At 59.7% G+C, this 46,942-nt stretch carries 45 protein-coding genes and 2 pseudogenes; 15 read left to right on the forward strand and 32 right to left on the reverse strand.

Translation table 11 applies throughout. The features are described 5' to 3' along the window. Positions 1-63: 63 nt before the first annotated feature. Positions 64-456, forward strand: a pseudogene (locus ACFTOW_RS16630) (phage distal tail protein, Rcc01695 family); the annotation flags it as partial. Between the two features lie 10 nt (positions 457-466). Here ACFTOW_RS16630 and ACFTOW_RS16635 read toward each other — a convergent pair. Further along, positions 467-643, reverse strand: coding sequence for a hypothetical protein (locus tag ACFTOW_RS16635; protein ID WP_379917767.1), 177 nt, complete (start codon positions 641-643; stop codon positions 467-469). A 75-nt stretch (positions 644-718) separates the two neighbouring features. Here ACFTOW_RS16635 and ACFTOW_RS16640 point away from each other — a divergent pair, with 75 nt between their 5' ends. The 8 genes from ACFTOW_RS16640 to ACFTOW_RS16675 all read left to right on the forward strand — a co-directional run bounded on the left by ACFTOW_RS16640 (position 719) and on the right by ACFTOW_RS16675 (position 9,213). After that, entirely contained in the window at positions 719-1,603 is an 885-nt protein-coding gene (locus tag ACFTOW_RS16640) for a DUF2163 domain-containing protein (protein ID WP_379917769.1), read from the forward strand. Next, positions 1,600-2,085: a C40 family peptidase gene (locus ACFTOW_RS16645; protein ID WP_379917771.1), complete on the forward strand. Its 486-nt coding sequence runs from the start codon at positions 1,600-1,602 to the stop codon at positions 2,083-2,085. The genes ACFTOW_RS16640 and ACFTOW_RS16645 overlap by 4 nt, the downstream gene beginning before the upstream one ends. Before the next feature lie 9 nt (positions 2,086-2,094). Continuing rightward, entirely contained in the window at positions 2,095-6,108 is a 4,014-nt protein-coding gene (locus ACFTOW_RS16650; protein WP_379917773.1) for a baseplate multidomain protein megatron, read from the forward strand. 21 nt (positions 6,109-6,129) lie between these two features. Next, the gene (locus tag ACFTOW_RS16655; RefSeq protein WP_379917775.1) at positions 6,130-7,206 is read left to right on the forward strand and encodes a DUF2793 domain-containing protein; all 1,077 of its coding nucleotides are present in this window, start codon (positions 6,130-6,132) and stop codon (positions 7,204-7,206) included. Next, positions 7,203-7,511 (forward strand): hypothetical protein, encoded by a 309-nt coding sequence (locus ACFTOW_RS16660; protein WP_379917777.1) that lies wholly within the window; start codon positions 7,203-7,205, stop codon positions 7,509-7,511. The genes ACFTOW_RS16655 and ACFTOW_RS16660 overlap by 4 nt, the downstream gene beginning before the upstream one ends. A gap of 166 nt (positions 7,512-7,677) precedes the next feature. Then, on the forward strand, positions 7,678-8,358 hold the full coding sequence (locus ACFTOW_RS16665; protein WP_379917779.1) for a YcbK family protein: 681 nt from the start codon (positions 7,678-7,680) through the stop codon (positions 8,356-8,358). Positions 8,359-8,372: 14 nt separating this feature from the next. Further along, a complete protein-coding gene (locus ACFTOW_RS16670) occupies positions 8,373-8,615 on the forward strand; it encodes a hypothetical protein (protein WP_379917781.1) in 243 nt (80 codons plus the stop codon). 217 nt (positions 8,616-8,832) lie between these two features. Beyond that, on the forward strand, positions 8,833-9,213 hold the full coding sequence (locus ACFTOW_RS16675) for a hypothetical protein (RefSeq protein WP_379917783.1): 381 nt from the start codon (positions 8,833-8,835) through the stop codon (positions 9,211-9,213). Positions 9,214-9,229: 16 nt separating this feature from the next. Here the strand turns inward: ACFTOW_RS16675 and ACFTOW_RS16680 are convergent, their stop codons facing one another. The 26 genes and pseudogenes from ACFTOW_RS16680 to ACFTOW_RS16805 all read right to left on the reverse strand — a co-directional run bounded on the left by ACFTOW_RS16680 (position 9,230) and on the right by ACFTOW_RS16805 (position 34,033). Beyond that, a complete protein-coding gene (locus tag ACFTOW_RS16680) occupies positions 9,230-9,406 on the reverse strand; it encodes a hypothetical protein (RefSeq protein WP_379917785.1) in 177 nt (58 codons plus the stop codon). Further along, entirely contained in the window at positions 9,407-9,724 is a 318-nt protein-coding gene (locus ACFTOW_RS16685) for a hypothetical protein (protein ID WP_379917787.1), read from the reverse strand. Between the two features lie 2 nt (positions 9,725-9,726). After that, positions 9,727-10,482 carry a tetratricopeptide repeat protein gene (locus tag ACFTOW_RS16690; protein WP_379917857.1) on the reverse strand — a complete coding sequence of 252 codons (756 nt, stop codon included), beginning with the start codon at positions 10,480-10,482 and terminating at the stop codon, positions 9,727-9,729. 108 nt (positions 10,483-10,590) lie between these two features. Next, positions 10,591-10,746: pseudogene (locus ACFTOW_RS16695) on the reverse strand (DUF4236 domain-containing protein); the annotation flags it as partial. Then, on the reverse strand, positions 10,747-10,977 hold the full coding sequence (locus ACFTOW_RS16700) for a hypothetical protein (protein WP_379917789.1): 231 nt from the start codon (positions 10,975-10,977) through the stop codon (positions 10,747-10,749). After that, positions 10,974-11,180: a hypothetical protein gene (locus ACFTOW_RS16705; RefSeq protein ID WP_379917791.1), complete on the reverse strand. Its 207-nt coding sequence runs from the start codon at positions 11,178-11,180 to the stop codon at positions 10,974-10,976. Before ACFTOW_RS16705 ends, ACFTOW_RS16700 begins: the two co-directional genes overlap by 4 nt. Before the next feature lie 268 nt (positions 11,181-11,448). Next, positions 11,449-12,246, reverse strand: a complete 798-nt coding sequence (locus ACFTOW_RS16710; RefSeq protein ID WP_379917793.1) for an HNH endonuclease — start codon at positions 12,244-12,246, stop codon at positions 11,449-11,451. Positions 12,247-12,253: 7 nt separating this feature from the next. After that, positions 12,254-13,033, reverse strand: a complete 780-nt coding sequence (locus ACFTOW_RS16715) for a hypothetical protein (protein ID WP_379917795.1) — start codon at positions 13,031-13,033, stop codon at positions 12,254-12,256. 3 nt (positions 13,034-13,036) lie between these two features. Further along, entirely contained in the window at positions 13,037-13,189 is a 153-nt protein-coding gene (locus tag ACFTOW_RS16720) for a hypothetical protein (RefSeq protein ID WP_379917797.1), read from the reverse strand. A 4-nt stretch (positions 13,190-13,193) separates the two neighbouring features. Beyond that, a complete protein-coding gene (locus tag ACFTOW_RS16725) occupies positions 13,194-14,315 on the reverse strand; it encodes an ImmA/IrrE family metallo-endopeptidase (RefSeq protein WP_379917799.1) in 1,122 nt (373 codons plus the stop codon). A gap of 3 nt (positions 14,316-14,318) precedes the next feature. Next, positions 14,319-14,582 carry a hypothetical protein gene (locus tag ACFTOW_RS16730; RefSeq protein WP_379917801.1) on the reverse strand — a complete coding sequence of 88 codons (264 nt, stop codon included), beginning with the start codon at positions 14,580-14,582 and terminating at the stop codon, positions 14,319-14,321. Between the two features lie 67 nt (positions 14,583-14,649). Beyond that, complete coding sequence (locus ACFTOW_RS16735; protein ID WP_379917803.1) at positions 14,650-15,687, reverse strand: CBS domain-containing protein; 1,038 nt, start codon at positions 15,685-15,687, stop codon at positions 14,650-14,652. Between the two features lie 19 nt (positions 15,688-15,706). Then, on the reverse strand, positions 15,707-15,940 hold the full coding sequence (locus ACFTOW_RS16740; protein WP_379917805.1) for a hypothetical protein: 234 nt from the start codon (positions 15,938-15,940) through the stop codon (positions 15,707-15,709). Between the two features lie 156 nt (positions 15,941-16,096). Further along, a complete protein-coding gene (locus ACFTOW_RS16745; protein WP_379917807.1) occupies positions 16,097-16,423 on the reverse strand; it encodes a hypothetical protein in 327 nt (108 codons plus the stop codon). Continuing rightward, the gene (locus ACFTOW_RS16750) at positions 16,424-19,732 is read right to left on the reverse strand and encodes an Eco57I restriction-modification methylase domain-containing protein (RefSeq protein ID WP_379917809.1); all 3,309 of its coding nucleotides are present in this window, start codon (positions 19,730-19,732) and stop codon (positions 16,424-16,426) included. A gap of 2 nt (positions 19,733-19,734) precedes the next feature. Then, complete coding sequence (locus ACFTOW_RS16755; protein ID WP_379917811.1) at positions 19,735-22,500, reverse strand: helicase-related protein; 2,766 nt, start codon at positions 22,498-22,500, stop codon at positions 19,735-19,737. A 4-nt stretch (positions 22,501-22,504) separates the two neighbouring features. Further along, the gene (locus ACFTOW_RS16760) at positions 22,505-27,676 is read right to left on the reverse strand and encodes a DEAD/DEAH box helicase (protein ID WP_379917813.1); all 5,172 of its coding nucleotides are present in this window, start codon (positions 27,674-27,676) and stop codon (positions 22,505-22,507) included. An 8-nt stretch (positions 27,677-27,684) separates the two neighbouring features. Beyond that, positions 27,685-28,563 carry a WYL domain-containing protein gene (locus tag ACFTOW_RS16765; RefSeq protein ID WP_379917815.1) on the reverse strand — a complete coding sequence of 293 codons (879 nt, stop codon included), beginning with the start codon at positions 28,561-28,563 and terminating at the stop codon, positions 27,685-27,687. Between the two features lie 87 nt (positions 28,564-28,650). Beyond that, positions 28,651-30,030 (reverse strand): exonuclease domain-containing protein, encoded by a 1,380-nt coding sequence (locus tag ACFTOW_RS16770; RefSeq protein WP_379917817.1) that lies wholly within the window; start codon positions 30,028-30,030, stop codon positions 28,651-28,653. A 110-nt stretch (positions 30,031-30,140) separates the two neighbouring features. After that, the gene (locus tag ACFTOW_RS16775; RefSeq protein ID WP_379917819.1) at positions 30,141-31,367 is read right to left on the reverse strand and encodes a hypothetical protein; all 1,227 of its coding nucleotides are present in this window, start codon (positions 31,365-31,367) and stop codon (positions 30,141-30,143) included. A 4-nt stretch (positions 31,368-31,371) separates the two neighbouring features. Next, complete coding sequence (locus ACFTOW_RS16780) at positions 31,372-31,689, reverse strand: type II toxin-antitoxin system RelE/ParE family toxin (protein ID WP_379917821.1); 318 nt, start codon at positions 31,687-31,689, stop codon at positions 31,372-31,374. Beyond that, positions 31,686-31,955: a hypothetical protein gene (locus ACFTOW_RS16785; protein WP_379917824.1), complete on the reverse strand. Its 270-nt coding sequence runs from the start codon at positions 31,953-31,955 to the stop codon at positions 31,686-31,688. Before ACFTOW_RS16785 ends, ACFTOW_RS16780 begins: the two co-directional genes overlap by 4 nt. A gap of 577 nt (positions 31,956-32,532) precedes the next feature. Next, complete coding sequence (locus tag ACFTOW_RS16790; protein ID WP_379917826.1) at positions 32,533-32,946, reverse strand: hypothetical protein; 414 nt, start codon at positions 32,944-32,946, stop codon at positions 32,533-32,535. Continuing rightward, positions 32,943-33,431: a hypothetical protein gene (locus tag ACFTOW_RS16795; protein WP_379917828.1), complete on the reverse strand. Its 489-nt coding sequence runs from the start codon at positions 33,429-33,431 to the stop codon at positions 32,943-32,945. Before ACFTOW_RS16795 ends, ACFTOW_RS16790 begins: the two co-directional genes overlap by 4 nt. A gap of 27 nt (positions 33,432-33,458) precedes the next feature. After that, complete coding sequence (locus tag ACFTOW_RS16800) at positions 33,459-33,791, reverse strand: hypothetical protein (protein ID WP_379917830.1); 333 nt, start codon at positions 33,789-33,791, stop codon at positions 33,459-33,461. Positions 33,792-33,820: 29 nt separating this feature from the next. Next, the gene (locus ACFTOW_RS16805) at positions 33,821-34,033 is read right to left on the reverse strand and encodes a helix-turn-helix transcriptional regulator (RefSeq protein ID WP_379917832.1); all 213 of its coding nucleotides are present in this window, start codon (positions 34,031-34,033) and stop codon (positions 33,821-33,823) included. Positions 34,034-34,204: 171 nt separating this feature from the next. Between ACFTOW_RS16805 and ACFTOW_RS16810 the strand changes: the two genes are divergently transcribed. Together ACFTOW_RS16810 and ACFTOW_RS16815 are read left to right on the forward strand one after the other, a co-directional pair. Further along, entirely contained in the window at positions 34,205-34,870 is a 666-nt protein-coding gene (locus tag ACFTOW_RS16810) for a DUF433 domain-containing protein (protein ID WP_379917834.1), read from the forward strand. Positions 34,871-34,886: 16 nt separating this feature from the next. Then, the gene (locus ACFTOW_RS16815; RefSeq protein WP_379917835.1) at positions 34,887-35,309 is read left to right on the forward strand and encodes a DUF5615 family PIN-like protein; all 423 of its coding nucleotides are present in this window, start codon (positions 34,887-34,889) and stop codon (positions 35,307-35,309) included. A 30-nt stretch (positions 35,310-35,339) separates the two neighbouring features. Here ACFTOW_RS16815 and ACFTOW_RS16820 read toward each other — a convergent pair whose 3' ends face one another. The 4 genes from ACFTOW_RS16820 to ACFTOW_RS16835 form a co-directional block, all read right to left on the reverse strand. Further along, a complete protein-coding gene (locus ACFTOW_RS16820) occupies positions 35,340-35,693 on the reverse strand; it encodes a hypothetical protein (RefSeq protein WP_379917838.1) in 354 nt (117 codons plus the stop codon). Next, entirely contained in the window at positions 35,668-36,855 is a 1,188-nt protein-coding gene (locus tag ACFTOW_RS16825) for a hypothetical protein (protein WP_379917840.1), read from the reverse strand. Before ACFTOW_RS16825 ends, ACFTOW_RS16820 begins: the two co-directional genes overlap by 26 nt. A 104-nt stretch (positions 36,856-36,959) precedes the next feature. Continuing rightward, positions 36,960-37,682 (reverse strand): ImmA/IrrE family metallo-endopeptidase, encoded by a 723-nt coding sequence (locus ACFTOW_RS16830; RefSeq protein WP_379917842.1) that lies wholly within the window; start codon positions 37,680-37,682, stop codon positions 36,960-36,962. Positions 37,683-37,692: 10 nt separating this feature from the next. Further along, the gene (locus tag ACFTOW_RS16835) at positions 37,693-38,019 is read right to left on the reverse strand and encodes a helix-turn-helix domain-containing protein (RefSeq protein ID WP_379917844.1); all 327 of its coding nucleotides are present in this window, start codon (positions 38,017-38,019) and stop codon (positions 37,693-37,695) included. Positions 38,020-38,142: 123 nt separating this feature from the next. On the opposite strand from ACFTOW_RS16835, the gene ACFTOW_RS16840 reads away from it, so the two are divergent. From ACFTOW_RS16840 to ACFTOW_RS16855, 4 genes are read left to right on the forward strand one after another with little or no spacing between them, the layout of a single operon-like run. Continuing rightward, positions 38,143-39,369, forward strand: a complete 1,227-nt coding sequence (locus ACFTOW_RS16840) for a metallophosphoesterase family protein (RefSeq protein ID WP_379917846.1) — start codon at positions 38,143-38,145, stop codon at positions 39,367-39,369. Further along, positions 39,369-42,794 (forward strand): AAA family ATPase, encoded by a 3,426-nt coding sequence (locus ACFTOW_RS16845; RefSeq protein ID WP_379917848.1) that lies wholly within the window; start codon positions 39,369-39,371, stop codon positions 42,792-42,794. The genes ACFTOW_RS16840 and ACFTOW_RS16845 overlap by 1 nt, the downstream gene beginning before the upstream one ends. 17 nt (positions 42,795-42,811) lie before the next feature. Beyond that, positions 42,812-45,064: an McrB family protein gene (locus ACFTOW_RS16850; protein ID WP_379917850.1), complete on the forward strand. Its 2,253-nt coding sequence runs from the start codon at positions 42,812-42,814 to the stop codon at positions 45,062-45,064. Next, a complete protein-coding gene (locus tag ACFTOW_RS16855; RefSeq protein WP_379917852.1) occupies positions 45,061-46,353 on the forward strand; it encodes an McrC family protein in 1,293 nt (430 codons plus the stop codon). The genes ACFTOW_RS16850 and ACFTOW_RS16855 overlap by 4 nt, the downstream gene beginning before the upstream one ends. Positions 46,354-46,754: 401 nt before the next feature. Here ACFTOW_RS16855 and ACFTOW_RS16860 read toward each other — a convergent pair. Beyond that, a partial coding sequence (locus tag ACFTOW_RS16860; protein ID WP_379917855.1) for a hypothetical protein occupies positions 46,755-46,942 on the reverse strand: 188 nt, incomplete at its 5' end.

Below are 46,942 nucleotides of genomic sequence, written 5' to 3' on the forward strand. Positions count from 1 at the left end.
CTACCCCCCGGGTGGGTCATTTTTAAATGATCACGATGGGTCAGTTTTGAATGCAGATTGACAAAGGACTGGTCGGATTACAAATCCTGCGCGCCCTCGCAAACCCCCGGTCCACTCGATCAGCCCATCGGCACCGGGAATGGCAGCGTGACCAGCTTTGCGCTAATGAAACGCTACTCCTCTGGCATCCAGACATGGAACCGTGCCATCACCAAGCCGGTCGCGGGCACACTGCGCGTCGCGCTGGGCGGGGTTGAACAGACAAGTGGATGGTCGGTCGATACCACCACCGGCGTGATCACATTCGAAACGGCCCCGGCAGCAGGGATCGAAATCACCGCCGGGTTCGAATTCGACGTGCCCGTCCGTTTCGACAGCGACACGCTCGATGTGACGCTTGATATCGAACGGCTGGGTTCGATCACTTCCATTCCTCTGCTGGAGATCCGGCGATGAGCGTGCTGCCTCAGCTCTTGTCAGAATCGCTGTCCGGGAAGGGAACCACTTTGCCCTTCTGCGCCTCTGCGGCTTTTTTCAAGGCGGCGAGAAAGCTGTCCAGCCGGACCACATCCATTCGCACTGCTTGGGCATCGTCGACGGGTTTCGCAGCCTCACCTGCCCCATCCTGACACGTATCACGCATACTCATACACCTCATACTGAACGCAACGCACCGGCGAAATCTGCCGAACCCATCGCGCCAAATCAAGGTTAATTCATGAAACAGCTCGACCCTGCGCTGAAGGCGCATCTTGATGACGGCACGACGACGCTTGCCTGGTGCTGGCGCATCACGCGCGCCGATGGGCTTAGCTTCGGCTTCACCGATCATGACCTAACCCTTGTGTTCGAGGGTACGGAGTTCGAGCCCGAAAGCGGCTTTGCGGCTTCGGAAATCCGCGCGGGATCTGACCTCTCTATCGATGCGCAGGATGCCGAGGGCGTGCTGTCCTCTGACCGTATCACCGAGACCGACATTCTCGACGGGCGCTGGGACGCGGCTGAAGTCGAGCTCTGGCGCGTGAACTGGGCGGACACCAGCCAGCGGGTGCTAATGCGCCGGGGCGCGGTGGGACAAATCCGGCGCGGGCGCATGGCTTTTGTGGCCGAGGTTCGCAGCCTCGCGCATGTGCTGGGTCAGACAGTGGGGCGGACGTTTCAGGCGGGTTGCGATGCGGCACTTGGCGATGCGCGCTGTGGCGTCGATCTTGATGCGGCAGCGTTTCGCGGAACTGACACCGTGGTCGATCTGTTACGCGATCGCGCCTTCACCGCTTCGGGCTTGTCGGGTTTTGCCTCGGGCTGGTTTGCTTTTGGAACTGTCGACTGGACCTCTGGTGCCAATGTCGGGCGGCGGACCGAAGTGCTCGCCCATGATCTGATTGATGGCGTGGCAATCCTGACGCTGCTGGAAGCACCCGTGCGCCCTATCGCCGAGGGCGACAGTTTCACGATCCGCGCGGGCTGCGACAAACGCGTGGAAACCTGCAACGCGAAGTTCGGCAATGTCGCGAATTTCCGGGGCTTCCCACATATCCCCGGACAGGACACCATCCTGCGCTACGCCTCGCGCGATGGTGGCCATGAAGGCGGCGTGCTGTGAGTGATACGATCACAGCGAGCCAGCCTAGAAGTGCCGATCCGTCCGAGGTCATTGCCACTGCCCGCAGCTGGCTACACACCCCCTACCATGATCAGGCGAGCCTCAAAGGCGTCGGTTGCGACTGCCTTGGCCTCGCCCGTGGGGTCTGGCGCGAGGTGGTCGGCCACGAACCCTTTCCGATCCCGCCTTACAGCCGGGACTGGGGCGAGAGTGGGCCACGGGAGGTGCTGGCAGATGGCGCGCGCAGGATGATGATCGAGTTAGAACCAGCGATGGCCCCACCCGGCGCGCTGATCCTGTTCCGCATGATGCCGCGCGCGATCGCCAAGCATGTCGGCATCCTTACCGCGCCCGACCGTTTCATCCACGCCTATGAGCGGCTGGGTGTCATCGAACAGCCACTCACACCCTCCTGGCGACGGCGCATCGCTTTCGCGTTTCTTTTCCCGGGCGGCTTGCCCGGCCATCAAAGCTCCGAGTGAGGTCTCCAAATGGCAACCCTTGTTTTGGGCGCGGTCGGCTCTGCCATCGGGTCAAGCTTTGGCGGCGCGATCCTCGGGCTTTCGGGCACCGTGATCGGCGGCATGATCGGTTCGACCATCGGGTCTGCTGTCGATAGCTGGCTGGTCTCGTCGCTTGCGCCAGCGCAACGCATCGAGGGTGCACGGCTTGATTCCTTGCGGATTACGTCCTCGTCGGAAGGCGCAGTGATCCCGCGCGTCTATGGCCGCATGCGCATTGGCGGGAACATCATCTGGGCGACGGATTTTCGCGAAGAGGTCAATACCACCACACAAGGCGGTGGCAAAGGCGGCGGGCCAAAGGTCAAAACCACCGAGTATCTGTATTTTGCAAGTTTTGCTGTGGCGCTGTGCGAAGGCCCGGTCACCGGGATTGGCCGCATCTGGGCCGATGGCAAGCAACTCGATCTGTCAGGAATTGTCTGGCGCTGGCATCCGGGCGATGAGGAACAAGAGCCTGACCCGTTCATCGCAGCGAAGATGGGTGTGGGGGCCACCCCGGCCTATCGCGGCACGGCCTATGTGGTGTTCGAAGAACTTCCGCTTTCCGATTTCGGCAATCGCATCCCGCAGCTGACTTTTGAGGCGTTCCGCCCGCTCGCGGACCCTGACACGGCCGAGGGTCTAACCCGCGCGGTCACACTCATTCCGTCCGCAGGTGAGTTCACCTATGCGACCGATGTCGTGCGCAAGGTTGAGGGCGGGATTGCCGTCACCAACCCGTTGCTCACCACCACCATCGGCGGCACCAGCAGCACCGAGAATTCCAACGCGGTCGCGGAAACCGCCGATATCGTTGTGGCGATGGATCGATTGCAGGCGATGGTGCCCGCCGTCGAAAGCGTCAGCCTCGTGGTGTCCTGGTTCGGCGACGACCTGCGCGCGGGCGCCTGCCGCATCCGGCCAAAAGTGGAGTTTTCCGAGAAGACCACGCCTAATGCCAGCTGGTCGGTCAATGGCATCGCGCGTGCTGACGCAGAACTTGTCAGCAGAGATACTGAGGATCGCCCGGTCTATGGCGGCACGCCTGCGGATTTCGCTGTGGTACAGGCCATTCGGGAGCTCAAAGCGCGCGGGATGCGCGTGACCTTTTATCCATTCCTGATGATGGATGTGCCACCCGGCAACACGCTGCCGGATCCCTATTCGGACAACGCAGGTGATATTGGCCAGCCTGCATTTCCATGGCGGGGACGGATTACCTGTACGCCAGCGGCTGGATATGTCGGGTCTGCCGACAAAACCGCATCTGCCACCACACAAGTCGCGAGCTTCTTTGGCGGTGCGACACCCGCTGATTTCAGCATCTCGGGCGAGGTCGTTAGCTGGACCGGCCCCGTCAATGACTGGGGCCTGCGGCGGATGATCCTACATTACGCACATCTCTGCGCGGTCGCAGGCGGGGTTGATGCCTTCCTGATCGGCACCGAAATGCGCGGGCTGACGCAAATCCGCTCGGGCGCGTCCACGTATCCGGCTGTGCAAGCATTTCGAGATCTGGCCGCAGATGTGCGCAGTATTCTCGGAGCGGGCACCAAGATCAGCTATGCTGCCGACTGGTCGGAGTATTTCGGGCATCAACCGGGGGATGGCAGTAGCGATGTGTTCTTCCACCTCGACCCGCTCTGGGCCGACCCCAACATCGATTTCATCGGCATCGACAATTACATGCCGCTCTCGGATTGGCGCGACGGGTTTGAGCATGCCGACGCGCAGGCAGGCTGGCCCGCCATCCATGACCGCGCCTATCTGCAATCCAATATCGCAGGCGGCGAAGGGTTTGATTGGTTCTATGCCAGTGCTACTGGTCGCGCAGTACAGATGCGCACTCCCATCACAGATGGCGCCGAAAGCAAACCATGGGTCTTTCGCTACAAGGATCTGCGCGCCTGGTGGTCCGAGCCGCATTACAACCGCCCAGGTGGCGTGGAGGCGGCAACCCCCACCGCATGGGTGCCGCAGTCGAAGCCTATCTGGTTCACCGAGCTGGGTTGCCCCGCTGTCGATCGCGGCACCAACCAGCCCAACGTCTTCTTTGACCCAAAGTCGTCGGAAAGCTTTGTGCCGTATTTTTCGCGCGGCTGGCGCGATGACGCGATCCAGCGCGCCTATCTCGAGGCAAGCTATCTCTGGTGGGGCGACCCCGCGAACAATCCAGTGTCGTCGGTGTATGGAGATCGGATGGTCCATGTGCCCGATTGCGCGGCCTGGACATGGGATGCGCGGCCCTATCCGTTTTTTCCGGCGCTGGAGGATGTCTGGACCGACGGCCCGAACTGGCGGCTGGGCCACTGGCTGACGGGACGGCTGGGAGCCGTGTCGCTCGCGGCCCTTGTCCGGCATCTCTGCCTGCGCGCGGGACTGCCAGCATCGCGCATCGATGTCTCTGGCCTCTGGGGAGCGGTGGAAGGCTATGCAATCGCCGCGCTGGAGTCCCCGCGCAGTTCTATCGCCACGCTCGCGCGCCACTTCGGCTTTGATGCAGTTGAAACGGGCGGTGTAATCCGCTTTGTCATGCGCGGGCGCGCGGCTGTCACCGTGATCCATGCTGAAGATATGGTGGCGTCTGGTGGTGGACCGGGCACCGATGTTTTGGAACTCACCCGCGCGCAGGAAACCGAGCTGCCGCAAGCCCTCAAATGGCAAGTCGCGCGGGCGGATGAAGATTATGATGCAGCGCAAGTCGAGGCGCAGCGCATCACCGTCGACACGTCCCGCATATCGCTTGAGAGCTTTCCCATGGCCGTGCCGCCCGAAGAGGCCGAGCGCCGCTGTCGCCGGGCGCTCATGGAAGCCTGGTCCGGGCGCGAAACAGCCGTGTTTCGTCTGCCGCCTTCGCGCCTTGCACTCGATCCCTGCGATGTGATCGCGCTCGATCATGACGGGCGGCAAGTCGATATGCGGCTGGTCTCAGTGGCGGATTCGTCGTTTCGCAGTCTTGAAGCCCTGCGGCAGGACCGCGCGAACTACGATCTGCCGCCTGGCAATCCCCGGCCGGCAACGCTGGCCACGCCTTTGGTGTTCGGGGCAGCGGATGTGCTGCTGATGGATTTGCCCCAGCTGCGCGAGGAGATTGCGCCCCATCGCCCGCTGATCGCCGCCCATGCGCGACCATGGCCGGGCGACATGGCGGTGTTTCGCAGCCCCGCCAGTGACGGGTTCGAGCTGCTGACCACATTCAGCAGGCGGACGCGCATGGGCGTGCTGGTCGCGGATTTCTATGCCGGACCCATCTCCCGCTTCGATCTGGGCAATGCGCTGATCATCGACCTGTTCGCAGGCACGCTGGAAAGCGTCACGGACATCGCGCTTTTTGGCGGCGCCAATGCGCTGGCGGTGCAAACCAGCGCTGGGCAATGGGAGATTGTGCAGGCAGGCACGGTCGAGCTGATCGCGCCCGGGCGCTATCGGCTGACGCGGTTGTTGCGCGGTCAGCGCGGGACGGAAAGCGCGATGGGCGATCCGACGCCCGAGGGCGCGCGTGTAGTCGTCCTTGATGACAGCCTGACACCGCTGCCGATTTCCGAGGCGGATCTGGGCCTGCCATGGAACTGGCGCATCGGCCCCGCCGCGCGCCCGCCCAGTGATGACAGCTATGTGGCGCAGACATTCACGCCGGAAGGCGCCGGGCTGCGGCCCTTCTCTGTGGTGCATATCGAGCAGCCGTGGCGCAGACCGCGGAGCCTCGGGGATCTGACGATCCGCTGGGTGCGGCGGTCGCGGGCGCTGGCCGCTGACAACTGGAACGCGGGCGAAGTGGCCTTGGCCGAGGAGCTTGAGGCATATGACGTCGACATCCTCGACGGTGCGACCGTGAAACGCACGCTCAGCACCAACACCGCCAGTGCTGTCTATTCGGGTGCGGATCAGATCGCCGATTGGGGCGCGCTGCTCGGCCCCGGCGACGCGCTGAGCATCCGCATCGCCCAACTTTCAAGCCTGATCGGGCGCGGGGCGGCGCGGACCGTCACCCTCTTCTTCTGACCAGAACTACAAGGACCTTTGATGTCTGATACCACCGGCAATCTGCTGCTGCCCTATATCCTGGCCGCGCAAGCCCAGAAGCATGTCACCCATAACGAGGCCCTGCGGCTACTGGACGGGCTGGTGCAGCTTGCGGTCCTTGCGCGGGATCTGACAGCCCCTCCGGCCAGCCCGGGCCAAGGCGACCGTTACATCGTGGCTTCGGGGGCCACAGGCGACTGGTCCGGTTGGGATCTGAACATCGCGCTCTGGACCGATGGGGCCTGGCAGCGCCTGCCGCCGCGCTTGGGATGGCGCGCATGGGTCGAGTCTGAAGCCGTGCTGCTGGTCTATGATGGCGCGGGCTGGATCAGCACCACACCCCCTGCCCTGCAGGAAATCACCCGGTTTGGGCTGGGTGGAACCGCCGATGCCAGCAATCCATTTCTTGCGCAAATCAATGCCGCCCTCTGGACCGCGCTGGGTGTTGGCGCAGGCGGCACGGGTAGCCTGACGCAAAGCCTGAACAAGGAGGCCAGCGCGAATGATCTGGGCTTCCTGTTCCAGACCGGCTTCTCGACCCGCGCGCTCTTGGGGCTGTTCGGGTCGGACCAGTTTCGCCTAGCCGTCTCGCCCGACGGCAGCACCTTCTATGACGCGCTGCGCGCAGATCCTGCCACGGGCATTCTCGACCAGCCCCGCCTGCCCCGCTTCAAGGGTTATACGAATTACGACAACTACGTCGGCGTCGGCGCATGGACGAAGATCGGTATCAATGTCACCGAGTATAATGATCAGGGGGCGTTTGATGCGGCGACCAACCGGTTTGTGGTGCCGGTGGACGGGACATACCTTTTTGGGGCCACGCTGATGTTCAAGGTCAATGCCAGCACCTCAGCGCGCATGAGCGGGCGGCTGGTGATCAACGGCACCGACGTGTTGCGCGGCAGCTATGGCGAGAGCTCGGCCACGCATCGGTCCGAGGCCACAGCGCTCTGGCTGCAGAGCATGGCAGCACTGAGCGCGGGCGACACGGTCGAATTGCAGGGCTATTTCCGCGCGCATGACGGTTTTTTTGCGGCTGAACAGACCAGTTTCTGGGGAGCGAAGATCGGATGAGCCAGCAAGAGAGAGTTACCGATCAGATCCTGCAGGCGTTTCGCGACCACGGGATCACAGCCGCGATCGGCGTCTGGTTCACTTTCATCGCGGGGCTTGCCACCGCTGTCACGCGCAAAGCCTTCACTAACGAAGCGCTGTTGCACAAGCTCGAACAGGAGCTCGCCGAAGAACGCGCCCGCGTCGAGAAGCGCCGCGATGACGATCGGCAGGTCGACCACGACCGCCTCGCACGGATCGAGCGCGATATCCACGATATGCGCAACCTGATTTTTGCCGCTTTCCAGCGCCGGGATGGTGACTGACCGGCCAATGGCTGTTTCCATCTGACAGCACCGTCCAGCGCGCGCTGCGATCAGCGTTGCGCACCGGCGTTCTGGCAAACTGACGATCTCGAACTCCCGATTGAGACCAACCGCCCTGCCCTCGCGCGGGGTGGTTTCGCATGCCCACCATTTACAGGAGAGACCCATGTCAGACCCAATCCGCACCTTCCGCCATTTCCGCGATGTGCCCGGTCACCTCTGGCGCTGGAAGAACTTCTCGCCCGCCGAAATCGCCTGTCGCGGTACGGGACAGCTGAAGCTGCACCCCGAGGCGCTGGACAGGCTGCAGGCCCTGCGCGACCAGCTCGGCAAACCGCTGATCCTCCGCTCCGCTTATCGCTCTCCGCAGCACAACAAAGTTGTCAAAGGCGCCCCGCGCTCAAAGCATATGGACGGCACCGCCTTTGATATTGCCATGTCGAACCACGATCCGGTGGCCTTTGAAGCCGCTGCGCGGGAGGTGGGGTTTCTGGGCTTTGGCTTTTATCCGCGCTCGGGCTTCATCCATATCGATCTCGGGCCCGCGCGCAGCTGGGGCGAGCGGTTTCCGGTTCGCGCCGCACCTTTTGCACCCGAGGCCCCGCCTGCACGCGAGTACATCGCGCAGAGCCGCACGCTGAAAGGCACCGGGGCAGCAGGCGTGGCCACGGTTGGTGCTGCTGGCGTCGAGGTCGCGCAGGAGGTGCTGGCCGAAGCGCAAGGCGCCGTCCTGCCGCTGGTGCCGTATCTCGACACGCTACGCTGGCTGTTCATCGCACTGGCGCTGGGCGGGATCGCCGTCACGGTCTGGGCGCGGATCGATGACTGGAAAAAGGGCCTGCGCTGATGTGGGGGAGTCTCGTGGTCGGGCTGCTCGCCCGGCCTTGGGCACGGCGGGTGGCGGCCATCGCCCTCGCCCTGCTCACAATCGCCCTGTTTATCCTCAATCTCCGTCGTACCGGCGAGCGCGCAGGCCGCGCCGCCGAACGGCTTGACCAACTGGAGCGCACAAATGCCATCCACCGCCAAATGCTGGACGCAGCCGCGCGTCGTCCTCGCAGCCGCGACGATCTTCTTAACCGGCTGCGTGGGGGGCAGTTCTGATAACGCACCCGGCGCCTGTCCGCTGGTGGTGGAGTACAGTCGGGCTGAGCAGGCGCGGGTTGGGGACGAGGTGGCAGCATTGCCGGAGGGGGCGCTGATCGTGGCTTGGCTCGCCGACTACGCCGTTCTGCGCGAACAGGCGCGGGCATGCCGGTGAAGGGGCAGGTCATTCGTCATATTGATGGTGCAGCCCCCGCTAACCCGCTAATCTGACCGCATGAAACCCGATGATGAAAAACGCGTTGCCGCAAATCTCGCCAGAATCATGGCGATGCTGTGCGTGCGCAATACGCAGCTGGAAACACTGCATGCCGGACTGAGCCCAATCACCCGGACTGACGACTATTCGGATGTATTCGTTGTGGACGCGGACGACCGGCGCATCCCGTGGTCGGAGGTCTCGCGCATCGACGAGAATGAGATGCGCGCGCTGATGCGCAACATCGTCAATCGCCTCTATACGTTTCACCTGCACGCGGACGACCCCGGGCTTCAGGCACAGATTGAGCGATGGATGGGTGCAGCTTCAGAATGGGACGCACCGGAGGTCGATCCCGGGATGATGCGCCACTCTGGTTCATGGCCCCCAACGGACTAAGTGTCGTCAAAGTCGGTCAGCAATTACGCCCGAGTTTGTCTTCCACGCAGGCAAGAGCTTCTTCTGCAGATTTGTCGCCCAAGTTTGCAAGCATGACGGCCAACGCGCAACAATCGAAACGCGAAACCGCTTCGTTGGCTTTTGCCTCAAGCAAATCTGCGGAAACGCCTGTTTCGGAAAACACGATCTCCACCTAGTAAAGCAGGAAATGTCCATATTCGTCGATCAGGCTAAATCTGGCAGGTGCCGCAACTTTGTTCGTACTCAAGATGACTTTCTGCACTTCGCCAATTCGTTCGACAATCATTTCGTTGTGAAGACGCAAAGTTAACGTACAGGCAGAATAATCCGGAGCGAACATGAACTCCGCATAATAACCGCGGCGGGTTTCCTCCGACGGAAGAACCAGGAACATCTGGTGGGCTGACACGACGTCATGATCCCAGCCGCGCCTTTTGGCCATCGCGCTGGCAGTCTTCATCGCTGGCACGTTCTCGATCGCCTTTCCCATAGTCAGACCTCCAAGATCTTCGACACATCTTCAAACTCCGGATCGGCCGCAAAGATACGTTCCAACTCGCTCCTCGCGCGGGCTCGCTGACCCGACTGTTCATAAAGGATCGCACGGTCATAGCGGATCTGATGCAACAACCCCTCGGGCCGGTCTTTGCGACGACGATTGGCCAGTGTGAGCACATCGATAGCCGCATCCGGCATGCCAAGTGCTGCCAATGCACGGCCACGATAGAGCAGAATAGCGGTGTCGACCGGGGTTTCGTTTTCGACATGCACTGTGGCGCGCACCACACGGTCCATCAGCGCGCGGTCATCCGGGGTGTCGAGCACCAGCTCTGCAAAAGACAGCAGCACAACCGGATCGGTCGCATCAATTTCCATCAGCCGCTCGATATGCGCCATTGCATCTGAATGGCGGCCCTCAATCTGCGCAATTTCCAACAGGGCCAGCCGCGTGCCGCGTTCGCGCGGGAAGACATGGGCGAAGATGTCAGACGTGATCGGCAGGCTGGCCTGCGCGGCAATCTCATATTTGGCAAACAGCGTGCCCAGATCACCAAGACGCGCCAGCGCATGCTCGAAATGCGCCCTGGCGCGGTTGAATTCCTCACGGCGCAAGCGGATCATACCTGCCATCCAGGCGGCATCTGGTAGGTCGCGCGCCTCTTCCAGCGCCGTCAGTGCCGAGTCCTGATCGCCGTCATTCAGCGCCCGGATACCGTCAATGAAGCGTTTTTCCTCAGCCGGTGTCATAAGCCGTTGGAAAAACCCCAGCTTCAGCCGATCGCGCTCCGGCACAGATGGCGCGGGCGCCGCGCCGCCACGCCCGCGTCGCTTGCGGTCATGGACTGTATAAAACAGCCCTGTCCCCGGCAGACCAACTGTTGCCCGGTTTCCGCGCGGGCTGATGGTATAAGCCGCTCCGCGCGGGCCAAAGGACAATGATGCCGTCGATTTCGACAGGTTCAGTGTGACACCGGGCGCAAGCCTGACACGCTGCCAAAAACGGAAGGACATTCAGACACCCCGCCGCTTGCTGACAGACCACTTGCGGTGGTCAAAATACGACCTGTCCCCGCGCAACATCGAAGCGTGCATCTCTTCCACTTCGGCGCGCCAGATTCTTTCCAGATCTCCCAGATCGTGGGCATCATCTGCATGACGCTGCTTCATCATCTGAACCAGCGCGCTGACATGGCGCTCAAGGAGTTGCACCCGGTGTTGGAGATAAACAGCAGAAAGGCTCATTTTGACCACCCTGCCCGTTTGCGCAGCTGGTCGATCGTGTCGATGGCATCCTCGAGGGTCTTTTCGCAGCCGAACTTTTCGCGTGGGGTCATATTCGGGTTGCCCTTGATCGCACCCAGCCCTGCCTCAAGTGAATGACGAAGTTCCGCACCGCGATCCGGACCATGCAATGTCGCCTGCCCGATCAGCATCTGCAGCATCATGTTCTGCGCCACCAGTTGGCCTGACAGGACTTCAATATCGTCTTTACGTTTCAAGGTGAAACCTCCTAGTCAGTCTAAGCGCTTGATCAAATGACTTGGCCTACCACTCCAGTCTCCAAACCATTTTTATCTGAGTCGCGAAACTTCTCGTTTGACCAGACAAATGGGCTTTGCAGATGGATCGTATATCATCGCCCACGTCTTTAATGGCGATCAAGGCGCCCACGGGATAACTGGTTGTCGTGAAGATCGTCATAGGGGCAACTCGTCAGTTCACAGAATTTGTCGGGGTCTGATTTGGGGTGGCCGCGGATTCGCTGCGGAACGCATGCAAGCGATGCCACGCCAGGTTTTCACGCTGGCGCCTGCTCAAGGTCAGCGCCGCACCCCAGCGCAGCTCTCGACGCGCAGCCTCGCTGAGCACGGGCGAGAACGCCGGCGTTCCCTCGTCTGAAAAGGTCACAAGACCCTGATCGAACGCGGCGTCCCACAAGGCGGACAGCAACAGCCCGTTATTCACATCGAGGCGCTGGGCATCCGTCTCGCAAACTCTCCACGGTACAATATGCGATGCACGCAAGAGCGCGGGGTCCGAGATCCCCGTCAAGGGACAGGTTCCCTGCCAATATTCCAGCAGACTGGCGCGGAAGATGTCCTGGCCGATCCGTTGCACCACCAGCCGCTCGGCCTCGGTCGTCTGCGGCAGCGACCGGACCTTCTGCTCGAACTCCTTGAGCGGCGCGTCGGGCAGGCTGGCGGAGAGCTGATACACGCGCGACAGCACGCCATAAAGCTCGCGCAGTGAGCCGAAGGCATAGCGCGACAGTCCGGGACCGGGCAGCGCGGCGGGGGGCAGCGCCAGTTCTTCGATCACGCCGCCATGGTCCACCGCCAGATACCACGGTCCCAGCGGCCCGGCTGCGGCCAGATGAATCGTCCCGGGCACTGTGGTTGAGGCGAAACCGGCCCAGCCTGGCGGGCCGTCAAATGTGCGGCGAAAGCCGTTCTGCCACGCGGCCTTTTCGCATTCCTCGCGGATGACGAAGGATTGTGGAGTTTCAATCATAATGCCATCACCACGTCACCCCATGCCTAGAAAACTTTTCCGCCAACGGATCCAGCTCGCTGCTCAGCCATTCTGCATCCCGCTCCCATTCGCTGACAGCGACCTCAAATCCCGGCCGATCCCTGCGCATCGCCGCCAACATCCGGATATGGCTCTGCATTGCGTTTAGGCGCTCACGCGATCCCGGCCCTCTCCAAGATGCATAGTCAGGCCGAAATTCAGGTGGGATATCGATGCAGAAGCACACCTTCATGCGCCGGTTTCTGTCCCACTCTGGCAGACCGTTTGTCTTGCCAACACGGTATCCGACATAGGCGAGCGGTGAACGGTCAGAGCCGACAAACTCACCCGCAAGGAATGCTTGCATAGACCGCTTGATGTCATTCGGCACCGGAGCGCCGATATACCGCGCGAACTCTCGCCCAACCGTGCTGTCGGCGGCTTCGCGGGCGGCGAGGCGTCTGCGCCGCTCATCCTCCTCCTGATTGCGTCGCGTTGCATCTTCGAGGCTCTTGCGCCGCGCTTCATCTTCCTCGGCGCGCTTCTTTTCTATCTTGCGTCGGCGTTCTTCAATCTGATCGCGCCGGTTCTCTTCTCGCTCACGCTCGCGCCGTTCCCTCTCGGCGGCGATCTCCTCGGGCGTACGCTTTCGGCGCCGGGGCTTGGCCGACTGACGGTACTTTATCGCCCCACGCGGCTCTGGAGGCTCGGGTTTCTGCCGGAAGAACACCCAGTACAGGACTAGGATCAACAGCAGGAGAAGCAGGAACCCGAGCCAACCGTCCACGCGTCACATCCCCATCGCGGCGAATTCGCGATTCATGTGCATCCGCTCCCAGGCGGCGCAAACAAGGCGGACGGCACGGCATTCGGTATGGTAGGCGATTGCATTTGCCTTGGCGTTGACAAGGGTATCTGCAGGGTGCTCGAAAAGCTTTGCCATCCCATCACACCTTCTCATTCCATAGCTTCTGTGCGGCAATACCCATCACGGTCTCGACGGCGTTCGCAGCCCGGGTCACGGCATAAAGGTTCAGATCTTCAAAGGCGCCTTTGTAATTGGCGAGATAGCTTTCGCTCCGTGGCTTCAGCCCATTGCGCATGGCCACGAGATAGGCGACCATCTCTGCCTCGACTTCCATCAGTGCGTGGGAAACGTTGCGGCGATCCGGCACGCGTCGGCCTTTATCCGCGCCCAGATGACCAAGATACAGATGAGCAAGCTCATGGGCCACAGTCACAAAGCGTGTCGGTGCGTCGTGATTTTTGTTGTAAGCGAGCTGGTAGAGGTTCTTTCCCTTCTTGGCTTGCGACGCCGCGAGCAGTTTGATCCAGCCTGCGCGCCCATCACCGGCGTCCAAGGTCACGATGTCTATGCGCTCCTTCCTTATGGCCCGCGCGAATTCACCAAAGCGATTGTCGGTGAGGTTACCGAAGGTCGGGAAGGCGAACGCATCGACGGGAACAGCACGGCCTTCGGTATCGAGGATGTCGAAGACAAAATCGACTGGCCCCTTGGTCCGCAGGATCAACAAGGGGCGCGCGCCCACAATCGGCACGCGACCGAACCGCTTGTGCCAGTCCTGCGCAGTTGCCGCATGGGTTAGCCCCGGCTTCTGGATATGCAGCAACATGGCATTGAAGGGGGCAAATTCGCGCAATCGTATGGTAAAGGCGAACAACTCCTTAATTGCCTCACCGCTGTTGTAGAGCTTTGTCGCGGCGATCAGTTGGTCGATCAACGCGCGTTCCGTGGCGTCTTGGGTCAGAGGTTGGACCTCAAACAGATCCGGCTGGGTGAGAAGTATGGTCGGCTCTGTGGACATGCCCGACGCCGAAGGAAAAATGACATACGGGTCTGTGACACCCTGCTGAACTTCGTGAAGGAAAAAATCGATGTAAGGCAAGAAAAAATCGTCCGGCTCATCTGGAAGCCCATCCGATCCCAAAAGCTCGATCTTGATCGCTGAGTCCGACAGCCAGTCTTCTTCCGGCTTATAGCTTTCCCGAACGCATGCGCAAAACAGCGGCTTGAACTGGGCATACATTGTCGGATCAAGGACACCCATCGCTCACATCCCCATCTCTGCAAATTCACCGTTTGCTTCCATCCGGTCCCAGGCGGCGAGGACGAGGCGGCGGGTGCGGTATTCGCCGTGTTGGCGGGTTTCCTTTTCCTTAAGCACGCGGAAGGTTTCTGAGGGGTAGTCGGGGCCCTTCACGTCGGCGGGGTCGAGGATGTAGCACAGTTTGTCGCGGGTCAGCCCGTAGAAGGCGTCGAGGTCGGCGCGGCGATCCTCGTCCCAGACGAAGGGCAGGCGCAAGCCGTTCAGCAAAATTGCCTTCTCAGATTCCTCTCGGACGATGAAGCACCGGGGATACTCAATGTAACTCCACAATGCTCTACCCCGCTACTGACTGTGACAGAGCCTCAAGCTCGTCCATAAGTCTCGAGAAGCGCCTCAGTTGATCGTATTGCTCCTCATCGATCCCATCCGGATCGAAATGCATCACGTCATTTCGAATTTCCCTGACCTTGTCCATTTCAGCGCAAAAGACGACGCGGTCTACGCGGAGGCCCAAGTTCTCCCAATTTTCGGGGTTCTGAATAATCCGCAGATACTCCCCAAACGTAAGATCAGCTACTGATTGGATCCGTTCTTTCCGCTCTGGATCGGTGTCACTGCAAACACTCCGCAAAACCTCAACATTATATTTACCGTTCATGAGATTCCGAAGCTGGTTTTCTATTTGCCCTATCAAAAGGAACGGCTCCGAAAGGAATTGAAACTGCTCGCTTAAATCTGTGGCTGTCACTATTCCCGTAACCTTCTTGTCTGCCGACGAACGGACAAAAACGAACTCATGATCGATGATGAGTTTGGTTGCCTTAAAAAGACCCTCCGTGTCTTCCAGAGAAACGGCAGCCTCCATTGCATCTTTCACTTCAACAAGGTTGTTCTCATGGCTTAGGCGCTTCCCGATTGTCTTCCAGCTGATCGCACCGTTGATCGTCCGATCATTCGACATGACCGCCAACTGCGAAAAATCGTGCGCCAGCATCAAGGTGATTGCTTTTTCAACGGTATCCTGGGGTCTGACCGAGATCACGCCACAGTTTGCTGCCTTGAGCATGCTGATCAGGAAATTCGCATCTTTTGCAGCATAGGCTGAACCGACCTCACCTTCATCATCTTGAACTGGTACGACGACGGCGACGGGTTCGGGCGCTTTCTTGAACGAAATCTCGGCGTCGATCCAAACCTTTGTGAAGTCTGGAATGGTTACTATTCCTGCACCGTCCAACTCAGACCGAATTTTCTTGACGATACCAGTGCGACGCCTTCTGGCACCGAACCAGCGAAGCAGCTCTCGCACTGTGGTCGTGGGTTCCTTTCCCTCGCCAACGTCGTTTTTCACCTCTTCGAACTCTTTGCTCATATTGGTACTCCGTTAATCATCACATTCCCATCGCCGCGAATTCGCCGTTCGCTTCCATCCGGTCCCAGGCGGCGAGGACGAGGCGGCGGGTGCGGTATTCGCCGTGGTGGCGGATTTCCTTCTCCTTGAGGACGCGGAAGGTTTCCGAGGGGTAGTCGGGGCCCTTCACGTCGGCGGGATGAAGGACGTAGCGCAGCTCGTCGCGGGTCAAGCCGTAGGCGTGGGCGTACAAGGCGTCGAGATCGGCGCGCATGGGGGCACGGCGGTCCCGTTCCCAGGCGAAGGGCGGGGAGGACCGGTTGATAGGCGCTCGTCCCAAAAAAGAACCGTGCGAACGGTTACTCGGTGTTTTTTCAGCTTCTGCGTGCTTCACGCCCCCCGCTCCCACTACTTCTCTCCTACGCTTGGATTAGTTCAAGCCGAGGTGCCGACCTCGTGCAATCAATTCCCAGAATAGCTCTTCGTCGTTGATCCGATAAGCACGCTCTGAACCATAGCCAGTTGCTCTGGCCTCGACATTGAACCCAGCATCCCTAAACCCATCGACAATATCGGCTGGCGCATCAAAGTACATGCGATACTCGACGCCCCATTTATTGTTCTGGGTTTGCATGAATGCCTCATTCGGCGCGTGCCCGGCTGCAGCTTGGTAGCGTGTGCGGAACCTTTGCTTTCGACTGTCTGGCATTTCGCATTCGATCAAGAGATTTTGCATTCCATTTATTAATTTATCCATTTACGTACCTTTCTGGCTGTGCATTTGATTCAGGTAGGATGAAATCTCGTCATCTAATCCGTAGGACTGATTTACGAGGTCGTTTATTTTCTTCCATTCAACTGCGTCGAGCTGACTTGATCGATCCTGAAGAGCGTTATCCAGTCTTCGCATTAGATCAGAGGGAACTGATGGAAGCTTTTCCAGAATAAAATTATCAAAGTGCATGGTTCTAACGGCTCGGTTGAATCCGCCGACGTATACAAACCAGCAGATGAAATCTGACATTAGGAAAGCTGCAACAGATCGATTGCTGTAATTTCTGGGGTGATAAATTATGTTTACAGTATCCAGCGGCACAGTTGGCCTATCTGTTACGGCTCCAATTAGCCGTATATGGTCGGTTGGGTTCAGTAGATGAGCGACGATATTCTGAAAAACAACTGCCCCTGGGGGAAGAATAAATCTATCCTCGACCTTTCCGGAACTTATATAGCGCCAAGGCTCTCTGATCTGCATAGGAGCGATGTTTCGCCCTGCCAACAACTCGACATCGCCTTCTTGGCTGGCGAGTTTCTGAAGACCCTTTCCACGAGACGTTGAAAATTCGGCAACCCGATTTGGTTTTAAGAACTCTCGGATTTTGGCAAGCGCTGATTGATCTTGCACGCTCAAGCCAGTGGGGATGATGCCAAGACCGTCTGCCAAAGCGCGTGGCACTGCCATCACTGGTGAGTCCAGCCCGCGAAAAAGGCGAAGCTCAGCTGTGTCCTGACGTCCTTTCGAGCAGAACAGCAGCACCATTTCGAGAGCGACATTTGCCCATGCCTGCCCGATATCTACCGTCGAAACCAGACGTGGTAGCGCTATTGCCCTTACGCCCCTCCAAGCATTTGAGTAGGTTACCGACTTAGGGACTACGAGACCGAACATTCCTTTTTCGGACATCATGCAGACAGCAAGGCTGATGAAGTCAGCGCAAGTGTTGGACGCGCCCGCTGTTTGATGATGAGTGCATTTGATACACTCCTTCGCGCGACTTTCGACCTCTGCTCCGTATGGCGGGTTGCCTAGCACCACGTCGAACCCGCCGCGCTGCATCACATCGGGGAATTCCAACGGCCAGTGGAAGGCGCGGGCGCGGCGGGCGGCCTTGGGCGCGTCCATCATCGCATTCCGGATCTTTCCCTGATTGAGGGCCATCCACAGCTCTTCGGTCGTCGGCACGGTGCGGGCTGAGGCCCCCGCCGGTGCGCCGCCCACCTTGGGCAGCAGGAAGGCCGCCACATAAAGGTTCGCAGCCGCCGTCGCCCGCACAAAAGCCTGCCCCTTGCGCAGTTCCTTGAACCGCGCGGCCTTGGCCCCGATCTGTTCCACCGTATCCTCGGGCAGATCGCGGAAGCCCGAGAAATCCAGCGCCAGCGGTTTCATCTCGGGCATGGCAACTTGCCCGGTGCCGAAATCGAACCCGCCCTGACCGCCCTTGGCGTCGCGATTGGCCTTCAGGTAGTATTTGGCCGTGTCCTTGTCGTCGCCGGTCAGGGGCTTGTAGGCGGCATCGGGGATGCCATCCTCCAGCACTTTCAGGTCGAACACACCCAGCAGCGCATCCCCGCAGCGGATCTGCGCGTCGAAAAAGCCGAGGGGAAGGCCGGGGTCCACCGTCTCGATCCACAGCGCGACCTTGGTCAGTTCCACCGCCATCGGGTTGCGGTCCACCCCGTGAAGGCAGGACCGCGCGACATCGCGCAGGGCATGGCGGAAATCGGCCAGCGAGGGCGTGCCATCGGCGCGGATGCGCGCGAGCCGCGTGGCAATGCGGCGGGCGGCGGCTAGCAGGAAGTGGCCAGAGCCGCAGGCGGGGTCGATGACCGACAGTCTCAGTAGCGCCTTGGCGGGATCGTCCGCCTCGGCCTCGGTCTTGTCTAGCACCGGGTCGAGCGCGGTGTCGAGCAGCGCCTGAACGAGGCTGTCGGGCGTGTAGTAGGAGCCGGTGGTCTTGCGCTGGTTGCCCTTTTGCTCGGCGGCCTCGGAGGCGAAGAGCAGGGTCTTGCCGTCATCACCCAGCTGTGGCTGCAGTTCGAGGAGGGATTCGTAGACGGAGCCCAGTTCCTCGGTTTCCATCGCGCGCCAGTTGACGGGAACCATGCCGGTTTTCTGGTCAAGCCACGAGAGCCGGTAGAGCGCCTCCATGAAGGCGCGGTTGCGCAGGCGGGCGGTTTCGAGGTGGGGCAGCGCGTCGCCGGAGAAGAGGCCGCCAAGGGCGGGGAGCGCCAGCGCCTCTTGCCCGTTGGCCAGCGCGTGGAAGACGATCTTGATGCCTTCGTAGCGGTCGTGATGCTTGTCCCACGAGGCGGCGCGGTAGCATTGGGCGCGCAGGGCAGCGAGGCTGTAGCCTTCGGCATAGAGCTTGCGGGCGTCGGGCTTGGCTTTTTCTGGGTGCAGAAGGTTGCGATCTTCGGCCACCATCAGGAAGATCAGGCGGTAAACGAGGCGCAGGAGTTCGTTGAACCATTCGGTCAGATTGACGTCGCCAGATTTCAGCTTGTCGCGCAGGTCGGGGTTGGCCTCGAGGAAGCCTGAGCCAAGAACCTTGAGCGCTTTCTTGACCTGATTGGCCAGTTCTTCTCGCGCGGCCTCGCCTTCCTTCGATCCGGCGTCGCGCCAGCGTTCCAGCGCGCAATCGGTGGCCGGAGCGCCAGCAACGCCAAAGCGGGTGCGGTGGATCAGGAGCCAGAGGACGGCGAAGGAAGCGGCGTCTTCGTTGGTGAAGATCTGGGAGAGGTCGGCCTCGATATACGCCGGGCGGGTCAGCGAGGCGTTGTCGCGCATCACGCGGATCAGGGTGCCGTTGGTGACAAGGCCCCAGAGGGTGTCGTCATGCTCGTTCAGGTGGTCCTGAAGCGCGAAGGCGGGAGAGCGTGTGCGGTCGGTCGAAAGGGTCGCGCTGCGCCGGTCGAGCTTTTCGTCTGATGGGGGCACGACCACGATCGGCACCCTGCCGCCCGCGATGAAGGACAGAGCGCCATCGGCTGGGACGAGGTCGTCAAAGCCGAAGGTTTCCTGAAAGAAGGCCTTGATGAACCGACGCGTCGCATCGGCCGAGGGGTTTGCGATCCGGGAAAAGGTGTCGAAATGCGACTGGCCGACACGGAAGGCGGTCGAGATTTCCTCGCGGATCGTCAGACCTTTACGGATGTGATAGTCGGCCTCGGTCTGCTCGGACGCCGCGCGGCGGTCTACGCTGGCGACCATGGCAGGTGCGATCAGATTGCCTTCGAGGCTGAGTGAAGGCCAGGCGGACATGTCGACGATGGGTTTGCGCGCCATTATCAGACCTCGCTCGGTATCAGAACGAACAGACCAATCACATCTGGCGGCAGAACAGCTTCCACCGTGACGCGAGAGGCCGATCCTGCGGCGGCGCGAAGGCGGGCATGATCTAGCATGAGCTCTTCGGCACGGGTTTTGACAAAGTCAGCCAGTGGGCCGTCGAGCAAGCTGGGAAGATCCTCTTTTGCTTTGCCGATGAAGCGGTCACGAGCTGACGAAGCGAGGTCAGAGGTTGCGGGCGTGTTCAAAAGCGCGCGGGCTGCTTCGCCGCTTGCGACAATCTTGCCGCCTTGCAATGCCACGAGGGCAGCTTCCTCGGCGAGGAGGAGGCGCTCTTTTCGCGCATGGACGGTCAGCTTGAACCGGATTCGAAGGAGAGCCAGTCGGGTCATCTGCTGTATGGCTGAGGTTGGCCAGGCACCAACCCGGCCGATTCCGAGACCGGACAATGCCTCTGGGTCAAGGGATGCTTCCACCAGCGCCTCGGCGAGGGTGGCGGTCAGAGGATGTGTTCTTGTTAGCAGCGCAGTCCCTGACGGAGCGGGCTCGACCATGGCGAGGCGGACCGAGCCTGACAGGCCCCGTTGGGTCAGCCGTTCTTTCAGGCCCGCTTCCAGCGCATGGACATGGGCAACCAAGAGGGTCTTCCGAGGTTCAAGTGGCACACCAAAGCGCGACATTGCCCGTTCGATGAATACCTTGGCATCTTCTGGAGATCCCAGCAGTGTGCGGACTTTTTCCCATTCCGGCGCCACTTCCTGCGGCTTCATCGCATTCTGAGCGAAGCGCGCACGGGATCTCTTCTCGCTCTCTGATGCATCGCGCCAGCGCGTTTCCATAGCTTTCGTGCCATCATCAAGGCGAAGGTCGAGCGCCAGCTGTCGGGTTCCACCCCTGCGCAACATCATCGAAGCCATCAATGCATCTGTAACCGGCCCTCGATTGTCAGGGAGCGGCACAGTCACGCCTGTTGCCTCGCGGATTTGCTCCGCCTTGCGAAGGATAACCTCGAGAACAGCCCCGTCGATGGCGCTATCTGGTGAAAACATCATGATCGAGCGGACAAGCTCTGCCGGCTGTCCAAAGCGGTTAACCCGACCTTCGCGCTGCTGATGCCGGGTAGGGTTCCAGGACAGGTCGTAATGAACGACCGTGTCAAACAGCTGCTGAAGGTTGATCCCTTCGGACAGGCAGTCGGTAGCTACCAGAATACGCTGAACTTCCTTCTGGTCGTCGGCCGATGCCATTTCAGCCACGCGGTCACGGCGCTCATCGGGGGTCAGAACACCTGTTACCGCTTCCACAGCCAATTTGGGAAACGCCTTCCGCAGGCCATTTCGGACATGCTCAGCTGTTGCTAGATAGCGGCAGAACACGACGGGGTTCACGCCCTTCTTGATCAGCGGCGTGAGCGCATCGATAATGGCCGTAAGTTTCGGGTCGGCCGTGTGGATCAGTTCTTCTGCTTGGCTGACAAGAGCCAAGAGAGCCGGATCGGTGTCAAAGCCGGTGCTTGGTTCGATATCGACAGCATCTTCATCATCGGAGTCTTCGTCGTAGATCTGCGGCTCAAGTCGGTCGCTCTCATTAGACATGCGGTTGCGGAGAGCGCTAAGGGCAGCCGCTGGCGACGAACCGACACAGCGCATCAGGGCGAGTGTGCCCCAGAAGGCCAAACGCCGTTCCCGAGGCCCAGAGCCTGCGCGCGAGACAACGCCAAAGCAATAATCCAGCACCGCTTCCTGGAAATCGAGATGCGCCTGCGACAACCGGTACGGGGACTCTTTAGTTTCATGCTTGGGAAAAGCGCGGTTCTCACCCCACTCTCCCGAGACGAGATCGATCCGTTGGCGCTGCACGAAATGTCGTGCTAGACGTTCCCGATAGCGGGCGTCCTCAAAGTTCATCGCGCCAAAGGACGGCTCGATCAGTGAAAGAAGGCGGCCGAACGCGTCTTCATCACCCGAGTGGGGTGTTGCCGTCAGAAAGATCATCCTGCGCTCTGGATCGCGGGCAAGGCCAGCGAGCAGTTCAAAGCGCTGCTGCTTGCCCTTATGGGTCCCCACACAGGCATGGGCCTCGTCCACGATCACGAAATCAGGGCATGCCCGCGCGAAGCCTTCACGACGCTTTTCGGCCTTGATGTAGTCGAGGCTGACCACCGTGTAGGGGTAGGCATCGAACAGCGTCTGGGCCAGCGGGAGACCACGTTCCAGTCTCGCGGCACTACCTGATGTCACGGCAACCGCCTCGATCCCGAACCGCTGCTTCAATTCCCCGACCCATTGCTCGACGAGGTGGGGCGGGCAAAGCACTGAGAAGCCATCGACTTCTCCCCGGTCCATTAGCTCGCGAAGGATCAAGCCTGCTTCGATCGTTTTCCCGATTCCAACATCGTCGGCGATCAGAAGGCGAGGCACCTGCAGACGGAGCGCCATCAGCAGAGGGACCAGCTGATAGGTTCTGGGCTCGAAGGCGAGCTGCGCGGCCGACCGGAAAGGCCCCGCTCCCCGCCGAAGAGTAAGCCGCATCGCGTCTGCCAAGAGTGCAGCTTTCGACTGGACAGTGGGCACAGCGTCGATTGGCAAATCAAAACGGGCGGCTTCGACTGGCAGCATTTCAAGGGAAGGATCAAGGATGACTGTGTCATTCTCACTGCCGGATAGAGGGCGTAATGCAAGAATACCGTCATTTGGGGAAGGCAATGCCACCCATTCGCGCCCACGCGCGCGCACCAGATCTCCGGGAGCAAAATTCACAGTCATAAGATCAATCCTTGAACATCGAAATCAGCGCATCGGGCACCCCGGTTGCGCAAGTCTCGGGTAATTCGAAAAGCGTCCAGCCTTTGATCTCAGCGATCTCGCGTGCTGCTTCGGACAGTGTTTCCGTGCAGGCAGCGACACAATGGTTACGCCATGCAAAACTCATCTCCTGACCCGCAAAGCTGACGGGCGCGCCATCCGGAGTCGGGATTCCGGCGTCCTTCAAGGCTGGCTCCCATCCTGCGGCATCCGTCGTGCGCCTCGAACCCGTGCTCAGCACCACCTCACCACGAGCCAGATCGATCAGCATTTGCTTTGCTTCGATGCTCGCACGGTCAATCAGCTCATGATCCGGCTGGTTGAAGTAGGAGAGCAAGCAACGGTAGCAGCCACGAACGCAAGCATCACCATCGCGATCCACCAGCAGCTTCGCGTCACCCTCGGCGATGGCTTTGTCGACATTATCGAAGTGCATGATGGACAGAGCTTCTCGCGCCACTTTGCCCAAGGCTTGTGCGTCTTCGACCAACCGGTTCAAAACCCCGGCACCGCCCTCTGTCGCTTCATAGGCGAGGATAGAACGCCGATTGTCTCGGGCGGGTAATGGCTCCCCAAGTATCTCGCCCTCTTCGAGTTGGTAAGTAACCGCGATACCCCGCAACAGGGCATGCTGCACAGTTGCTATGGTTTCGGGAGCATACGCGTCTGGTTCGAGGAAACGCAGGAGCAGAGCATTTTTACGGTCTCGAACAATAGGCACGATACGGACTGGTCTTGCGACGTCCGGCGGCACATCGACATCGGGATCCTCATCCTCCGATTTTGCCCAATAACCGCTACGAGGGTCGATGTTGAAGCCAAAGACAGTCTGATTCTTTCGCCGTTTCAGACCCTTGTTGATCCGGCTGATTTCGGCACTGTTGGCATATTGGAGAGCGATGAGCGAAGTCTCGCCGCAACGAAAATCAGCCTCCGTCACCTGAAGCCGACCATCCTTCTTGGGCCAGGAAAAAACAGTCTGGATATCAAAGCCCTGGCGGACGCGCTCCTCGTCGTTCGCCGTGATCCGGTCGGCGGGAGCTGCTTCGACATTGTCGATCCGGAGGGTCTTCTTGACCGGGACCTCACCGGCCATCGGCGAGTTGCATGCATGGCAGCGTTCCACCTCACCCTCGTGACAGGCGCCGCAGTTGGAACAGATGTAGATGTCCTTTGTGGCCAATTCAGAGCCGTCCCCGGTGCGCACCTCGGGCGGCAGCTTTGCCTTCATCACCCGATAAGCGCGGCCTTCATGGTAGATCAGGCTGCGCGGCCCAAACTCGGAAATCGCGAGGAACCGCGCGCGCTGCAGGAAGGAACCAGCTTTGCCCTCGCCAGGAACGAAGGCGTAGAGCGGTAGCCGCGGGAAGTTGTACCCCGGCAGAAAGCCTTCTGTCGCTAGGTAGCGATATGAATAGAAGTCCGATCCGTTGGTTGCCTTCCCCTGTTCAAGAATGGCGATCTGATCACTTGCCTGCATCTGAGCAGCCTTGATTTTGCGCCGGTCAGCGCCGGAAAGGCCGGTGATCTCGGAACGGCTGTTTGCTTCCATCAATTGGGTTCGGGCTGAATTGTAGAGTTCGCGCCAGCGATCAAAAGCGCGGTCAAATTCCTGCGGTGCGCGCATTGCAACCTCCAGGATGAAATCATCCTCATCACCCATCCAGACGGGTTTCTTACCTTCCATTGATGCGAGAATTTGATCCAGAACACGCTTCATCGGTGCGCGCGCAGCCGTCACGAGGCTCGGTCGGCTAATGACATCGACCACATCTTGCTTCAGCGGATATTTCGCCTGTGTGAGGTCAAGAATTTCAGGAATGTCAGGTGATAGCGCCAGCTTAGCCTCTGCTAGCCAGACGGCATGCAAGTGAGAACGAACGAGTTCTTCATTGGTGATATCGAGCGCAGGTGGCCGAACAACCCCGGCCACCATGTCGTTGCGCCGTTCAAAAAAATACTGATCGTGAGGCGATTGTGCCGCACAATAAGTGACGATGACCGCCGCCTGTCCAGACCGCCCTGCCCGTCCTGCCCGCTGCGCGTAGTTGGCCGGGGTCGGTGGTACATTGCGCAGGTAGACGGCGTTCAAAGCGGAAATATCGACTCCCAGCTCCATTGTCGGTGAACAGAAGAGCGCAGGTAAGAACTGGTCAGACTCGCCTGAGGCCCTGATGTCTGCCGCATGCTCCTTAATCTTTTCACGGTCGTCATCCTCAAAGCGGAAGCGCCACTCTCGCCATTCTCGCTGCTTCTGTGAAACCTGAGCGGTATGCTCTCGGCCCTCCAGCCCCCAATAGGAGCTGCGGCCCCTTTTCAGATCGGTTGCTATTGCGTTGTACAGGTCGTGAAAATACCTGTTCCCTTGCGCTTCTTTCGCGCGCGCTGCCTCTCCTGGGACCAGACGGACAGCTGACGGCGACAGCCGCCAGCCAAGCAAATCAGCCTCGATCTCCACAAGCGAAACCAGCCCCTCTCGCCCCATTAACTCGAGCAGGCCAGTCATAACTATAAGGTAGTCAGCTTTGTTGAGCTTCGTTCCAATCACGCTCTTGCGATTGATTTTGCGGCCGATCCGCGAGTTGTGCCCTGCACGAATAATCGTTTGCTCTTCCCTTAGCCCTACACGGTCTTTCCCAGGAGCCTGTAAGAACAGGGTCGACCTGCTTCGGGGCGTTTCTTTTTGGTCGATAGCCCAAGGCGTTCTCAACAGGTTCCGTGACTTTTGTGCGACGGTGTCCAGAACAGTCAGATCAAGCGCCTCGGTACTGACGGCCAGACCTTCCAGCATCGCCCCAAGGATTTCCTTGAGCAGATTCCTGCAGGCTTCGGTATCCAGCTCCCCGAGTTCTGGATGCACTGCCATCAGCGCTTCCCTATCTTCCACGATGTCATCAAGCCCAATGAACTCGACATCAATCAGCTTGAGCACGGATAAGCTGGGGTTGGTATAGCGCCACCCCCTTCTCAAGTCAGTCCAGACCCGATGTGCAAGAACTTTGGCGAGTGAGCGTTGGGCATCCTCGCGTACAACCACACCAGCTTCAGGGTCCAGCATCCAGTGGATGCGCGAATCCTTGTTGGATGCAGTAAAGCCGAGCGCTTTCACCACTCGCAGACCAAACTCATCCTCGGCCATCCCGTCCGGGCCTGCGTCCAAAACAGCGCGCAAGATTGCGCCGCGCAGTAAGCTCACGAACAGATAGTCGTTGAAGTGCCCCGCCTGAAGGGCTGCGTCCTGGCGGTTGTCGGTGAACCCAAGCAGCTTGCGCTTCTCGGCTGGTAAGCCGCTGCTGTCTCCGTTCATCCACTCAAGGGCCGTTGATACAAGATGCGTGGTTGCTGAGCTTCGGCCTTCGCCCGAAAGGCCTGCGAGCTTGCTGCGCTCGCGCATGCTCGGATGAGGTTGATCGAGACAGCATGGACAGAAACCGAACTTGCCGGGAATGAACCAGAAACTGACGCCATCTGGACTATAACGACCATCAGGCCGGACAGTCATCAGCTCAGGCAGTCGACTTTTCCTATTCGCGCGGAGGCGTTCGATGCCGTTTCGCTCTTCCCGCCAGTCTTCAGGGTAGCTTTCAGGATCGCCGTTGAACGCGTAGTGTGGATCATCCTCACCGATAGGCGTCAGGTAGCCCGCAATATCACCATCCGGGTCTGCGATAGGCGTGTCGTCGATGTTTCTGGGTAGGAAACGAAGTCCATCGGCATCTTCAGTCTTGGTGACAAGATGCAATTCATGGCCGCATTCCCTACAGAACCGTGTAGGATAAAGACGATGGCCGGGCGCATCAGGGTCTTCCAACTGGCCTTCGAACAAAACCCGTCTCGGGCGATTGGTCAGCGTGGTGAAAATCTCTCCAGCACCAGAAATAAAGCGATGCAACTTGAACGCGAGGAATGCGCCGGCGCCGGCGCCACCGCGTTCTGACTCAGGCAGGCTCACACTGGTCAGGAAATTTTCGAAACCACGTCGGCACGTTTCCTTATCGAGTCCGCTATCCAGCGACAGCTGTTCCACGGCATCATCAAAAGGGACCGGCTTCTTGCGCTTGAGTTCCTGACCATCATCAAGGCCGATTGCAAGCTCAGCCCATACAGCGAGTGGATGGCGACGTAGAGCCTCATCCGTCAATACCTCAGGAAGGTTGTTGTTCAGTTCAGACGCGAGCTGCGGGCGGACATCCTCCAGCTTAAGTCGGTCATCCGTTGCGCGCTGCAGGGACTCATCAATAACCGCATCTGGACCAATTGACGCCCCGAACAAGCGAGACGCGACATCGGCCACGGCTTTCGCGCGACCGGCATCTGATCCCTCACTGGCCATCGTGGCAGATGTCCCTATGCAGATCGGTTCTTCGACTGGTGCGCATCGGTTCCGAAGGCGTCTTACAAGAATCGCCACATCAGCGCCCTGACGGCCACGATATGTGTGCAATTCGTCGAGCACGATAAACTCGAGCCCGCTGGCATTATCGATCACCTTTGTATCGAGGGCGTCCTGCCGCGTCAGAAGCAGCTCGGCCATCATAAAGTTGGTTAGAAGGATATCAGGTGGATTATCAGCAATTCGCTGACGCTCCTCCTGGCTCTCCTGTCCCGTGTAGCGCCGCACCACCGGCTTCAGTTCTTCTGGCAGTCCGGATTGGGAAATGAACTTCTCAATTTCCTTTATCTGGCTGTTTGCCAGAGCGTTCATTGGGTAAACAATGATCGCCCGGGTCTTGCGTGTGCGCCCAGCCTTGCGCTTACGGACGATGGCATCAACTATTGGAACGAAGAAACACAAGGACTTCCCCGAACCCGTTCCCGTCGTCACAACAAAGCTTTGACCCGCGCGTGCCTTGGCGATGGACTGAGCCTGGTGCCGGTGAAACTTGATGGGCGTGTCGTCGATACGAAATATCTTGCCAGTTGCCGCGTCCAGATCGCCGGATGCCACAAGGTCGTCAACCGTCGGGCCTGAACGAAATCTGGGGTTTAGCGAAAGAAGAGCATCAGGCCAGAAATGCCCATCATCATACTGACGATTGATCTCGAACGCTATATCAGCAGCACGGATGGTACTGAAAGACCGCGAAAAGCGGGCATAAGATTCGATGAGATTATGATCGAATTCAAAGGCTTTCATGAAAAATCCTATTGCTCCTCAGCCGCCTGCGGTCGTCCGAGTATCGCTTCTCGGTTTATGAGCACAATCTGCTGATCCTGTGGCCTTCGCACTGACGGATCGGTGTCCAAACCCAACCGCTTGAGCGCATAGAACAGAAGCGCCCGGCGCACTGGGATCTGCGCCTTGCCCTCTTCCATCCCATAATCCATCTCGATCGCTCGGCGCTGGGTTGGCGAGAGCTCAGGATGTGGGCCGATCTCGAGGACCGCTTCATTGTGCCAGTCTGCATCGGTGCGCAGATCAGCAGTGGCTGGTCCATGAGCACCAATCGCGACGATGCGCGACAGCAGGAAATCCTTGAATACATGGTCATTCTGGCAGAACGCCCGAGCGTGCCAGCGAAATCCGTCGAAGGCCAGGGCATGCGGCTCAATCCAGCGCGCGCTGGGCTCGGGTCTTGACATGGACTGGTAGGTTATCTCAAGCGCTGCAAGCGCGTGAATTGCGGCCAGGACATCGCGCAGGGTCTCGGGTGCGACGCCCCGAGTGGGCGTTGGCGTTGCACCATAGCTCGGAAAAACGCTGATCCAGCTCTGGTCTTGCGAGACCAACCCCTGATCGACAGCGCGCAAGTGCGCAAGATAGTCCTCGGCGCTGGGCGTGATGAAACGCGGCTTGAAAGCCTTGCCTCGGACATAGGCACGCTGGCTTTTGTCATAGATGAGGTTGCGCTTCCACTTGTCCGCGTAGCCAGCGAGATCGAGGGAAGCCTGCTGGAGCGAAATGCCGAAGGTATCGATCAGGTCAGCGCGGTTGATCCGGCCGTGCCAGAAAACCCGAAACTCGATGAACGCGTTGCGTCGCTCAGCGCCCCAGTTCAGCTGCTTGACCTTCTTGCGCGGCACACGATCCCTTTCCTGACACCTTTGCAGTATAACTAATAATTAGTGGGTCGCAATAATTTGATTCACATCAAGAACATGTGCGGAACATCATATCCGTGCAACATCAAAGGCCTGCAGGAAGGCCTCAATCTCATTCGCCAGCTCCGTGTCGCAGGCTTCGGAAGCCTGCACCTCGGTCAGCGCACGCCGCGACTTTTCTATGGTCATCCATTGCGCCTCGGGTGCGTCTACGGCCGACCAGCGCTCTTCCAACCAAGCTCGATACTGCGCGCGCTCTTCAACCGAGAGCAGCTCGGGCGCGTGAAACGCGACCAAGCGGCGTCCCAGCTGGCGCAAGCGCGTATCTGCAAGGCTGGCGACAATCTCCTGGCGCCTTGGCCAGTCCACCCGCTGGAACTCCGCGAGCAGCGCCTTGTCAGCATTGCTGTAGAAGCCACCATAGATTTGCTTCTCGACCGGAGGGGTGGGTGCATCAGGATCCTCCGGGAAGCGCACGGCCAGCGCCTGCCCCACCCGCGTGCGAAACTCAGGCGCATTCGCGATCATTCCGGCGCGGCGCAACTGCTCGGCGCTGGGCGTCGGCACAGATAGCAAGGCGGGCGACTTGTTGACCGTTACAGAACGGATGACCTTCGGGGTGGCATCTACAGCGGAGAAGAGGGCTGCGTCATCCGCCACCAGCAGATCAGCCGGATCGGCGGCGTCCAGATCCAAGAAGGCTGCCTGATTGGGGTTGCTGGGCGAAGTTCCGCAGAAGCAGCCGATTGTTGCGCGCGGCAGGCCGCCCCCGAACCGGTGGACCAACGCCATGGGTTGGAAGGTAGCGAGGCTGGCCTGGACATGACCCTTGTCACGGTTGGCCAGCAGCTCCGCCCAGAGTGCCGGCGCGCGCTGGGCGATCTGTCGGGCGACGTGGATTGTCGCCTCGACGTCACCCAGAGCGTCATGCGCATTATGCGCGACAAAGCCATTCAGGGGTGCGATGCGGTCCAGCTTGAAGCGCACCCGACCGGTTTCGTCGACAGGCCAGTCGAACAGGTCGGGCTGGCGGTGCCAGACGGCATAGAGTGCTGTCAGAATATCGAAGCGCGTGTTGCCATTGAACTGCGTCGCGAACACATCAGGCTGCAGGTTCTGATAGAACGCCTGGCGCAGCATTTCCTCGTCAAAGCGAATGCTATTGAACCCGGTCCAGATCGCGGGCGACCAGCGCTCAATCAACGCGCGGATCTCCTGAGTGAATTCGAAGAGCGAAGGCAGTTCCGGATCCAGCAGCTGCGCTGGGCGGACACCGGTGACCGCCAGCGCCCATGGCGACGGGATGATGTGCGGCGCGATGCGGCAGCGCAGATTAACCCGCTCGATCTCCCTGAATTCAGAATCCGTCAGAATGGCGGCGAATTGCAGCGGTTGATCGAAGGCGGGCGAGATGCCGGATGTTTCGAGATCGTAAAAGGCAAATGTCATGAGCGCAGCTTAGCGCGTGACGCTGAATCCGTCATCTTCCAATGACAGATTGCGGGCGATGCCGTCGCCGCTGTCATTTCACCACAGGGCGCCATTCAAGCGTTACCCCTTTAGATATCTGCAAGTCTGGATTTCAGCTGCGCTGACATGATCCTGTCGGTGGCAGCATTGGCAGCCAGCCTGTGGAGTTCATGTAGTACCCGCTCCCCCTGCCCGATCCGCGCAGCGGCGGTCATGACATGGGTGACTGCCTCGTCAATATCAAACGGGTTAGGTTCGTACCCGCGCCCCGCCAGCAGATGACCAATCGCATGCAATCCGACCTGCGCGGCAAAAGCCGGCTCCTTGTTGGCAAAATCCCGCGCCGCGCGAATAAGCGTCGCAGGCGCTGCACTCGGCTGTGCAGCGCAATCAAGCGCGATGTCGAAATACTTCGCGGTCTTTGCGGCGGCAAACCACTTGCCCTTCGAGCCCTGCGTCTCGATCAGATCCTCGAGGATCCGGCGCGCATCGAGGTCCGGGTAGCGCTTTACCAGATCGCGCCACATCGCGAGATAGGTGTTGCCCGAGACCGAGGGCAGGCCAAAGCGGCGATAGGATTCTTCCTCGCGGCCCTGTGCAACCAGAATGCGCTCACAGAACTGCGCGATGTCCTGATAGCCCCACGGACGACGATCGCCCTGCAGCAGAGCTTCGGCATAGGCGAGCGCGTCGTCTTCACGCCCCTGACGCAGCAGCGCCTCGGCGCCGAACTTCTCGTCGAACCAAAGGTGCGTCTTTTTGCACGCAAGAAGCGCCAGCAACTCGTCATGACGTCCCGCCTCTAACAGGCAGGATAGTGTCAGCGAGCCTGTCGCGACATGAATGAAACGCTCATGATCTGACCAGGCGGCCTCGATCATGTCGAGGTCTCTGTCGGCGTGCAGGTTCATCAGGGCGGGATATGCCGCGATCTGCCCGAAGCAATGCGCGATCGGCGCAAGGTAATCCACGCCGTCATCCTCGATCGCCTCGCGGAGCTGCTCGAGCCATTTCGCGCGGGTTTTCTCATCGGCGGGTGCCTCGATCAGGACCGGCAGCAACTCCTCCAGTGTCCGACGCACGGCATTGCCAAGCGCGCCCGAGGAGGTGTCGATATGCTCGAAGGCGGGCCAGATACGCTGGGCCAGCGCGATGACACCTTCAGCGGCGGCTACAGGATCGACCTTCGCAACCGCCCGGATCTCGGAGCTGGCAGATTTCAACCGCTCGATGGCTTTTGCTGACGACTTCCAGCTATAGGCACCCGCGCGCATGCCCGGCTTGAATGCCCATTTATGTGCTGGTGTCTTTGCCATTTCGCTACCGCCTCCGCACTGTACTGCGCGCGATCCAGTCCGACCCCGCATAGCTGATGACATGCACCAGTACCTCGCGTGCGGCCTCGTTGACAGTAAATGCAATGACTGCCTTGCGTCCTGCCGGAATAGCGCGAAGTCCCGGAGCGATTTCTGAGCGGACGCTGCCTTTCAAAGGGGTCCCTGCCAGACTGGAAACAACAGCTTCGATCTCGGAGAGACGCCGCTCGGCTGCCTCCGGCCCTGCATAGTTCGTGATCAGCTCTGCGATCGACGCCAGGTCATCTGCCACAGCCGGGTGAAACCGGATGCGATACGTCATCCCTGTCGCGCGACGCCGATACTGGCGCGAGCCGCTGCGAATGCAGGCTCGGGCTCAACATAGTCCGAGTGTGGGGTTCGCATCCGTGCGCGGATTTCTTCGGCCATCGCATCCAAGGCGATCGCACGCTCTTCTTCATCCCGGATCATCTGTTCCAGCGCCGCTGCAACCGCCGCGCTCTGCGAGGCGAAGACGCCTTCACCGACCTTGTCAGTCAGGAAACGATGATGCCTATCTGTGAAACTGAGCGTGGTTTTGACTGTCATGATGAGACTCCAAGTATGACTTGGTAATCTAGACAGCCCGAGGGCACGTGGCAAGCCTGGTATCGTGCCCGCGAATGCGGGGCAATGCACGCCAGTGCGGGCGAATGCACGCGACTGCTGTTTTTCTGTGGTGGTGTTGATGTGGCGTTGATGTAAAACGCAAAACGGCCTGTGGTATAAAGATACCACCGGCCAAGCGTTTGTATTATTTGCAAGATTTGGTTGCGGGGACAGGATTTGAACCTGTGACCTTCAGGTTATGAGTCGTGCCGAACAGACGATGAACGATTGCGCTCGCCTGCGTATTCCTTCGATATTTCCGCCAGTTGAAGGCCCCTACCCCGCTCGCACCATGCGCGCGATTGCGCAGAAACTGGGAGCAGTTTGCCCCCTATTGCTTCCACAATGCTTCCGCGTGGGGGAAGAATGATGGCCATGGTAGCGACATTGCATCAGCGACAAAATTTCGAGCGAAGGTAGTCGAAGAAACGTTCAGAGTTAGGTTTCAGTAAAGGAACCCTACCAATGCACTTCCGATGACACGGCAGCAAAACAGTTAGGGCAACTTGCTGAGCGTTCATATCGTCGCAATGTTACTGAAAACGCCTCTCCGCAGCCCTAATTCTGCTGCCGTGGCTGCACCGTTCCCATCGGGAACGGTCCACTGATTTCCACGATTACTCTTTGCGCTCGCAACATCGCCCCGCGTCTGCGCCGCATCATATTCATCGGCGAGGCGCCGCTTGGCGGCAGCCTCAATTTCTAGCGCATCGGCCTGCGCACGATGGGCGGCAGCGACAAGATCGTCATGGGCAGCTTTGGCGTTTTTGAGCCGCGCGGCCCGTTTCGCGATATCATAGGCAAGGCCTGCTGCTTCGCGAGCTTCCAGAACCTCCGCCGCGGTCTTGGCGCTAGCCAGCATCGTCGCGGCACGATCGATGAGACCCGGAAGGTTCTCGCTTGCCGCAGGAATAGGTGCGGGCGCAGTCATTTCCGCGCCTCCGCCGACTCAAGCGTGACCTTCAGCGCGCCGACCTTCACGGTGCGCGCAGGCTCGAAACCCCTGCGCCAGGCCTCGGGCAGCGCACCGTACTTGCGCTCCGAGACGGTCAGCTTGGTGTCGATGAATTCGGCCGGGTCCTCGCCACTGTCGGCAATGTTCTGGGCGATATGCGCCAGCTTTTCCTGATCCCAGTCGATGCGTTTCGGCAGGTCGGCGACCACGGTGTAATCGCTATCGACGAGGCGGACGGTGCCGGTATCCTTGCCGCATGCCCGCCGGGCTTCAGCGGCGCGGGCGGCGTAACGCACATCGAGGGCGCTGTTGAATTTGGCGCTGGCAGCCTTCAGCTGCTTGGCCGCATGGTCCAGCTCGGCTTGCAGCGCGGCGAGCAACTCCACCGGCAGCTGCGCCAACTCGCCTGCGGGCAGGTTCAGCATGTCGTTGATGCTGGGCGTGTTGTCAGGATAGGTCATATGGGTCTCCTGTTCGGCAAAGAGAGGTCAGGCAGCCGTAAGCAGCCGGACGACGGATCGGGATTTCGGTTCACGGGGTTTGGGGCGGGCGATCGCGAGATATGCGAAGCGATCGGTCGCAAGGCGCATCTGAACGAGGTGAACGAGGCTCTGCTGCGCTGCTCGAAAGGCCGCATCGCCAAGCGCGCGCAGCGCGCGACGCTCCTTGACGGACAGACCGCCTAGTTCGGTTTCCGTATCGACAGCGAGGAAGCCGCGGTAATAGACCAGCGCCTCGCCTTCGGTGGCCTGGCTTACCCAGGCACAAAATGCGACATCCGACATCTCCGAGCCCGGTATCGCGTCTTGGGCGAGCCGCATGGCAGATGTGGATTTGCGACGGCCCATGTTCATTGCGCCGCTCGCAGCTGCACGCTTTGGACGGTGCTGTCGCAACGACGGCCGTTTTCGTAAGCCTCGACATCTTCGAGACGGTAGATCACCCGCCCGCCGATCTTGAGGAATGCTGGTCCTTCGCCGGTCCAGCGCCAGCGCTCAAGCGTGCGCGGGCTGATCTTCAGCCGAGCCGCCAGCTCGACCTGGTTGAGATGCGTGACTGACATCTTCGTCTCCTTCGCGTTTGGTCAAATGCCTGCGAAGGACCATCGCCCATGGCGTGGGAGGAAAACGGGAGGAGCCAGGGAGGGGAGAGGGGAGGAATGTGTTGAAACGCGGTCAGACAAGGCCCATATTAAACTTATCCGAAGCTCGGACGCGTTTATTTGGAGATGTCTATGCCCACCTCACCCGCCACAGAGATCGCGGCAGACAACGCGATTCTGATCAAGGAGGCTGCCGTTGCCACCGGGGTTTCAGCTCGCAAAATCAACCGTCTGATTGATGACGCTGTGTTACCAAGATCAGTTTGGGTGAAAGTGGATGGGCGCCGTGCACTGCGGGCCTACGCCGTGCCCATGGTGAGCTTCGGGGCCTCAGACGGCGCCAAACTGAGCAAGAGTATGCGCTTAGAAGCCATGCGAATGATCGGAAAATTTGCCAAAGCGAATTGGCGCCGCCTCCGCGATGAACCTGAACATGCAAAGGTTCTGCGGTTGGAAAGCGGTTGTGTCATCATCGACTTGGGCGAAACGGTAAGCGCTGCAATGGTAGGCTTGAACAAGTGGAGCGACGCTCTGCATCGCATCGTTGTGGACCCAGAGGTCAGAGGCGGCCTTCCCGTCGTACGCGGCACACGGATCAGCGTTTACGAAATCGCTGATGCACTTTCTTCAGATGGTTTGGATGTCACCCTGGACGATTTCCCGGCCCTGAGCCGTGACGACGTCGAAGCAGCAGTGTTCTATGCAAAGGCGCATCCGCGAACGGGGCGCCGTCGGGGCGGGTCCAATTTCCGCCGCCTCGTCTCAGAGGAAGCTGCCGATTTGACCGACGCTGCGTGAACCGGGGCGTGATCTTTTGAAGCTGTTGATCGACGAATGCCTGTCCATCGCCTTGGTTGACATGGCCATCTCTGCCGGTCACCCAGAAAGCGCGCATGTGACCCGCCGGGGCATGACCGGCTGGAAAGATCACCAACTGATGGCGGCGATCATCGATAATGACTGGACGCTCGTCACCCGAAATTCGGACGATTTCAGGCCCAAATCCGGTAGCGCAAGCCAAGCGCCATGCTACGTTGGTCAGGCATTGCATGCAGGTCTTATCTGCCTGAACCTGCCCGCCGGATCCGGGCGGGCAGATCAGAGGGCTTACTTTGAAGCGGCCTTGGCGCGCATCGGAAATCCTGGTGACCTCGTGAACCAGATTTTGGAAGTTGATCCAGATCCTTCAAATCCTGGAAGGGTCGTTCTCCGCATCTACGACTTTCCAGAGCTTTGAACCTGAACCGATTTCAAGCCCATCGCCGGCTCACACTTCGAGCCAGCAGTTTGAACCGCTCTCCCGTATGACATCCTTCCACGTTGGATGACCGCCGAAGAGGTCCTTCAAGCGCTTCACCGAAGCCCCGCACTCGGCTTCCTCGATGATCCGCGCAACAGGCAGCACCGGATCGCCGCTGAGCCAAGCCTCTGCGAGCATGGCGGCCGCGATCTTCTGCTTGCCGCCCGTGAATTCGTGCCATCTGCCGTGCACGATCAGCGTCCGACCAGCGCCACGCATATGCGCCAGGGCCATGGCCGAGACCCGCCCGTCGCGAGTCCCGGCGATGGATGAAAGCAGCCGGCGGGCCGCGAGATCAATCCTCGAAGAGCTGCAGGTCATCGACCAGAATTCCCCAGCGCCGCAGATATTTCTCGCCGATCATTTGCTCAGCAGCGGTACGGTCCTTCAGATCGCAGCCATGCGGCCAGGTGATCGTCAGGGTCAGCGTCCGCCGGCGGTCGCCTCCCGGGCGGCGGGCGAGCTTCACGGCGATCTTGGCCCGCGTGACCACATAGCCCTCGCTCAGGGGCGTGCGATCCCCGAACCGCTGCTCCGCCTTCGTCCAGATCGTCTCGTCGGCGCGTGCAGGCTTCTCCAGCGTGACCCTGAAATCGCTGTCGTCGATCGGCATCACCCGCAGCTCGCGCACCTCGACGCCCTCAATGCCGTCTTCCGGGTCGACCGGAAATTTATGGGGAGCCAGCAGCACAGACAGATCGTAACAACGCAACGGGAGGCGGTTTTCCTTGAAGTCGATACCAAGCAGGTGCGTGACTGTCGCCTTGACGATCTCGCTCCGTGTCACCTTGTCGTTGGCGATCACCTCGATGCTGCCGGTTGCAGGCTCGTAGGTCACCGCAGCTTCGAACACAGGACGATAGGGCTGCCGGACAAGCGAGCCCCTGTCGTCAAAGCGCAGCAGATCATCGGGCCGCCCCTCGCGGTAGACCGTTACCTGCACGAGGTCGCATTCGTCGCCCTCATGGGTCGTCCTCACCCGATCGAAGACGTCGACATGAGCATGGGCGGCACCCGAGAACTCCTTGATCGCGGAAACGAAGGCGTTACGGGCGGCCGCGCCGCGCTGAACGACACAACCGGCGTCAGTCATATAGCCCGCCCACATCCGACCGCGCCGACGATCCTCGGTGAAGCGAACTTCCTCGGCATGGCGAAACCGGTCCTTAGTGTTCAGGAACATCCAGAGCGACCGAGCGTGCGAGTTGGCGAGGCCGTCGAGGAAAGCAGGATCTTCGGCCACGCTATAGATCGCGGCCTGCCCCGGCTCGTCGGATAGGCCATGGACGCGTTCTGCATCGTTTGAAATGCGATCCCGCTGGACCCGGGACATCTCCTCGATGGCACCGAGCAGCGGCCCCGACAGATCGGTATCCGCTGCAGGCCAGCCAAATTCGGTGGGAAGGCCGATCTCCGGCCGGTCGAAATATGCACGCAGCGCCTCAGGCGGCGTTTTACGCAAAAAGGATGATAGAGCAGCCATGCGTGATCTCCTTACGCTGATTCCCGTTTCCAAGCTGATCTGCTAATCTGCGTATCATAGGGCTGCAAAGTCAATCGAAAATCTACGCATTTCCGCTGATCGACTTATTGGTCGAAAAGGGATGGCTGCCCAATGGTCGTTGTCAGAACGCCCAGCTTCAGCAACCGGACTTCGGCCGCCTCGCGAGAGACCGCGAACAGGTCCATCACTGCATGGACAAGATTTGCCGCGTGCTCTGAGGTGAGATGGATGTTTGCATGCAACTCGCGCGGCGCGCAGTAATCTGAAACCAGCCGACTGAGCCGCGTGGCCGGCATCAGCAGGGCTCCACTGATGTAGCCGGCCTGCCATTCCATCCAGTCGGACTGCGGTGCGTTCAGAATGTTGTCGCGCTTGGAGATCGCCTTGTTGGCGTTCAGGCCGCGGTCTAGCAAGTCACCCGTGGCAAACTTCTCCGCCCAGAGCGGCCCGTGAAATTTCACGTGGCCAAATTCATGTGTGAGTGTGGTTCGGAAGCGGTTCTCACGCCGATCGTCTTCGGAGATCCGTTCGGAGATAGAGACCTTTGGCCCACGGTTGTGGAAGAACTCGGTCACCCCTTCAACATCTGCACCGTAGGCAGACAGGTCGGCAAACGGGTCAAGGTCTGCGTCGTGCATTTCGATCAACACGGTCAGATCGTCAGTCGCCACGGGATAATCGACCTTACCATGGCGCTTGAGCAGGAGGTCGCGGATGAGACGCTCACATTCATCGTCGAGCTCCCGCGCCTGGTAGAAGGGTCGCTCGGCAAAACGGCCCGTGTTGTCACGGATCATCCTCACCATACGCCACCCCCTACTCTTTCAGCGTACGCCGAAAGCTCATGAACGCTGCCACGACCTTCTCCGGATCAGATGTGTCGGGGCGCACGTCGTCAGGCAGGCGGCCCGCAAGCGCGAACAGATAATCTTCCGGAATGTTCAAGATGCTCGAGAACTGCCGAATCAAATGCCCGGAACTCGGATTTCGCCGATCATGTTCGATATCATTGAGGTATTGCGGGGATATGGGCCCCGCTTCTTCCTCCTTCATGACACGCGCGGCGAGCTCTTTCTGACTGAGCCCGATCGCCTTGCGGGCCTTCGAAATCGCTAGGCCGAAGGTCACACCGTCTGCGGACATAGCAGATCCATCTCTCATTCTCCCCGTCAATCCGCTTGTTCGCAGATTTGCGAGTGGTTACTCTTTATCCACAATTTGATCAACAGCGAAGCAGGATGTACGTTCGGCAGCGGGAGCGAGTAGATGATCAAGATCCTTCACACAGCTGACGTGCATCTCGACTCCCCGTTGAGATCGCTCGCACTGCGCGACGCAGAATTGCGGGAGAAGGTCCAGACATCAAGCCGCACAGCGCTCACGAGGATTGTCGAAACGGCGATTTCCGAAGATGTGGCCGCCCTGCTGATCGCGGGGGACTTATTTGATGGTGCAGAACGTAGCGCGCGTACCGCGGCCTTTCTCATGCTGCAATTGGAGCGGCTGCGCGCACGTGGGATTCGTGTTTTCTACATCAAAGGAAACCACGATGCCGAGAATCCTCTCACCGGTGAGTTGAGCTTGCCTGATAATGTGCATGTGTTTGACGGCCGTGGCGGCAAGGTACAACTCACGGAGGATGTCTGGATCCATGGCGTCAGCTTCGCCAACCGTCATGCCCCGGAAAGTCTGCTGCCAAAATTCCACGCGCCGGTCGAAGGCGCGATCAACATCGCTATGCTGCACACATCACTGGCAGGTGCAGAGGGCCATGATCCCTACGCACCATGCACAGTCGCAGACCTAGCGGCAGCAGGCTTCGACTACTGGGCCCTGGGACACGTTCACCGCCGACAGGTCCACTCCAAGACACCATGGATCGTTATGCCCGGCACGCCCCAAGGGCGTGACATGGGAGAGCCCGGCCCAAAATCTGCCACTCTTTTGAACATCGATAAGGAAATCGAGATCGAGGAAGTGCCGACCTCGGTGGTTGAGTTCCTGCACATGCAGATCGACGCAACAGACGCTGACAGCGACGATGATCTACGCGATGCGCTCAAGCGCACCTTGCATGATGCATCACGAAACCTGCCATCGGAAAGCGCTGTAATACGTTTGGAACTTACCGGCCGCACACGGCGGCGTTGGCAGATCCTGCGCGATCAGGACATGTGGAAAGAGACCGCGGCCCAATATGCGCGCGAGTCGGGCACGCTTTGGCTGGACAAGGTCGTGCTCAACTTGTCCGACAACGCGGAGCGCGGGCACAGCGCCACGGACGAATTAGCCGGGATCATGAACACCATCCGCGAGGAACCAGGGTTTTCCGAGACTTGCCGTGCAGAGATCGAAAGTATTCAGCAGGAGTTGCCACCACAACGGCGAGCCGAGCTGTTGCCGGATGAAGCTGCAATGGACCAACTTGCGCTGCGTCTCGCAGAAGCCGGAGCAGAACGAATCCTCGCGCGAATGAAGGGAGCGACGGCCTGATGCGGATCGAGCGGCTCTCTCTCGACTTTTTTGGTCATTTCACCAGCAAGGCGCTCGAGTTCGGGAAAGCCGGTCAGGCTTCGGATTTTCATGTCATCTACGGGCCGAACGAAGCTGGCAAAACCACAACAATGGAAGCCTATCTGCGCCTTCTCTACGGCTTCCCCCATCGAGAGCCCTATGGGTTCCAACACCAGCGACAGAATCTTCGGGTCTCCGGTCTATTGGACATCGGAGGCGAAACCCGCCTGTTTACGCGACTGCCGTCCCGAACCGGCAATCTCAGGGGAGAGGCTGACGCGATCCTGCCCGAAACCGCGATCGCTTCGCTCCTCGGCGGGCTGTCGCTGGACGACTATCGTAGCCTGCTTTGCCTCGATGACGATACTATCGAAAAAGGCGGTGAGGATATTGCAAGCGCCCAAGGTGATATCGGACGATTGCTATTCTCCGCAGCGGCCGGTGTCGCTGACCTCAACGCAGTTTTGGAACATGCGAGGACCGAGGCAAACGGCCTATACAAAAAGCGCGCCAGCACAACGCGCGTCGCGGAACTGAAGCGCGAGTTGAGTGATGTTGAGACCGACATCCGCAACCTCGATGTCAGCGCCCACGCGTGGCGAAAGCTGAAGGATGCGCTTGAGGCCGCCAAGAATGAAGAGGCGAAGGCTCGCCAGGCAAGGGACGAGCTTCGCACCGAACAGGCGCGCATCGCTGCGCTGCGACGGGTGCTGCCCAATCTGGGAGAGATCGACCGCCTCGCGGATGAGATTGCCGACTACGCCGACTATCCCCAACGGATCGATATCAATACAGAAGACCTGGTCACGATGAGGACCGACCGAGGACAGGCGGATGCCGAATTGCGGCGACTGCTGGACGACCTAGTTAAGGCTGAGCAGGCGCGCGCCGCACTAGTCATCGACGCAGATCGCCTCGCCCTAGCAGAGCAGCTGCTTGATCTGGAAGACCTACGAAGCCGCATGAAATTGGCGGTGCTAGACCTTCCAAGACGCGAAAGGGCCTATGAAGAAGCACTTGCGGACATGGTGCGCATCGCCAAAGACCTTGGGGCACCCGAAGATTGCGAGGTCACCGCGCTTGTCATAACGCCGGCAGAGATTTCCCTCCTCGAAGGCCTGCGCGACCAGATGCGTGATGCGGCGGGGGCTTGGGAGACAGGGCATCGCGAGACAGCAAATTTGCAGGCTCGCATCAACCAAGCGCAAAAGGCGCATCAAGCATTGCTGGAAAACCCGCCGCAGACGGGAGTGTTGGACCTGCTGAAGCGATTCGACGCCCATGCCCTGGCACCAGCAGCAGCCACGGCGACGCAAGCCATCGCATCAGCCGAAAATATGTTGGAACAGGCGCTCGACGCCCTTTGCGTGGGTGCCTGCAGCTTCAGCGCCGTACCCGACTCCCCTGCTGATCAATCGGCAGCAGAAGACATTGCCCAGCAGCATGCCGATCTAACGGAAAAGATCGGGCGCTTCGACGACAGATTGGAGCGTCTCGACGAGGACATCGCCGCGTTGAACGCGAAAACCATCCGGATTTCTGAAGACGCCAGGATCAGCAGTGACCAAGAGGAACGGGAGGCCCGTACCCGGCGTGACGCCCTGTGGCAAGCGCATCGCGAAACACTGACTTCCGAGAGCGCTGACAGCTTTGCACCGGCGATGAAAACAGTGGACGACATCAACGCTGCGCGTCTTGCTCATGCCAGCGAGCTTGGCGAACTGCGAAAACTCCAGCAGGATCTGGCGGAAGCGGAAGCACGCGCCACGACGACCCGGGCGAGGCGCGATGAGCTTGCAGAGCAGGCACGAGAACTTGAGGGCCAAGTCCACGGTCTATGTTCGCAGCTCAGGCTTCCGGCGCTTTCCCCTTCTACATTCTCGGACTGGGTTGAGCTCCACGCCAAGGCCATATCCGCTGATCGGCAACGGAATAGGCTTACCGAACACCACCGGGAGACGCTGGATCGGGCCGAGCGGCTTCGTCAGACGCTCACGCCCCTCGTCGGGTTGGACACCCCGACATTTGATGCGGCGTTGCTCGCCGCTCGCGATGTTGCCGAAACCGAGCGGCTCTACCAAAACGAGGTGCGCGCGGCGGCAGACAAAACCGCCGCCCTAGAGGAGGATCTTGAAAGACGGCAAAGCGAGCAAGGGGACCTGAAGGACACCGCCGGGACAACGGCTGCGGCTTGGAAAGCAAAGGTATATGAGCTTTTTAGCGATACACTCTCTCCAGACAAGCTTGTCGCAGCGCTCGGGCAACTGCGTGAAATACGCGAACACAACGAAAAGCGAAGACAAGCCGAACGCCAGGTCACTGCGATGCAGGAAGATCAACGCCGGTTCACGGAAGCGTCCGGCGCTCTTGGTGCCCGTTTCGGTATCACAGAGAACGACCCCCTCGATACATTCCGGCGGCTGCAAGAGATCGCAGACCAAGCGCAGTCGGACAAGTCATTGCACGAGGAGCTCAGCAATAAGTTAGAAGACGGCACCGCGCTGCGAAGGGACCTCGAGGCAAAGATCGAGGACATCGACAGGAAGGTATTAGAACTTGGCGCGGTGTTCCCAGAGACGGTAGACACCAGCACTATCGACACCCTGCGAGCCGCTGTGGGCAATGGCCTCGACGTCATCGCAAAGAGAGAAAAGGTCGCCGAACTCGAACGGCAGATCCTCGACGACCTCTCACTGCAGAATGTAGAGAAAGCTCGCCTCCTGCTAAACGATGAGACCGCCGTAACGCTAGAGGCAAAAGCGAAGTCCCTGGATACCGATCTCAGCCTCGCGGAAGAACAGATGTCCACCGCCACCGTGGCTCGGGCCAATGCTGAACGTGACCTAAGCAATATCACCGGAGGCGCTGAAATCGCCGAGTTGGTTGAGCGGCGCGCTACGCTGCAGATGCTGATCGAAGAGGCGCTACTTGATTACCTGGAGCGAGACTTTGGCCTGCGGCTCGCCGAAGACGCCATCCGCCGCTATCGCGACAGGCATCGGAGCGACATGATGGCATCCACTGAGCGCGCCTTTGCGGAACTCACGAACGGCGCTTACCAAAAGCTGCTGACGCAACCGGACGGCGCGGCCGAAATCATGTTGGCAGTCGATGCGAGCGGCACACCCAAGCAGATTGGCGATATGTCGAAGGGGACGAGGTTCCAGCTCTACCTCGCGCTGCGCGCGGCCGCCTACGAGCAAATGGTAGCGCAGGGCGTTCAGCTTCCCTTTTTCTGTGACGATGTCTTTGAGACCTTCGATGAAGATCGAACGCGTGCCGCCTGCCGTCTCATGGAGCGGATCGGCCGGAGCGGTCAGGCAATCTACCTGACCCATCACCGTCATGTTGTCGAAATCGCGAAAGAGGTGTGTGATGCGCCGCCGACCGTTCATTTACTCTAATTGTGAAAGCTGGCGCTATGTCAAAGTACAATCCTGATCATAATGTCGACCCCATTTACGCTGCGGCACAGACCTGGCGCGATAAATCTCTCATCTCAGGCGGGTCTGTCTTCATAGATGGCAAGGAACTTTTGTCGCAGAAGCTGCTGGATGAATTGGATCGGCGCTTCGTTAAGAACCTCGATATCGGCGAAGGTGATTTCCTCTCGAAATTGAAGGTGCAGCTTTCGGAGGGTTCCGCTGATTGTCGGCAGCTGATGGCCGAGAGCCTATGGCTTGCGCTGCTATTTCCATCAAACGTCGGTGCCACGAAGAAACGCGAGAACGTGCTGGAGATATGGTCCTGGTCGAGCACGGACCTGGACGCGACGCACCCACTCCTATCAGACGCTGTTCTAAAAGGCATCGGCTCCGCCGGAACCGCTTACAACACACACCGTTGGCGCGAGTTGGTCTTTCTCATTGGCGCATTGCGGGACTTCAAGGCTCGCGATGGCTCCGAGCGCGAACAGATCACTTCGGAACCGTGGGCATTCTCGGGCTGGTTGAGCAGCCTACCAGATGCGCGGCACCGACAGCTGATCCACATACTGCCACATCTTCTGTTTCCCGATACCTTCGAACGGATTAGTTCCGAGAGCGACAAGCGCCAAATCCTAGCCGGCTTTGGAGACACGCCAGAGAAGGAAATCAAGAAATGGAGCACTGTCGAGATCGACCGGGCCCTGCACGAGCTGCGCCACCGACTCGAAGAAGAACATGGCGCGGACATCGATTTTTATCAGGAAGAGTTCGAGGCCCAGTGGAAGAACCAGACAAAAAATTGGCTCCTTAGTTGGAACCCCTCCAAGTGGAACTGGGAGACACTTGCGACCGACCGGGCCACGACAATCAGTGGGGAGAAGGCCGACAATCGGTGGCGCTGCAGCTCGAACAAGCCCCGCGAGGGCGACCGCGTCTTTCTATTCCGTACCGGCAGTCCTCCGAAAGGCGTCGTTGCCGTCGGAAAGGTCACACGCGCTCCCTACGAAGCGGAGCACTGGGAACAGGCCCGGGGCGACGCCGGAGAGACAACGCGCTTCGTTGACGTGGCATTCGACTCCGTCCGCGATGCAACGTCGGACGAAATCGTCCCTCTGGAACAGCTGCAAAGCCGTGAGCCCGGTCAGGAATGGAACCCTCGGTCTTCCGGAATCGAAATCAAGGCAAAGGCTGCTCGGACATTGGAGCGCCTATGGAAGGCGCTACCGTCCATCGAATCGGGCGCCACTCCACTTGGGGGCGACATCGGTGCTGAAGACGCGTCTCCAAAGAAACTGGCCCCGCCCAAGAACCTCATTCTGTATGGTCCTCCGGGTACTGGTAAGACGCATAGTCTTAAAAAAATGAGGCAAGACTACAAGGACGAGGCCGGCGAGCGCTTCGAGTTCGTGACGTTCCACCAGAACTATGCATACGAAGATTTCGTCGAGGGAATTCGACCCGTCGCCGAGAATGGCACGGTCATCTACAAGGTGATACCGGGGGTTTTGAAAAGGCTTTGTGACCGAGCCCGACGCTCGCCTGACAAACGTTTCGCCCTATTCATCGACGAAATCAACCGCGGCAACGTCGCCAAAATATTCGGCGAGCTGATCACGCTAGTCGAGGTGGACAAAAGAATCCACACTGACGCTTCGGGCAACCAAGTGCCCAACTGTGACGGCTTGGAGGTAACGCTGCCTTACTCCGGTAAGCGTTTTGGGGTGCCCGCGAATGTCGACGTGATCGGCACTATGAACACCGCGGACCGCTCGATCGCTCTGCTAGACAGCGCATTACGACGCCGGTTCCGGTTCGAGGAACTCACGCCGCTGCCAGGACTTCTCAAATCGATCGACGACGGTGAGGGCAACGCGATAGATCTCCGTCAACTTTTACAGGCCATGAATGCCCGCCTATCCCGCCTACTGCACCGCGACCAGACGCTCGGCCACAGCTATTTCTACCATGTGAAGTCATTCGACGAACTGCGTCGGGTCTTTGCGCGGGAAATTCTGCCCTTCCTACAAGAGGTGTTCTACGACGACTGGCGGCAAATCCGATACATCCTCGCCGATCAAGCCGTGGAAGAGGAGCTGCAATTGGTTCGGGCGCGCGCGCAGAGTGCTGTCGTGCTCTTTCCGAAGGCGGACCCGACCGAAATCGGAGATGGCGAGGCGTTCGAGATCATTCGGGAAGACGAGATCACACCCAATGCAATCCGCAAGATATACGAGCCGCCGGAATGAGGCGCCTGACCGTCCGCGAAAGGGAGGCCCTCAGCATCGGCCCGGCCGGCGAGATCAGCGCGCTCGAGGCAGAAGGCCTTGAAAAACTGGCCGTTAGTCTGCCACCCAGGGTTCTCGCTTGGGGTCATCGGTCATTGAAGTTCGGCCCTTTCTGCGGAGTGCTGCAAACAGAGCAGCTTGCCATCGAGATTCTTCCAAAGATCGACCGTGGGGGCGATAGCAACGAAGACATGCGGGGCCTTCTGGTGGCCATGCTGGCGCGCGCAGGTGAGCTTAGATCAAAGCGCGTGGGCGATGCTGGCCTCGCGCGGCAGAACAGCCACCTCCTGGACATCTTCATCGAGGATTTCTGCGGCCAAGTGAAATCCGCGCTCCGAGGCGGGACTATTGCCCGGTACTCAGAGAAGACAGAGAACCTCAACGCCATCCGCGGACGGCTTGAGCTTACCGAGCACCTGCGCGCAAACGCCTTTGACCAGTCTCATCTGCTTTGTCGTTTCGACGAGCGCAGCATCGACAATCCCTACAATCAGGCGCTGAAGGGCGTCCTACGGAACCTTCTCGGATTCGCGCTGAGCCCAAGAACTCGGGCGATGGTGGCGGCCTTTCTCCATCGCTTTGACGAGGTAAGCGATCGACCGGTTACGGTCCGCGACATTGACGGTCTCCGCCTTGACCGCACCATCCGACACTGGAAGCCGGTGTTTGCAAGGGCCCGCTGGCTGCTGTCAGGCCTCTATCCGGATGTTCGCACTGGCGACGCGGCTGGTTCGGCGCTGCTCTTCAACATGGAAAAGCTCTTCGAGACGGTGCTTGGGCTGCGCATACGGCACGCCTGTCAGACGCAGCATGGTGGTCGCCTTTCCGTTGGGCTCCAGAGCACTGGGAAGAACCTCGCGACGGCGGGCTTCCAGCTGCGCCCCGACATCGCCATTCAGCGCGGTGATGAGACGGTCGCCATCCTCGATGCAAAGTGGAAACGCCTTGATCTCGGCGAAGCGAACTCCGGCGTCTCGAGCGGCGACGCGTATCAGATGAACGCCTACGCCAGTCGCTACCGCTGCAAGCGACTCGCGCTCGTTTACCCGGCATCAAGGGACTGCCCGCCGGGAAGGATCACCGAGTTCGTGCTCATGACCGAAGAGCGGCCGGTACTGGATGTCGTCGCGGTCGATGTTCGAGAGCTCGCCTTAGGAAGCGGAATCCCGGCCGGAATCGATGCGATGATCCCTAGCGAGCAAAACTGGAAGCTAAGGTCATCGGAGATACCGGCTTACGCAGCAATATGAAGGACTTCGAGCCCTCTTGCTTCCACAGTGCTTCCACGCCCGGACCAAATGCAAACGCCGCCCCGGAGGGCGGCGCATAAGCGTTTGATAACGAGTGTAATTTTGGTTGCGGGGGCAGGATTTGAACCTGCGGCCTTCAGGTTATGAGCCGCCACTTGATGAAATGCGGTTCTCGTTAGATTTCAGCCAGTTACCGCCCAAGCCCTTGACGTCACAAAGATATCGGCGCGCATCAAGCGACATTCAACCGCACTGACCGGCGCGCAACGGAGAACGAAGCAGATACGCCGGTTGACCTATTGTTGACCCGACATCCGCTAGGATCGTCGATGGCGCTCAAGTCTCCCCCGCGTCCCCAAGCCGCCCCTACTTGCGCTGGCAGAAGTTCAGGCCGCCCGAGCTCACCCATCACGCAAAACCTCAACCCTCAAGACGCTGATGCCTCCCGGGCTCTCATCGACAACCTCTTCGAAGCCATCAAAGGGAGGGCGCCAGGCAGGTCCCGCCAACGCACCCTGCGCTTGCCAGCGATCATCAATCTGGTCAATCAGCTGCTGGAGCCGACAATCGCGCCACTGGCGGAGACACA

The organism is Lacimonas salitolerans (genome assembly GCF_042677865.1).
GTDB lineage: Bacteria > Pseudomonadota > Alphaproteobacteria > Rhodobacterales > Rhodobacteraceae > Lutimaribacter > Lutimaribacter salitolerans.

Coding starts and splice junctions, on each gene's coding strand:
- ACFTOW_RS16635 (WP_379917767.1), bottom strand. CDS start 643: ATGCGTGATACGTGTCAGGATGGGGCAGGTGAGGCTGCGAAACCCGTC.
- ACFTOW_RS16640 (WP_379917769.1), top strand. CDS start 719: ATGAAACAGCTCGACCCTGCGCTGAAGGCGCATCTTGATGACGGCACG.
- ACFTOW_RS16650 (WP_379917773.1), top strand. CDS start 2,095: ATGGCAACCCTTGTTTTGGGCGCGGTCGGCTCTGCCATCGGGTCAAGC.
- ACFTOW_RS16655 (WP_379917775.1), top strand. CDS start 6,130: ATGTCTGATACCACCGGCAATCTGCTGCTGCCCTATATCCTGGCCGCG.
- ACFTOW_RS16660 (WP_379917777.1), top strand. CDS start 7,203: ATGAGCCAGCAAGAGAGAGTTACCGATCAGATCCTGCAGGCGTTTCGC.
- ACFTOW_RS16665 (WP_379917779.1), top strand. CDS start 7,678: ATGTCAGACCCAATCCGCACCTTCCGCCATTTCCGCGATGTGCCCGGT.
- ACFTOW_RS16675 (WP_379917783.1), top strand. CDS start 8,833: ATGAAACCCGATGATGAAAAACGCGTTGCCGCAAATCTCGCCAGAATC.
- ACFTOW_RS16685 (WP_379917787.1), bottom strand. CDS start 9,724: ATGGGAAAGGCGATCGAGAACGTGCCAGCGATGAAGACTGCCAGCGCG.
- ACFTOW_RS16690 (WP_379917857.1), bottom strand. CDS start 10,482: ATGACACCGGCTGAGGAAAAACGCTTCATTGACGGTATCCGGGCGCTG.
- ACFTOW_RS16700 (WP_379917789.1), bottom strand. CDS start 10,977: ATGAGCCTTTCTGCTGTTTATCTCCAACACCGGGTGCAACTCCTTGAG.
- ACFTOW_RS16705 (WP_379917791.1), bottom strand. CDS start 11,180: ATGATGCTGCAGATGCTGATCGGGCAGGCGACATTGCATGGTCCGGAT.
- ACFTOW_RS16710 (WP_379917793.1), bottom strand. CDS start 12,246: ATGATTGAAACTCCACAATCCTTCGTCATCCGCGAGGAATGCGAAAAG.
- ACFTOW_RS16720 (WP_379917797.1), bottom strand. CDS start 13,189: ATGGCAAAGCTTTTCGAGCACCCTGCAGATACCCTTGTCAACGCCAAG.
- ACFTOW_RS16725 (WP_379917799.1), bottom strand. CDS start 14,315: ATGGGTGTCCTTGATCCGACAATGTATGCCCAGTTCAAGCCGCTGTTT.
- ACFTOW_RS16735 (WP_379917803.1), bottom strand. CDS start 15,687: ATGAGCAAAGAGTTCGAAGAGGTGAAAAACGACGTTGGCGAGGGAAAG.
- ACFTOW_RS16740 (WP_379917805.1), bottom strand. CDS start 15,940: ATGCGCGCCGATCTCGACGCCTTGTACGCCCACGCCTACGGCTTGACC.
- ACFTOW_RS16745 (WP_379917807.1), bottom strand. CDS start 16,423: ATGGATAAATTAATAAATGGAATGCAAAATCTCTTGATCGAATGCGAA.
- ACFTOW_RS16750 (WP_379917809.1), bottom strand. CDS start 19,732: ATGGCGCGCAAACCCATCGTCGACATGTCCGCCTGGCCTTCACTCAGC.
- ACFTOW_RS16755 (WP_379917811.1), bottom strand. CDS start 22,500: ATGACTGTGAATTTTGCTCCCGGAGATCTGGTGCGCGCGCGTGGGCGC.
- ACFTOW_RS16760 (WP_379917813.1), bottom strand. CDS start 27,676: ATGAAAGCCTTTGAATTCGATCATAATCTCATCGAATCTTATGCCCGC.
- ACFTOW_RS16770 (WP_379917817.1), bottom strand. CDS start 30,030: ATGACATTTGCCTTTTACGATCTCGAAACATCCGGCATCTCGCCCGCC.
- ACFTOW_RS16775 (WP_379917819.1), bottom strand. CDS start 31,367: ATGGCAAAGACACCAGCACATAAATGGGCATTCAAGCCGGGCATGCGC.
- ACFTOW_RS16780 (WP_379917821.1), bottom strand. CDS start 31,689: ATGACGTATCGCATCCGGTTTCACCCGGCTGTGGCAGATGACCTGGCG.
- ACFTOW_RS16785 (WP_379917824.1), bottom strand. CDS start 31,955: ATGACAGTCAAAACCACGCTCAGTTTCACAGATAGGCATCATCGTTTC.
- ACFTOW_RS16790 (WP_379917826.1), bottom strand. CDS start 32,946: ATGACTGCGCCCGCACCTATTCCTGCGGCAAGCGAGAACCTTCCGGGT.
- ACFTOW_RS16795 (WP_379917828.1), bottom strand. CDS start 33,431: ATGACCTATCCTGACAACACGCCCAGCATCAACGACATGCTGAACCTG.
- ACFTOW_RS16800 (WP_379917830.1), bottom strand. CDS start 33,791: ATGCGGCTCGCCCAAGACGCGATACCGGGCTCGGAGATGTCGGATGTC.
- ACFTOW_RS16805 (WP_379917832.1), bottom strand. CDS start 34,033: ATGTCAGTCACGCATCTCAACCAGGTCGAGCTGGCGGCTCGGCTGAAG.
- ACFTOW_RS16810 (WP_379917834.1), top strand. CDS start 34,205: ATGCCCACCTCACCCGCCACAGAGATCGCGGCAGACAACGCGATTCTG.
- ACFTOW_RS16820 (WP_379917838.1), bottom strand. CDS start 35,693: ATGACCTGCAGCTCTTCGAGGATTGATCTCGCGGCCCGCCGGCTGCTT.
- ACFTOW_RS16825 (WP_379917840.1), bottom strand. CDS start 36,855: ATGGCTGCTCTATCATCCTTTTTGCGTAAAACGCCGCCTGAGGCGCTG.
- ACFTOW_RS16830 (WP_379917842.1), bottom strand. CDS start 37,682: ATGGTGAGGATGATCCGTGACAACACGGGCCGTTTTGCCGAGCGACCC.
- ACFTOW_RS16835 (WP_379917844.1), bottom strand. CDS start 38,019: ATGTCCGCAGACGGTGTGACCTTCGGCCTAGCGATTTCGAAGGCCCGC.
- ACFTOW_RS16840 (WP_379917846.1), top strand. CDS start 38,143: ATGATCAAGATCCTTCACACAGCTGACGTGCATCTCGACTCCCCGTTG.
- ACFTOW_RS16845 (WP_379917848.1), top strand. CDS start 39,369: ATGCGGATCGAGCGGCTCTCTCTCGACTTTTTTGGTCATTTCACCAGC.
- ACFTOW_RS16850 (WP_379917850.1), top strand. CDS start 42,812: ATGTCAAAGTACAATCCTGATCATAATGTCGACCCCATTTACGCTGCG.
- ACFTOW_RS16855 (WP_379917852.1), top strand. CDS start 45,061: ATGAGGCGCCTGACCGTCCGCGAAAGGGAGGCCCTCAGCATCGGCCCG.